Raw genomic sequence first — 57,671 nt, forward strand, 5'->3', positions numbered from 1 at the left:
TAAAGCCGTTTGTCTCCACCCGCATAGCGGGTGGTTTAAAGCTGGCCGCTGCGCGGCCAGCAGACTAAAGTCTTGAATAAGGGGCGCGTCGCATCTGCGACACGCCCCTCTCTACTCACGACAATCGCGAGGACGGCTTACTTGTTCACGAGACCGGCGCGCACGTTGGCCTTCTTGCGCTCGATCGCGTTAAGGATGCGCTTGCGCATGCGGATGCTCTTCGGCGTGACCTCGACGAGCTCGTCGTCCATGATGTACTCGAGCGCCTCCTCGAGGGAGAAGGTGCGCGGCGGGGTGAGCTGAACGGCGATGTCTGCCGTGGAGCTACGCTGGTTGCCGAGCTGCTTGGAACGGGCAATGTTAACGACCATGTCGCCGGGCTTGGAGCGCTCGCCCACGAGCATGCCCTCGTAGCACTCGTCGCCAGGACCCACGAAGAGCTGGCCGCGCTCCTGGAGCGTGCCGAGGGCGTAGGCGACGGCCTTCTCGGTGGTCATGGAAATCATGGCGCCGTTGTTGCGCACGCCAATCTCGCCAGCGAACGGGCCGTACTCGAGGAAGGTGTGATAGAAGACGCCCTCGCCGTGGGTGACGTTGAGGATGCGGTTCTTGAGGCCCATGATGCCGCGGGTCGGGATCTTGAACTCGATGTGGCAGATGGTATCGCCCTGCTCGAGGTTGGTCAGGGTGCCGGAGGCGTTACCGAAAAGCTCGATGACCTTGCCGGAGTACTCGCCCGGGCACTCGACGACAGCCTGTTCGATCGGCTCGATGCGGTTGCCGTTCTCGTCCTTCTTGATGAGGACGCGCGGACGGCCAACCTGGAACTCGAAGCCCTCGCGGCGCATGGTCTCCATGAGGACGGAGAGGTGGAGGATGCCTCGGCCAGCGACCTCGACGCCCGTCTTGTCAGGGAGCTCCTCGATGCGCATGGTCACGTTGTTCTCGGCCTCGTTCATGAGGCGCTCCTTGAGCTGGCGAGCGCCCACGATGTCACCCTCGCGGCCGACGAGCGGGCTCGTGCTGGCCTCGAAGACGATGGCGAGGGTCGGCGGGTCAATCTCGATCGGGTCAAGCTCGACGGGGTTCTCCGGATCGGTGTAGACGTCACCGATGTCGGTACGGTCGATGCCCACGACAGCTGCGATGTCACCGGCGCTGACCTCCTGGCACTCGGTGCGGCCGAGGTAGTCGAAGGTGAAGAGCTGCTTGACGGTGGCCTCGGCGCGCGAGCCGTCGTTCTTGACGACGAGGATGCGATCGCCGTCGTGAATGGTGCCGGAGTAGATGCGGCCGATACCGATACGGCCCACATACTCGGAGTGGTCGATCGTCACGCACTGCATGGCCAGCGGAGCGTCGACGTCGGCCTCGGGGGCGGGCATGTCGTCGATGATCATGTCAAGAAGCGGGTACATGTCGTTGTTGTCGTCAGACGGATCGAGGCGAGCGTAGCCGTTCATCGCGCTCGCATAGACGACGTGCTCCATGGCGAACTCGAGCTGCTCGTCCGTGGCGCCGAGGTCAGCCATGAGGTCGAGGCAGTCGTTGTAGGCCTTCTCGGGGTTGGCGCCCGGGCGGTCGATCTTGTTGACGACGATCATGATGGAGAGGCCGCCGTCGATGGCGTGACGGAGCACGAAGCGCGTCTGGGGCATCGGGCCCTCAAAGGCGTCGACGAGCAGCAGAGCGCCGTCGGCCATCTTGAGGACGCGCTCGACCTCGCCGCCGAAGTCAGCGTGGCCCGGGGTATCGAGGACGTTAATCTTGACGCCCTTGTACTCGATGGAGATGTTCTTGGCGAGGATGGTGATGCCGCGCTCGCGCTCCTGGTCGTTGGAGTCAAGCACGCGGTCCTCGACCTGCTGGTTCTCGCGGAAGGCGTCGGTGGCGCGCAGGAGCTTGTCAACGATGGTCGTCTTACCGTGGTCGACGTGGGCGATGATGGCGATGTTGCGTAGGTGTTCCTGGCGCATGTTTATCCTCAATCTCGTGCGGCGCGTCGGATTACGCGCGATATGGCATGTTTGGGCCGAATTCTCGGCCAACGGCTTAGTTTAGCGCGGTGGACGGTAGGTTGCTTTCCTCACAAGCGCATCCATCGAGGTATCACGGTTGAGACCGGTCTCACTCGGATGGACAGGCACCGAGAATGGCGCGAGGGCTTATGGGCTTGTCGAGGGGCGGGCTAAAAACCGCCGTGGCGAGTCCTACAGCAGGCTCGGGGTCTCCCCGGCCGGGGCGGGATCGCTCCAGGCGAGGTTATCGCCCGCGCCAATCCCCTCGACGAGCGAGAAGGCGGAGTAGCCGCACTCGGCGCCGCGCTCGCCAAACTCGAGGATGAGCGCATCTCGGAAGACGTCGTCCTCATCCGCAACCGCGCCAAGGTACGCAATGGCGTAGCAGGCGGGCTTGCCAATGACGCGAGCGTTGTCCTCGCCACGAGCGCCGTTGCGAACCCACATGCGGGCCGCTTCGAGGCACTGTTCGGCGGAATCATCGTCGAATTCGCAGGTCATACGCTGGCCCTGGGAATCCGCAGCGGTGGCGACGACGGAGAAGTCCTCGCCAGCAGCGAGGCGGTCGAGGGCTTCGCCCATGAGGATGCTGCCGAGCTCGTCGGTCTGAGCGGAAACGCCGCCGTTGCCGTGATTGTCCGCCATGTGTCACCCTCCGCGTTCGCCGTGATGTCGAAAAGATGGTAACGCATCCGCGCACGAGGTTGCGCGCTCCATGCCAAAAGAGAAGGGAGCCGAGGCCAATTGACCTCGGCTCCCAGAACACCGGGCGGGGGGTTGCGAAAGGAGAACGGGAGAAGCTTGACGAATCCGCCCGGTGGAAGGGGGGCAGACCCTCACCGGCGCGGCAATGGGAGGAGCCGCGCCGGCTTAGGTTTTCTTGGTCCCCTAGCTCCTCTTGCCCCTCTTGCTCACGACAAGGGCGACGGCGAGGATGGCGACGCCGAGAACCGCGCTAACCACGATGGGTGCGGACTCGATGGGGTCACCCGTCTGGGGGATGAACTTCGTGGGCGGCGTCGGGGTCGAGGGCTTCGCGGGTTCCTCGGGCTTGGTGTACGTGTTGCGGAACACGCAAGCCGCGAGCTCCTCCTGGTTCACGCTCGCGATGAGGTTGCCCTGAAGATCGTCTTCGACCGTGACGGTGACCTTGCGCTCCGTTTCGTCGTACGTGACGCTCTGCTGGCCATCGTTCACCTCGGAGATGGTAAACGTGTAGGTGCCGGCCTGCGTGAAGGAGAGCTCGGAGAACGTAACCTGACCGTTCGCGTCATTCGTCGCGGTGAGCTCGACACCACCACCGGAGAGCTTGAAGGTGAACTGGCCAGCCTTGAGGTCTGCGCCCTCGAGAACCTTGGCCGCGGTGAGCGCGAGCTTCGTGGGCTTGGCAGTGTAGACGTTTTCGAACTCAACCTCACCCGCATCTACGAGCTTGTGAGTAACGCCGAGGGTTCCGTCCCCGTTGTCCACGACGGTCGTCGTCACACGGTAGGTTGCATCGCTATACGTAACGCCATTCGCGGTGGTCCCGTAGCCATGCTCGCGAATCGTGTAGTTGTGGACGCCAGGAGCGGTGTACTTAATGGGGCTCAGAACCACATTGCCGGACGCGTCGTTCTTGCCAGTAGCAACGATCGCATCCCCCTCGAGGAGATCAAACGTGAACTCGTTCTCATCGAGGGTGCGCCCGGTCAGGGTCTTGTGGACCTTGATCTGATCGGTGACGCTCGAAGTGGTAGACGTGACGCTGTAGGAGTTCGTGAAGGTGAAGGCCGGGCCATCGAGCTCCTTGCCGCTCGCGTCGACGCGAGCGACGGTGAGCTTGCCACGGCCGTCGTCCGTAACCTTGATGTACACGGTGCGCGAGGACTGCTCGTCGTTCGTGACGCCCTTCGCAGAACCGCTCTCGGTGATGACGTAGCGGTAGGTGTGGGAGCGCTCGCGAACGGGCTCGGCGCCGGTTTCGCCATCGGTCGCGGCAGCGGCGCTGTCGGAGACGACGCGCATCAGCCTGCGAGACCTACGCCAGGAGGCAGTGGCGACGGTGTCCGCCTCAACGTCGTGGTTAGCAAGGGCCTGAGGTGCCGGCTCGGGAGCGGACTCGGACTCCGCGGCAGGAGCGGACTCAGACGCAGCGCCCTCAGACGGCGCGGGAGCGGCTTCCTGAGTTGCGGGAGGAGCAGCGTCGGGCTCGGAATCGACAGCGGGGTTCCCGGTCTCTCCCACCGCAGGCTCGTTGAGCTGCGCGTTAGGCGTGGGTGAGGATTCGCCCAGGACAGCGGCGTCGCCAGCCGCGGCGCCCGCACCTTCCGCCTCGCCAGCGGCATCATTGGTCTCGACGTTCTCGCCAAGGGCCTTCAGAAGGTCCTCGAGCGTAAACTTGATCGAGCCAAAGTCGACGTTGCCGTTCGCATCGTTCGTGGTCAAGGTGCGGGTGGGCATGGGGGCACCAATCTCGCCCTCGACGGTGAAAGTGAACTTCCCGGTGATATCGGTACCATCAAGGAGTTCAGGCACGCGGAGCTGCTTGGAGCCCACAAGGTTGATGGAAACGGGCTCGCCCGTCGCGTACGTGTTGAGGAACGCGAGGCCACCGTCAGAGAGGTCCGTGGTGCAAGTCAGCTTTCCGTCGCCGTTATCCACAACGGTCACGTTGAAGGAGAAGCTCGACGCCGTGGGCGTCACGCCCTTATCGCTGAGACCGTCAGTCACCTCGTAGGCAACGTACGGAATCGTCCAAGTGTTGCCCGTGCGAGTAGCGAGACCCTCTCGAACAAGGCCGGCGAGTATATCGCTGTCGTAGGACAGGGTCCCGAACTTCACCTGGCGGTCGATGTTCGTGGCAGTGGAAACGACCCTGCCGGTGTCCTTGCCATAGACCAGGCGGAAGTTGAAGTCGTTATTGAACATGAGGCCGTTCGTCATGGACTTCGTGCCCACGATGGGGGCTGTCTCACCGGTGGCAACGTAAGAGTTCTTGAAGGAGACCTTCGCAGCGGCGTTCGCGTCAGAACCGGCAACGTAGGAGTACGTGTTGTCGACACCAGACGTGCTCGTGACGTGCGTCGTTACCGTGAGTTTGGCGGTAGAGGCGTCATCAGCCGTGGTGATCACGACGTTATAGCTCGTTGCGTCATATCTGACGCCACCAAGATTGCCGCCCTTCTCGGTGATGGTGTAGGAGTAGACCTTCCCCACATCTTCCTGGGTAAACTTGACGCCAGCAGGAGAGCTCACCACAAGGGCCTCGCCCCCGTCAGGAGCTGCGGAGTTGGCGTGCTCGCCGGCAATGCCGAGCTTGTCGCCATCACCGGTCGCGGTGACGACAAACCCAAACTCTCCCGCGCTCATCGCACGGCCGTCCATCCTCTTCGTTACGCTCAGGCCACCGGCAGCGGTGTAGTCGAGCTGCGAGCTGTAGGTGTTCGTGAAGACGTTGCTCCCGTTCGCCACGACGGCGCTCATCGTGCCGTTGCCCCGGTCAGCGACCGTTACGGTCACCGTCGCGGTATGTTTATCGTCAGAGATTCCAGGGATACCAGAGGCATTCTCGGTGACCTCATAGACGAACGTGCGCTCGCCGTCACGCACCATGTCGTAGGTGAACGGGATGGTGCCAAACGTGAAGTCAGCAGCCTCGGCAGCGTTGCTGACGGTCACGCTGGTGACTTCTGTGCCATTAGCATCAACGGGAAGCGGCGCTCCGGGGGTCTTAGCGTTAATGGTGAAGGTGAAGCTGTCGCCAGCGCGCCAATCACGACCCTCGAGAACCTTGGAGAAGTGGGGGCTCACGAGCTGGTCAGACGGGATGCTCGAGTCATACGTGTTGACGAACTCCCTGTCACCGGAGATGCGGCTGACGGTCGCCTCGAGCTTGCCGGTCTCCGTGTTGTCTCGCACGGTAACACGGAAGGCGGCGACGTTGTCGCTGTAGCTCATGCCACCAGCGCTTCCGCGCTCCTCGGTGACCCTGTAGTCGTACTGGCCAGGCTGCGTGTACACGATGGAGCCAAAGTCGATCATGGCCGCGCCATCGGCAACGTCATCGGGACCAAGGACGACCCTCGTGGAGGGAGCGCCGTCGTCACCCATGGGGACGGGAGCGCCGTTGACGCCCTCAAGCAGGAAGGCGAAGCTGTCGCCGTCCCGCCAGTCGCGACCCTCAAGGACCTTCGTCAGGCCGAAGTCAGCCGTGGCGAAGCTGGCGTCCGCGGCATGGTACGCGTTCTCGAACAGAACCCTACGGCTGCCGTCGCTCACGACCTGACCATCAATCTTCGTCGTAACTGTCAGCGTGCCGTCAAGGTTATCGATGACGGAGATGGCCACCTCGTGCGTGTGATTGTCATAGGTAACGCCAGGGACCCTGTCTTCGTCGGCAGGGGTGACCTCTGCCACCTCGAACGCGTAGGTCTTGTTGGCGTTCTCTGCACTAAAGACGATGTCAGACAGCTTTGCCATATCCTCGGCGACGCCGCTTGCGCGCCTCTGGGTGTTCGAGAAGCTCTTGTCGGAATCAGAGAGCAGGGCATTTGCCTCGTCAGCCGTCGCAGCAACAGTGCCGTCCTCGGCGGTTGCATCCTTGCCAGTAATGGTGAAGGAGAACATGCCCATATCCATGGAGCGGCCGGTGAGGACCTTGCTCACGGTAAGGCCGGGATAGTAGGCGACCTCGGTGGGCGCGTAGACGTTCGTAAAGGCCGCGTGATCGGTGACGTCCTTGTCCGCATCGATCGCGGAGGTCGTGTTGTCGTAGGAGACGTTCCCAAGGGCGAGTTTGCCATTGTCGTCAACGATAGTGACGGTTGCGGTGGCGACGTGACGGTCCCACGTGATGCCCGCGCTATCCTCGGCAGGAGCGTTCTCACGAATAGCGAAAGTGTACTCGCCGGGCTTGGTGAACGTCATCTCGCCAGACTCAAAGTTGACCACGTTGCCGTTGGTCTTGTGCTCGAGGGCCATGTCAGAGGCGACGCCGTTCTCGGGGCCAGAGACGAGGCTCAGGGAGAAGTTGAAGTTATCCGTATCGAGCATGTCTCGGCCAACAAGCTGCTTCTCGCCCTTGATGATTCCGGACTCAGCGAACGCCTGGGGCGTATAGGAGTTCTCGAACGCGGCCTCGGCGAGCCCGTCGGACTCCCCCTCGCGCGTATAGGTCGCGGAAACCTTGACGAGGTTCTCACCGTCGACGGTCTCGTGGGTCACGGTCACGGTCGCGATCCAGACCGTAGCGTCATACGTCATGCCGGGGCGAGCGTCAGCGGGGACCTTCTCGCAAATCTTGTACTGGTAGGTCTTGCCCACGTTCTTATTCGTGAAGGTGATGCCCTCGAAGACCACGACGCCATGGGCGTTGTTGTGGCCAACGAGCTCGGTCGCGCCGGCGGGCATGGGTGCGCCGTTCATAGGCGTCAGCGAGAACTCGAACATCTCGGACTGGAGGGGCAGCGCGCCGGACGCATCGCTCAGCGTCTTCGTGGCGATGGGTGCCCAGTCCTGCGAAGTGGCGTCAAAGGTGTTCGTGAACCTCGCGACGTCCGTCGAGGCAGCATCGGCGGCGACGTTGGCACCGAGGTCGTCGTGGACGCGCGTGATCTCGGAGGAGGCAGCAAGCGTTCCGTCGTGGTTGTCCTCGACCGTGACGGTCACGGTGTAGAGGGCGAGCGAGGTCGACACACCGGGCGTCGTGGCTTCCTCGGCAGGCTCGAAGACCTGGTAGACGTATGTTCCGGGCGTCTCGTAGGCGATGTCACCAAAGCTGAAGGCGACAGGCGTGCCGGAGGCCGTGCCTTCGGGGCTCGTCACGACCACCTTGGAGATGTCTCGCTCGGCGCCTTCCGGCATGGGAGCACCGTCGAGACCCTGGAGGATGAAGGTGAAGCTATCGTTCGCAAGCCAATCGCGGCCATTGAGGATTTTCTCGCCAACGAGGCTCTCTCCACCGGAGAGCGTTCCCGTAGCGGAGTAAGTGTTCGTGAATTCCGCCTTAGCCTCGAGCCCAGCCTCGACCACACCTTCCTGCGCGGTGGAGGGCGAAGTCTCGAAGCCGCTCGCGGCTTTCTCGGTCACGGTGTAAGCGGTTCCCCGAGCGAGGCCATACACGTAGAGCGTCTCTCCGTGCTTGAGCGTGTGCGTGGCATTGCCGGCGACGTCGAGCGTGAGGTCCCAGGACTCGTCACCATGGACCGTCCCGTCCTCGCCCTTAACGGTGGCCTTGAACGTCTTGCCGGCGGCGCCGGGGATCGAGATGTTGAACGTGAAGTCGAGGTCGTTGTAGTAATCCTCGTCAAAGCCAGCGGGAACAGCGACCGTCTTGGAAATCGCGAGCGTTCCGGGCTGCTCGAGCGAGATGCGACCGTTGTTGCCAAGGGCAACGTTGATTGTCCTGCCATTCCAGTGGGGGTTGATGATGGAGGAGGCGGTTGTCGTTGCGTTGCTTCCCTTATTGGTAAGAAGCTCGTTGATATAGGTGAGGCGGCGCGAACCCTTCCTCAAGATGAGATATCCGGACTCATCAGTGGCAATTGCACCCGTAACACCCTCGGCAACGCTGCCGGGGAAGGAGACCACGCTCGAAGACTTGGTGGCCGCTTCGTCAGCGATGTCGTACCAGGAGCGCTTGTAGTAATACGTCGCAGAACCGCTCAACGGATCACGAGCACGCTGGGTGCACTCGGCGTTGAGATAGAGCGGAGTGTCTTCGGTGATGTAGTAGTAGCTGTTACCCGTCGCAGGAGTGAATGCAGACGTCGTGTCTCCATCCTCCCCACCGGAGTACGCGTTCGCGAGGAAGTAAACCTTTCCCTCTTCATCTGTGTGGCTGGCAATGTAGTCCGCCATGGCCTCGTCGGGGTTCGCGAGGAGATCAATCGCCTCTTCCTTGAGGCTCGACCCGTAGAACACGCGAATGGGAAACGTCAGCGTCACGTCGCCGGTTCCCTCATCCTCGTCGACGTTGAAATGACGAAGCGGAATGAGGGACGCCGGAATGGAGACGGTCACCTTGTCGCCAGTCCGGGCATCATCGGAACGCTCGACACGGATGATAATGTCTTTGAGGTCACCCGCGGGATAGAGCAAGTTGCCGGCCGTGCCGTGGAACGTGTAGGTATCGACGTTTCCGGAAGTGGATTTATCCGGGTTGTAGAAGACCTGCTTGGCGAACACAATGCTCTTGAAGCTGTCGACCTTCATGTAGTCGCCCAGCTGGTCGGTGAACGTCACGTAGCCAGACGTGTTCTCGGCACCCTCGACGACATCGGTGGGATGACCGGCAGCACTCACGATGTCCTGTGAGATTCCACTAAAGACATCCTTGAGATCGTTGGCGCTCGTCGCGGTCTTATAGAAGTCGGAGTCAGTCGCGCGCGCACCAAGCTCGTCATACTTCGTTGCAGCGGGATAGTTGCTGGACACGGCGTGCAGGAACTTGTTTTCCTTCGTAGCTCCCCAGCCGTTGGGGTCAGCGGAAGGATTGGCGCCATTCTGGATGCCAACGGTGTAGATGGTGGTTCCACCATCCTTGAGAGCCTTGGCGGTGGAGACGGCGGAGTTGGCAACACGCGAGCTGAAGTCGCTGTTCATGGTTGGAGTGCCATCAGTGAAGAACACGACGACCCTCTTGGCGCCGGGGCGTGGGTTGTCGTCGAGTGCCTTTTTGGCCTGGCTCATGCCCTCGTCGGCGCGGGTGGCGCCGGCAGGGTCGATCGCGTTGATGCGGGAGGTGATGGTCCCCTTGCCGTCCTGCGTGCAGGCGGTGAGCCCAAGCATGCGCTGACTGTAGTTGTATTTGTAGCCGCCAGACCAATAGGTATCGTTGCCGATACGCTCCGTGCCGTCACCGGCAAACTTCACCACGGCGACGCGATGCTGCTGGCTTGCGTCCGAGATACCCTCGTTTGCCTTCGCGATCTCGTCGACGAAGGCGTTGGCGGCAGCCTTGAGCGCATCGATGCGCTTGGTGGAGTCACGGTTGCCCATCGAGTCGTCCATCGAGCCAGAGGCGTCAAGAACGAGAACTATGTCCAGGGGCGTCGAGGACGTCATCGTCAGGTTCGACGTCGATGAGATGGCGGAGAGGGACGTCAGGAAATCCGAGCCATTACCCTTCTCAATCGTCATATCACCGTCCGCGCCAGAGAGGACGATATTATCGTTCGAGACGGTCTTGTCCGTCCAGATGCGGCCGACGTTCTCTGTTGAGTTTTCGAGACCCCAGTTACGCCATGTCGACGCAGAGGAGGGATCAGCCACCGTCTCGGCGCCAGCCGTGGCGGCAAATGCTGAGACGGGAGTTAACGTAAGGAATAACGCAAACAACAACAGAAGCCTTAGTCGCTTCATGGTGACCTCCTCCGACGAAAGCTAGATAACCGAGCTTATCGTCAGGAAATCGAGGTCAATTCAATAGGTCACATGTGTGCCAAATTTGAGAACTCGCAGGTAGATTAACCTGTTCTAAAAATCACTGTTTCCGCGAACGGTATGGGAAAACAAGGCCATGCGTTGGCTGCGGAGGCGCATATTTGTCGATGCGGAGGGGCGATTAAACGCCCCCAAGCCCCTCTTGCCCTAACCCTGATCGCGAGTCCTGAGCTCGTCGAACCAAGCGTCGAATTCTCGATAGAGACCAACGCGCGTAGTCACTCCCGCCTTCTCGTAGATGGCGGAGATATGCCTCTGAGCCACGCGGCGCGAGACGAACAGACCATCCGCGATCTCTTGAACACCGAGCTCCGTCGTCAGGAGGGACTTATACACTTCCCTCTCCCTCGCGGTGAGGCCAATCTTCTCGGCGTATAGGGCGAGCGCCTCTTCGCGAGACGGAAGGGCGGGCTCCTGAATGAGGGCATCGCCGATCCCCGCCTTCTCCTCGTCCAGGTCCTCCGTAATTCCCCACGCGATGTCACGGACAAGGACGAGAAGGCAGACGATCGACAGTAAGCATGATACGGTCACAGTCACGACCACGCCCAGTGACTCGAAGAGTGGGCGAGCGAGCAATGCACCCAAAGCGCCCACAAGACAGCTGATGGCCCTCCCCATACTTGCAACGATCTCCGGACAAGATGTCTTAGGTGCCACCCTCATGAAACTCGCGCTGAGATACATGACATAGAAAGAACCATATATTCCCGCAATGAAGGTAGCGGCGGGCATTCCTTCCGGCGTTTCCGCCGCGGGCACCGCCGCAGCGACAAGGAACATCGCACATATCGTGATGAGGGAGCGAAGGTGACCCTTCTTCAGGTCAAACAGCACGCCAACGAGTGGAAGCGAAAGCGAGTAGACGATCTTGGAGAGACCGGTGCTGATGACATTCCCGTTTGCATAGTTCCAGACAAGAACGCCGTCGAGAAGACCATAGTCGAGGGTCATGGCGGTAGCAGCAACCGCAAGAAGAATAATCGATCTCCTACTCACGCCAGATACCTGTTGAGTCGATGACTGGGGGTCGCACAACCATTGCCTAGCGGGACGGCCGGCAAGCCACAAGATGACAATCGCACTCAGGGTTACGCAAATCACAAAGGCCGCGGGGGTCATCCCGAGGGTCTCGACAAGATACTGGAGCAGGGAGGCGACACCCATGCCAATTCCAAGCGCTCGCCCAGAGACCGCACTCTCGCACGACACGAGGCTAAATCCACAATGGACGGCTGCGCCAATGTAGCCAAGGGCCAGAATCGTCACACTGCTCGCGATAAGGAAGCCGGGCAGGCGAAGGGTTGCCGCCATCCCGATGGCTCCGGTAACGCAAAAAGACATCGCAGCGGCAGCGGCAGTTCTTTTCTCCATCGAGCCGGAAAGATAGGATCCCGCTACCCAGAAAAGGACATAGCCAAGCCCCGTAAAGGCGAGCAGGATCGCGTATACGTTCCCTATGACGCCAGGATCCGCAAGGCGAGGAGTGCGCCCAAGCGTTACGGACATGCAGAGCTTCCAGGTAAAGAAATAGAGGGAGAAAGAGGCAACCTCGATAAATAGCTCCCGCGAGAAATAGCGGGAGGGAACAATATGCCGAAACCGTCTAGTTACGCGCACGAGTTGCCTCCCTTCATCTCTCCACCTATCTTCGCACGATATTCGAGGGGGGGGGACAATAAAACCGCGACAAAAGTCCCAAATGTTCATCGCTTTTGAAGCTGATATCAGAGCTCGGGAGAAGGATAACGATTACGCTCTTTCACGCTTCGTTGGTAGGCATTCAGAGATGCCTTGAGAGCGCGAATACCGGGCGCAGAGGAGGTCAGCATAAAAAACGCCGGAGAAGCACTCCGGCGAAACAGACTGGTGGAGACGATGGGGATCGAACCCACGACCTCAGGCTTGCAAAGCCCGCGCTCTCCCAACTGAGCTACGTCCCCTTTTAGTAATAAACGCCCCAGCGGCGACTCGGCTCACGCTGGGGCGTTTATTGGCAAAAAGGTGGTGGGCCCGACAAGGTTCGAACTTGTGACCTCCCGGTTATCAGCCGGACGCTCTGACCAACTGAGCTACGGGCCCACATGCGGTGTGTCTGCCACATCGCGCTTGGCTATAATAAGCCAACCCGATGCCGTAGGTCAACAGAAATTTAAAAATCTTTGAGAGTTTTTTCTGCCCACCCTATTGGGTAGGATTAACTACTACTTCAAGCAGGATTTCCCATTCACTCGGAGGGAGTGGAACATATGGTTCGCATGGTCATAACGAACGTCATCGTGGGCAATCCGCCTCTCCCCTCCGCAATCGTGCTTTCCCCCGCCGAGGATTCAGGGGCAAACCCCGAGGTGACTATCGACCACAACCTCAACGCGGAGGACATCATCGGGTCAACGTCCATGGATGTTCTTCCTCTCAGCGTTGGCATGGTTGACGCCGCGCAGATCGCTCGCGCAGCAGACAGCGAGACCCACCGTCGCCCGGATACTCACGATCTCCTCTCGAGCGTCATCACCGTCCTGGGTGGTGAGGTTTCCTCCGCTAGCATCACCCGCGTTGAGGACACAACCTTCTTCGCCACGGTTGACGTAATCGCGGCAGACGGCACCACCCACCACGTTGACGCCCGCCCCTCGGACGCCATTGCCTTGGCGCTGCGTTGCGACAAGCCCATCCTCGCGAGCGAGGACGTCCTCTCTCGCGCAGGCCTCCCAAACTTCGAGGCCATCGCAAGCGACGAGAAGCGTCGCGAGGCCGAGGAGTTCCACGCCTTCGTCGAGTCCCTCTCCCCCTCTGACTTCGAGTCTCCCCGCGAGCCCTAACCAACGCCCAGACCACCAAAGCAGCCAGGACGCCCAGTCCTGGCCGGCGGCACATCGCCGCGACGTCAACAACAGGGCGCCGGCCCCGTGGGTGCTAAGCAAACATTTTCGAAACGCGCACCGCGCGTTGAGATGTTTGCTTGCACCCGCGAGGCCGGCGCCCGTCAGGTTAATTAGGGCGATGTGCCTACTCGTCGATCAGGCTCTCGTCCATCTCCTCGTCACCGATATCGACCTTGTCGCCCTCGTTAGAGGCGGTGGATTCCGCGTTGGCCGCATTCTGGTCGGGCTCGTCCTTGGCGGCCCTCATGCGAGCGAGCGCGCAGACGGAGTCGCTATCACCCACGCTCATAACCTTCACGCCCTGCGTCGAGCGGCCGAGCTTCGAGATGTCCTTCACCTTCACGCGGATAACGACGCCATCCGTGGAGACAATCATGAGCTCGTGCTGCGGACCAACGACGCGGCACGCCGCAAGGTTGCCCTTCTTGTCGGTCATAGTGATGGTGTAGACGCCCTGGCCGCCACGCTTGTGCTCGGGGTACTCAGCAACGGGCGTGCGCTTGCCATAACCCTTCTCGGTGATGACGAAGAGGTCGCCGTTGCCGTTGGTAATCTCCATGCCGAGCATCTTCGCGTCGCCCTTGAGGGTGATGCCACGGACGCCGGAGGTATCGCGGCCCATCGGACGGACATCGCTCTCCGGGAACATGATGGCCTTGCCGTCGGTCGAGACGAGGATGACCTTGTCACCCTCACGCACGCGACGAACGTTCACGAGCTCGTCACCGTCACGCAGGTTGATGGCGATGATGCCGTCGCGGCGCGTGCGGTCATACGCGCTCATGGCGGTCTTCTTCACCGTGCCGTTCGCCGTTGCGAACATCAGATATTCGTCCTCGGGGAAGGTGCGGCAGGTGATGACGGCCGTGGCGTGCTCGCCCTCGCTGAACGGCACGAGGTTGACGATCGCGGTACCGCGCGCCGTGCGCTGGCCAATCGGCAGCTCATGAACCTTGAGTCGATAGACCTTGCCCTTGTTCGAGAAGAACAGCACGTAATCATGGGTGCTCGCGACGAAGAGGTCCTCGACGAAGTCCTCGTCCTTGAGGCTCACCCCCTGAACGCCCTTGCCGCCGCGCTTCTGGGCACGGTAGGTGGCAACCGGGGTGCGCTTCACGTAGCCGGCGTGCGTCACGGTAATGACCATGTCCTCGTCGGCGATGAGGTCCTCGACGTTGAGCTCCTTGGTGCCCTGGACGGAAATCTCGGTACGGCGCTTGTCGGCGAACTTGCGCTCAATCTCGCGCATCTCGTCCTTGATGACGGCGAGGATCTTCTCCGGGTTGGCAAGCAGATCCTCGTAGTAGGCGATCGCTTTGCGAAGGCCGTCGAGCTCCTCCTGGATCTGATCGCGGGAGAGGCCAGTGAGGCGTCGCAGGCGCATCTCGAGAATGGCCTGGGTCTGCTCCGGAGAGAAGCCAAAGCGCTCGATAAGACGCTGGGAAGCCTCGGTATCAGTCTGAGACGAGCGGATGATGTGAATGACCTCGTCGATGTGGTCGAGGGCCATGAGATAGCCTTCGAGGATATGGGCGCGGGCCTTCGCCTTCTTGAGGTCGAAGCGGGTGCGACGGGTCACCACGTCGACCTGGTGGTCGATATAGTGCTGCAGCATCTGGCGAAGCGTCAGGAGCTTGGGCACGCCATTCACGAGCGCCAGGTTGATCACGCCGAAGGTGGTCTGGAGCTGGGTGAACTTATACAGGTTGTTGAGAACGACCTGCGGGATGACGTCCTTCTTGAGCTCGATGACGAGACGAATACCCTTCTGGTTCGACTCGTCGCGGAGGTCAGAGATGCCCTCGAGACGCTTCTCGTTGACGAGCTGGGCGATCTTCTCCTGGAGGGTGCCCTTGTTGACCTGGTAGGGCATCTCGGTAAAGACAAGGCGAGCACGACCAGTCTTCGTCGTCTCGACGTGAGCCTTGGCGCGAACGGTCAGCGAGCCGCGACCGGTCTCATAGGCATCGCGAATGCCATTGGTGCCCATGATCTTGGCGCCCGTCGGGAAGTCCGGGCCGGGCATGACCGACATGAGCTCGTCGGTCGTCGCATCCGGGTTATCGATGAGCATGCACGTGGCCTCGATGGCCTCACCGAGGTTGTGCGGCGGAATGTTGGTCGCCATGCCAACCGCGATGCCGTTGCAACCATTGACCAGGAGGTTCGGGAAACGGGCAGGCAGGACAGAGGGCTCGGAGAGCGACTCGTCGTAGTTGGGCTGCCAATCGACCGTATCCTTCTGGAGGTCACGGAGAAGCTCCATGGCGGGCTTGGCGAGGCGGCTCTCCGTGTAACGCATAGCGGCCGCGGAGTCACCGTCGATGTTGCCGAAGTTACCATGGCCGTCAACGAGCGGGGTGCGCATGCTGAACCACTGGGCCAGGCGGACCATCGTGTCATAGACGGCGGAGTCACCGTGCGGGTGGTACTTACCGATAACTTCGCCGACCGTCCACGCACTCTTCTTGTGCGGGCGGTTGGGGAAGATGCCGCTCTCGTTCATCGCGTAGAGGATGCGGCGGTGGACCGGCTTCAGGCCATCGCGAACGTCCGGCAGAGCGCGTGCGGTAATGACCGACATCGAGTACTCGATGAAGGACTGGCGCATCTCGTGGCCGAACTCGCTGATCTGGAGCGCTCCGCCGTGTTCGTCAACCTCGTCAGAGTCAGCTCCGCGGCCAGCGGCGCCAAACTCCTCCTCGAGCTCGCCGTCATCCTCCTCCTCGGCCTCGTCGTCAGACTCAACGTAGACGTCGGTGCCATCATCCTCGGCAGAGGCGCGATCAAGCAGGCGCTTGAGATCGTCGGGCAGGTCCGCCCCGGCCTCGTTGTTGATGTTGTTATCGTCTGCCACTTCTGGCCTTTCTCTTAGGCGTCCAGGTAACGGGCGTCATGGGCGTGGCGCTCGATGTAGTCACGGCGGTACTCGACCTCGGTACCCATGAGCTCGCGGACGGCGCGATCAGCCGCGGCGGCGTCCTCGATGGTCACGCGCTGGAGGATGCGGGTCTTGGGGTCCATGGTCGTGGATGCAAGCTGCTTCGGGTCCATCTCGCCCAGGCCCTTGTAGCGCTGGACGTCATAACCCTTCTTCTTTTTCTTGAGCTTGCCGGAATCGTCCTTGGTGTCCTCGTCCTCATCAGGACTGAAGCCCAGGGAGCGGATAGTGTCGCGGAGAATCTCCTCCTCCGGCTGACGACCGTTGGGATAGACGTAGTGGATCTTCTTGCGCACCTTGACGCCAAAGATCGGCGGGCAGGCGACGTAGATGTAGCCAGCGTCGATGAGCGGGCGCATGTACTTGTAGAAGAAGGTCATCAGCAGGATGCGGATGTGGGCGCCGTCGACGTCTGCATCGGTCATGATGATGATCTTGTGGTAGCGAGCCTTGGTGATGTCGAAGTCGCCACCCTCGCCATTGCCCGTGGTCACACCGGTGCCGATAGCCGTGATGAGCGACTGGATGGTGTCACTCGAGAAGGCGCGGTGATCGCCAACGCGCTCGACGTTCAGGATCTTGCCGCGCAGGGGGAGAATCGCCTGGATGTCTCGGCGACGGCCGTCCTTGGCCGAACCGCCTGCCGAGTCGCCCTCGACAATGAAGAGCTCAGTGAGCTCGGCGTCGCGAACGGAGCAGTCCGCAAGCTTGCCGGGAAGGGCCGCGCTCTCGAGGAGGCTCTTGCGGCGCGTCGCCTCGCGGGCCTTGCGGGCGGCGGTGCGGGCCTTGCTTGCCTGCTGAGCCTTATTGACGATGGTGCGAGCCTGCTTGGGATGCTCCTCGAGGTACTCCGCAAGGCCATCGGCGACAACCTTGTTGGTGAGCGAGCGCATATAGGAACTGCCGAGCTTGGCCTTGGTCTGGCCCTCGAACTGCGGGTCCGGAAGCTTGACGGAGATGACGGCGGAGAGACCCTCGCGAACGTCGTCGCCCGTGAGGTTGGGCTCCTTCTCCTTGAGAAGGCCCTGCTTGCGCGCGTAGTCATTGATGACACGCGTAAGCGCGGTGCGGAAGCCCTCGAGGTGCATGCCGCCCTCGGGCGTGTAGATGTCATTGGCGAACGACATCACGCTCTCGCCGTAGCCGGTGTTCCACTGGAGGGAGACCTCAACCTCGCCCATCTTCTCGACGGGAGTTCCCTCCTCTGTCTTGCCAGCGAGGTAGATGGGATTCTTGAGACCCTCGGGAACGTCCTTGCCCTCGTTCAGGAACTTGACGAAGTCAATGATGCCGCCGGCGTAGCAGAACTCGACGACGCGCGGCTCAACCTCACGCTCGTCCGTCAGGACGATCTTGAGGTTCTTGTTGAGGAAGGCCGTCTCCTGCAGACGGTTGTGGAGGGTGTCGAAGTCATAGACGCAAGTCTCAAAGATCTCGTCATCCGGCCAGAAGGTGACCGTGGTTCCCGTGGTCGTGGACTCGCCCACAACCTTCATCTTCTCGACGGTCTTGCCGCGCGAGAACTCCATCTCGTAGATGTTGCCGTCACGCTTGACCTGGACGACGACCCTCTTGGAGAGGGCGTTCACGACGGAGATGCCGACGCCATGGAGGCCGCCCGAGACCTTGTACGCGCTGTTATCGAACTTCCCGCCGGCGTGGAGGATCGTCATGACGACTTCGAGAGTCGGGATCTTCTTCACCGGGTGCAGGTCAACGGGGATGCCGCGGCCGTTGTCAACGACGGTGATGGAGTTGTCGGCGTGCACCGTGACGCGAATCTCGTTGCAGAATCCGGCCATGGCCTCGTCGACAGAATTGTCTACGATCTCCCACACGAGGTGGTGGAGGCCGCTCGAGCTGGTCGAACCGATATACATGCCCGGGCGCTTGCGGACAGCCTCAAGGCCTTCGAGAATCTTGATCTCGCCGCCGTCGTAGCCATGTTCATTGGGAGACTCTGACACCCGACAGTCCTTTCCTTAGGGTTTCTAGTCAATCCTTACTAGTTTAGTACAGGCGCCCAATTTGGCACAGCCTAAACCTAAATCGACGAAAACCCTTACGCCCAATATGGCTCTGGCGGATTGTCAGGGATTCTGCGGGTCCCTTTTGATTTCTCGCGTACTTTCCAACTTTGCGCGACGAATTGAGTATTCCATCGCTTTAGACGCGTTTTCGCGCAGACGAGGGTCAAGTCTCGAAACCTTGTCGGCAATGCGTGCCGCCTCGATGGTGGAAAGGGGCGGGAGTTCCTCCTCGACACGGGAGGGCTCCTCTTGCGCTATGGCACGCTCGCCCGCCTTCCTACTCAACTTGAACCTCACGCGGGCGACCTCGAGCCCCTCGTACGAGAGGCGGTCGACGAAAAGCTCCGCATTGGTGGTGAGGTCGACCATGAGCGCGTTGCCATCGAGGTAGACGACGAGTTCCGGCAAGCCCACGCCGCTTTTGGGCTTATTGAGCCAGACGGCAACCGTGTGCTTGGCGGCGCGCTTGCCACAAACCTTCCTCCATGCGTGCAGGGCCTTGTTCACGTCCGACGCACCGCGAGCGACCCGCTTGTCGACATAGGCAGCGACGACGTCCGCCGCGGTGGCGGCAGCGTGCTGCTTGGCGGGGTCGAGCGGGTCATAGACGCTCCTCGCCGCGGCGCGAGCCCGACCACCCTCGTGCCCGTAGTACCTAGCCGCCATAGCGGACCACCTTCATCCCCTCGAGAAGGCTGTCGTCGAAGTAGCCGAGGTTGGTCGTCGTGATGACCGTCTGAATCCCGCCCTCGACGAACTTCGTCACGCAGGCTCGGCGGTTCTCGTCAAGCTCACTCATGACATCGTCGAGCAAAAGCAGGGGTCGTTCGCCGAGGAGGTCTTCGCAGAGCCGCACCTCGGCCATCTTCCAAGCGAGGGCGACGGTACGCTGCTGCCCCTGGCTGCCGAACGCGCGAGCGTCACGCCCCTCGATCTCAAAGGAGATATCGTCGCGATGGGGACCGACGAGAGTCTGCCCTCGGCGGAGGTCGTCGTCGCGACTCTCCCCCATGCGCCGAAGCATGAGGTCACGAAGCTCGTCGCGTCCCATGCCCGCCTCGGCGCCGGCGACGCTCGGCACATAGCGGCACGTGAGCGCCTCGCCGGAGGCAACGTCCGCGTACACCTCACCCACGAGCGAGGAAAGGCGCGTGAAGAGGTTGAGGCGATGGTGAAGGAGCGTCGCTCCACCCAGAGCCACCGACTCGTCCCACGCGTCGAGGAGGACGGGGTCGCAGCCATCCTTCAGAAGGCGGTTTCGCTGTTCGACGGAGCGCGTGTATGCCGAGAGTACCTTGCGATACCCGGCGTTCGCCTGGGCTCCAAACGAATCGAGCTCTCCCCTGCGCATCGAGGCCGAGCCCTTCACGAGCGACAGGTCATCGGGGCAGAAGAGAATCGAGAGAAGGGTTCCCGGCAGGTCCTGGCTGCGACAGGGCTTGCCGTTCCTCAGGAACTTGCGCGAACCCTCGGCGGCGACGAGCTCGACATCCACCACTCGCCCATCGCCCTCGAGACGTGCGGACACATGCGCCTCCCGAGCTCCGGGAGCGACGAGCTCGGCCGGAGACGGGCGGCGGAACGATTGTCCCGCGGTGAGGTATTGGAGTGCCTCGACGGTGTTCGTCTTTCCAACGGCATTGGGCCCCACGAGGACCGTCACGCCGGGCGACGGCTCGAGGACGACCCCGTCGAGGTTCCTATATCCGCTGAACGAGATTCGAGTGACGACGAGAGACACGGGCTACATCCGCACGGGCATGAGCAGGTACAGGTAGTTGATCTTCGAGTAGCTCTTGAAGACGCCGGGGCGCATCTTCTCCTGGAGCTCGAGCGTGACCTCGCTCTCCTGGTTAAGGGCGCTCACGCAATCGCCGACATAGCGGTAGTTCATGCCGATGGAGTTCGACTGGCCCTCGACGTCAACAGAAAGCTGCTCGCGAGCATCGCCCTGATCCGGCGAGGTCGACGAGAGAAGCATCTGGCCGGAATCGGCGTCGACGTCGAGCCTCACGGAGGAGTTCGACGTGGCGATGGAGCTGACGCGGCGCAGGGCGCCGGCGAGGTCCGCGACCTTCACCTTGACGGAGGTCAGGCACGTCGACGGGATCAGCTTCTTGTAGTCGGGGAAGGTGCCTTCGATGCGCCTGGAGACATAGGTGGTGTTGCCAAACACGAAGATGACCTGGTTCGCAGTGCTGCCGATGATGATCGTCGGGGACTCGCTGGGAAGCGACAGGACGTCGTGGAACACGGTGCCGGGGATGATCATCTCGAAGGTTCCGTCGAGAGAGGAGGTCTCGACGTTGGTGTCGCACACGACGAGACGATAGGAATCCGTGGCAACGAGACGCACGAGGTTCTCCTCGACGTTGAGAAGGACGCCGGCGAGGATCGGGCGGCTCGTGTCGCGGGAGGTCACCTTATAGACCTTGTCGACCATCTCCGAGAGGATGTTGCAGGGCAGCTCGACCGAGCGCTCCATCGCGATCTCCGGAAAGCTCGGGAAATCTGCGGCGTTCAGGCAATTCAGGTGGAAGGAGCTCTTGTCGCACGTGAGGTGGATGGTGCCCTCTCCGCCATCAAAGGTAACGGCAGAGTCCGACAGGTTCTTCACGACGCTCGTGAGCATGCGCCCGGAGATGACCGTCTCGCCCTCCTCCTCGACGTTGGCGGCGATCTTGTGTCGGATCGAGGTGTCAAGATCGGAAGCCTGCATCTCAAGCGTTCCACCGGAGGCCTTCATGAGGATGCCTCCGAGAACGGGAATGGTCGAGTGAGTGGCGATTCCCTTCGAGACGATGGAGAGCGCCTTGGCAAGGGATGACTGGCTGACGGTGAAACGCATGTGTCTCTCCTATCTATATCTATTTATATATAGATATACATGTTAGTAATGGTAGTAAGGCGTGTAGAAACGTAGAAAACTTCTTAACAGTGCTGGTAGACGGCTTATTTCGCTGGTGCATTCACAGGTGATAGAGAACCTGAGTTATCTACAGAGAATAGCGGCTGAAATTCTTTCAACATTTTGACCCCAGTTTTCCACCATCCTCTACCACCTTTCGACATCTCATTGTCGAATGCTAGGAGCTCGCCATCAGGTCCTCCTTGAGGCGCATGATCTTGTCATAGACGATGCGGTCCTCCGTGCGTCGCTCCTCGACCCACTTGAGGCTGTGCTTTACCGTCGCGTGGGTGCGGCCACCAAACCGCTCACCGATGTCCGCGAGGGTCGAGTCCGTGAGCTCTCGCGCAAGCCACACGGCGACGTGACGTGGTTCCATGAGGGTCTTGTTGCGCTTGTCTCCCACGAGGTCCGTGTGGGTGACGTTGTACCTGGTCTCAACGAACTTCTGGATCTGCTCGATCGTGAAGGTGCGCGTGTTGGCGCCCCATTTTGCCTCGGCGATCTTCGTGATGTCCTCACGCGTGAGGGGAGACCCCCCGCGTTGCCTGTTGGCGGCCTCGAGGATGCAGACCTGGCAGAAGCTCTTGATGGTGCGAATGGACGCGCCGGAGCGCTCCGCCATGAACTCAAGGTCTTCTTCCGTGAGATCGCCATCGTAGGCGGCGTCGCCCATCTCTCGCGCGAAGTCCTTCATCCTCTTATAAAAGGTCCTGAGGAGGCCGAGTTTGAGCTCGTAGTTTGGGACCTGGATGGAGATGGTCACGCCTGAGTCGAGGCGGGTGGACACACGCTCCTCGAGGCCGAGCTCGATGGGGCTCTTGTCTGCTGCGAGCACGATCTGCTTGCCGTGGCTCGTGAGGAAGTTGAAGGTGTCAAAGAAGAACTGAACGGATCCCGCCTTCGAGCGGAACCCCTGAATGTCGTCGATGATGAGGACGTCGACGCCGTGGTAGTTGTCCGTGAGCGCCTGCTTGACGTCCTTCGTGGTGTCCACCATCGCGGTGCTGTAGTCATTTACGAATTCCGTAGCGGTTCGATACACGCAGACGCGTTCCGGGTCGTTGACGGCGAGATAGTTCTGGATGGCCTTGAGTAGGTGAGTCTTACCCATCCCCGGGCCGCCGTAGATAAAGAGAGGGTTATAAGCGTGGCTGCCGTTGGCGACCGCCTTTGCCGCCTGGAGAGCCATGCGGTTCTCCTCGCCCTCGATAAACGTCTCGAAGGTGAGCTCTGAATCCTCGGGTGCAATGTCTCCCACGAGGGGATTCTTCCGAGGAGCCGCCGACGCGGGCGTAACCTGTGTCGCGATGGGCTCGGCGGATGGATTCATCAGGCGCTCGAGCTCCTCGCGCGAGATGGTCGTCTGTGTCTGGTGGATATGAGGCATGGGCGCTGGCGCGACTTGGGACGCAGGCGCTTGAGGAGCCGGTGCCTGTTGCTGCGCAGCGCCGGGACGAGAAGCGGACGGGTTGCCGGAAGGTGCTCCTCCTGCCAGCGTCACGCACACGTTGAAGTGCTGGAAGGCCGCCCTTTCGAGGGCGTCTTCGATGATCGGTGCGTTTCTCTCGACGTTGCGCTTCACGAACGCGCCCTTGACCGAGATGGTCAGGGTGTCCTCCGTGAGGTCCTCCGCCGTGCAGCTGCGAAGCATGGCGAGGGTGGCGGGCGCCATCCCCTCTTCTTCGAGCATGTTCGTCACGTCGTCCCAGAGGATCTGGGCATCTGACTCTTGGGTTGAGAGATCACTCATTGTGCGTGGATCCAAACTGTCTGGACGGCGGGTCGCCGCCCTTCTCCCAAAATGTTGAAAACTCATTATATGTGAGCTTTGAGCTGAGGTGGAGCAAGTGTTGAAAACTAATTCGGACGGCGGTGAAACTCTGATGTCACCGCCGCCCGAAGCGATCCGATGCTGTTTGGGGAGACGATCGGATATCCCCGTTGGCTCACCGGTTTTCTACTGCTGGATGAGCGTCATGCCCATGTTCGTGAGGAACCGCTTTTGCCCCCTCTTGGCGACTATGCCCTGGTTCTCCATCTCCCGAAGCTGGCGGCTCCAAGTTGCGTTTGATCCGCCATATGCCGCCACGAGGTCGACCACGCCCACGCTCTCGTGCTGGGCGAGATAGGCGATGACTTGCTGCGCCCTCTCGCTGAGAGGTTCCGGATGCATTTGCTGCTGCCAAGGCATTTGCTGCTGGTAGGGAGCCTGTGGCATTCCCTGGGCGTAGGGGTAGTAGCCCTGTGGCGCGCTCTGCGCTGCCGGCCAGGCCCCGGCGCCCCATGGTTGGGGCATCTGTTGCGGATAGCCTTGCTGGTATTGGGGCATCCCCTGCTGCTGCGCTTGCGGCTGGAACTGCCCCATGCCCTGCTGTGGATAGCCCATCATCTGCTGGGGATACTGTGCCCCTGCCTGCTGGGGATACTGTGCCTCTGTCTGCGGAGGATATTGCTGCGCGCCCTGCTGCCATCCTTGCTGATAGGGATTCTGCCCGGGTGCTGCCGCCATGCCCTGGGGCTGTTGCCAAGCCTCATTCGCCGCCTGCATCGCAGGCGCAGACCCATTCGCGCTCTCATTGGGCATCGAGATCGTCACGATGGTGCCGCAGTTGATGTTGTCTTCGATGGTGAGCGTGCCGCCGTGGTCTTCCATGTATTGCTGGGCGTAAGGAAGGCCCGACCCCACACCTCGAATGTATTTCTTCATCTCCTCCGTTGCGGAGCTGGTTCCGTATTCGAGTGCGCGGTCCTTCTCGCGGATGCCGGGTCCCTGGTCTGAGAAGCGGATGGTGTTTCCGCCATCGAGGATGGAGACGGTCGGCTCCTTGAAATATGCGTGGACGAGGTTCTCAACAACCTCGCGGATGACCGTGAACGAGATCTTGCCGCCCTGCTCCTTGGCGAGGTGCGTGACGGTCGCGGTGATCTCCTCAAGATAGGAGCGCACGTCCGACGGTTGAATGACGACCACCCTCGGCGTTGCCGCGGGGTCATCGAAGATGGCGATTCGTGTGGGATTGGTGACGACCTCGCCAAGTTCGGGCGAGGTGGAGTTTTCCACCTTGTCTGCTCCCACGCCTATTTCCGTTGGCCCTTCTCCTACGAAGGGATAGAAGGCATCTGCCATCTTTCATCCATTTCTTTCACGGCCCTAGCGGGGCTTTTCATGCTCTTTCAACAAGATTCCAACAGATGATGAAAACTTGCACAAGCTTTTTTCCACCAACCGAAAGTTGTCAACATCTGACGAAAGATTGTTGATAACCTGCGATGACAAACCTCAAGCTGCTCGTGAAATACCTTGTCTACAGGCAAAATGTTTCACGTTGCACTGTTGATTATTTCATCCTTTGCGGATGATTTCCGCCTATTTCTGAAATGTTTGGCAACAGATTTTCTCCTCATGAAAGGCAGATCGAAAGCGAACACAAGGTCTTGTTGTTGCGCCCCTGGCGGACCTCACCCGTTGTGGTTTCGTGGCCAAGGCGTGCAAATGAGGTGCTTTTCTGTGGGATAACCTCGCAATTTCCCAATATTCAAATTGACATCACGTAACCCACACCCCTACAATCGGAGAGCTTGACTGCTAATGCAGTGATGAGATTTGTCACTCAGGAGGAACCACTATGAAGCGTACGTACCAGCCCAATAAGCGCAAGCGCGCCAAGTGCCACGGCTTCCGTGCTCGCATGGCCACCAAGGGCGGCCGCGCCGTTCTCGCCCGTCGCCGTGCCAAGGGTCGCAAGAAGCTCACTGTCTAGGACATTCATGGAGACCATCAAGTCCAAAAGGGATTTTGAGAGGGTCTTCCGTGGTGGTAAGCGGCTCAACCATCCTCTCGTCAGACTCACTGTGAGTCCTGTCGAGGGAGATGGTGTGGGCCGCGTTGCCTATGTCGCTGCAAAGAAGCTCGGATGTGCGCCGCATCGCAATAGGTGCAAGCGTGTACTTCGAGCTGCGGCGGCGGAGGCGGGTTTTCCGCCAGAGGGCTTCGATGTGATTCTTTTCTCGACGCCAGCGACGTACGAGGCCACCTCTCACGAGGTTGCCGCGGTACTTGCAAAGCTGAGGAAGAGAATCAACGCATGATTACTGCGGAGAAGGATGGGCAGGGCTTTATCGCCTGTTGCCTCATCCGTTTCGTGAAGGCATACAAAAGATATGTCTCGCCCATCCTTCCTCCGTCATGCATCTATGAACCAACCTGTTCTGAGTACGCCATAGAGGCACTTCGTCGGTATGGCGCACTCAGAGGTGGTTGGCTTACCCTGTCGCGTCTTGTCAGGTGTAATCCTTTCCACAAAGGCGGCTATGACCCCGTCCCGTAAGGACGGAACAACTGGAGGTACTTCCCATGTGGGATGGAATCATCTACGTCATTGCCCAGATCCTGACGTTCATTGCGAACCTCGTCGGTGACTGGGGCCTGGCAATCATCATTCTTACGGCCATCATCCGTATTCTGCTCACCCCTCTTACCGTGAGCTCGACGCGCTCGATGGCCAAGATGCAGGTCCTGCAGCCGAAGATGATGGAGATTCAGGAGCGCTACGCGGATGATCCCCAGCGCATGAACCTCGAGATGCAGAAGTTCTACAGCGAGAACAAGTTCAACCCGCTGGGTGGCTGCCTGCCTACGCTCATTCAGATGCCCGTGTTCTTCGCTCTCTTCTCCGTCCTTCGTTATCAGATTCCCTCGAGCGCGTGCTTCTATGGCATCTTTGAGTCCCTCGCCCTCTCACCGAACGGCGCCGTTCTTGAGCTCGGCTGGGCTGGGGCTTGGCTCTACATCGTGTTCGACCTTGCCTTTGGTGTCCTGACGCTCGTTCCGATGCTGCTTAACCAGCAGGCTACCGAGTCCATGCAGGGTCAGCAGACCAAGATCATGGGTATCGTTATGGCGCTCATGATGATGTGGTTCGGCTGGTCCGTGCCCATCGGCGTTGTTCTTTACTACGTCACCTCTTCTGCTTGGGGCGTTGTCCAGCAGGTCTTCATCACTCGTAAGGTGACCGAGAAGGCTAAGGCCGAGGAGGCCGAGCGTCTGGCTAACCAGCCGGTGAACATCAACGTCGTTCGCCGTGAGCGCAAGCAGCGCCCGCACAAGAAGTCCTAGGTCTTACGACATATATCCGTGCAGGTCGCGCATCCTCGTTAGAAGATGCGCGACATGTCTTATCTGGAGGTAAACATGAGCGAGGAGATTGTGGAGACCGTCGAGGAGTTCGACGCCATCCGCTCCGCCTACGAAGAGACAGGCGATCTCACTGATGACCAGGTAGATAAGGTCGCAGACGCTGCGATTGAGATTCTTAGGTCTATTCTGGGGTGCTTTGGAGAGAACAATAGTTCGATTGATGAGTACGACGGCGACGAGGGCGAGCTGATTCTCGACGTCAACGGCGGTAACCTCGCCATTCTCATTGGTCGTCACGGTGTGACTCTCGATGCTCTTCAGGTTGTCTTCTCTTCCATGCTTTCCAAGAAGATTGGCTTCCACTATCCGATTGTGGTGGATATCGAGGGCTATAAGAGCCGTCGTCGCGATAAGGTTCAGTCTGTCGCTCGCAACGCCGCGTCAAAGGCCCGCAAGAATGGCCGCGCTGTAAAGCTTGCTCCGATGAATGCCTATGAGCGTAGGCTTGTTCACCTTGCGCTCCGTGGTGATGACTCAATTACCACGCATTCTGAGGGTGTCGATCCCGAGAGATGCGTTGTAATTACTCCGGTCAAACAGCAGTAAGCTGTATTTGCATAGGTTCTCATTGAGGGAGGCTTCGGCCTCCCTTTTCTTTTATCGAACGAGTATGCATTTGGATTCGTGCCCCTGATCTCGTGATCGCATCACTGAGATTATTGAGTTCGCGCGTCGTGTCTATATGTATCAGCTTCAGATGCTCCTTGTCTTAACTTCCTCGCGAGGCAGTATGAGAAGCAATCTAATTCTGTATACAGGTTCACTCGCTCAGCACTTCCTATCTTCCTGGAAGATAATTGGATGATCTTCTGCCTCATGTTTGATGGATTCCAAATCGAGCTAATCGGCTTTGATATCTATGGAAGATATTGTCGAGTGGCTCATCTATCATTGGAACTATTGATCATCTCCCTCTAATGACAAAACTTCTTGGTTCGGGAAGTTTTGTCATAGATTGGATTCATCCTATGGTTGCTTCTTGGAATGAGTTTGAGAATCAGGCCTGGCTCGATTCTCAACTTTCAATTCGAGGCTCTGAGAGCGTTTCTCAGGCTATAAAACAACTTCTTGCTATGACTGATGCGTATGACATCAAACTAGGCCTTAGAGAAGCTTCTATGGCCGTACGACACCTTCAGCTTATGCTTGCTAAGAATGAGTGCGTGAATCTCACAGCTATTAAAGAACCAGAGAAGGCACTCGTCCTTCATAGCCTTGACTCTCTTCTATTTCTTAAGGTGCTTCAAAGTCAAAACCTTCTACTTGATAAAAATCAGAAATTTCTTGATATGGGTACTGGCGGCGGTTTTCCCGGTCTTACTCTTGCGTGTTGCCTGCCGTGTCAGGTAACGCTTTTGGATTCGGTCGGTAAGAAGGTAAAAGCCTGCTCTGAGTTTGCTGACGATTTACTTCTCTCGGATCGTGTCCAGTGTGTACATGGCCGTCTTGAGGAATATGCGAAGGTTATTCACGGTTCACAAGATGTGGTTGTGGCACGTGCTCTTGCACCTCTCGATGTTCTTCTTGAATATGCCGAACCTTATCTAAAGAGAAATGGTTATCTCGTATTTGGCAAAGGCATGCCTGATGTGGAAGAGCTTTCTAAGGCAGAATATGTCTCTTCCCTACTTGGTTATTCGAATGTTTCACGTGAAACATTCGAACTTCCTAACGATATGGGTCACAGAGAGATATTTGTCTATCAAAAGACATCTCGTAGTAAGGTAAAGTTACCTCGTAAGAATGGCGAAGCGCGAAACAACCCCCTGGCAAATCGCTAGTGTTTCACGTGAAACAATTGACTCAGAGAATGGAAAGCTATGGGATATAAAGATGTAAAACGCAGTAATCCAAGCAAACCATCCCATGTCCTGGCGATTATCAACCAGAAGGGTGGCGTTGGTAAATCGACAACCGCAATCAACCTCTCCGCAGCACTTGGAGAAGAGGGTAAGAAGTGCCTGGTTGTTGATTTTGATCCCCAAGGGAATACAACCAGTGGTTATGGCATAGACAAGGAAGAGCTTGAGCACGATATTTATGATGCTCTTCTTGATGGTTACGAATTTAGTGAGCTCATCGTCGGAACTCCTGAGAAAAAGGTGTTTGTTGTCCCCGCAACTATTCAATTGGCGGGTGCAGAGATTGAGCTAGTTAGCAAGATAGCTCGCGAAAGCATTCTTAAGAAGCTAATTGATAGCGTTAAGGACGAATTTGACTATGTCTTTATTGACTGTCCTCCGTCTCTCGGCCTTCTAACGATCAATGCTCTGTCTGCAGCTGACAGACTTCTCATTCCTATTCAGTGCGAATACTACGCTCTTGAGGGCGTTACAAAGCTACTTGAGTCAATGAAGCTAGTAAAGGGTAGCCTTAATAGGGAACTCGATGTATTCGGTGTCCTTATGACCATGTATGACGGTCGTACGACGCTTTCTAACCAGGTTGTTGAGGAAGTAAAGAAGTATTTTGGAAAGATAGTATTTAAGACTGTCATTCCTAGAAGCGTAAAGATATCCGAAGCTCCAAGTCATGGACTCCCCATTGCTATGTATGCAGCTACGAATAAGGGTGCAATTGCATACAGGGCTCTTGCAAGAGAGGTGATCCGTCGTGGCTAAGAAAGCAGCCCTTGGAAAGGGTTTGAATGCGCTCTTCACTGAGACGGCGGCTGAATCAGGTTCCGAACCGGAGGCGTCTCTGCCAATTGCGAGTATTGTCAGGAATCCTGATCAGCCTCGTAAGAGTTTTGATGAGACGCAGCTTTCAGAGCTGTCAGACTCTATTAAGCAAAATGGTGTTCTCCAGCCTATTCTTGTCAGGAAAAAGGGCGATAAATACGAGATTGTTGCAGGAGAGCGTCGATATCAGGCAAGCAAGCTTGCTGGTCTGAAAGAGATCCCTGCAATTGTTCGTGAAATTGATGATGCTGAGGTCTTCCAGTTAGCTCTAATTGAAAATCTACAGCGATCTGACCTCACACCTATTGAAGAGGCAAGGGGATATAGGCAGCTCCTGGATACTAAGGGACTCACTCAGGAGGGGCTAGCAAAGATTCTCTCGAAGTCTCGTTCTGCGATTGCAAACACGCTCCGTCTCATGGATCTTCCTCAAGAGGTTCAGGACTTGATGGAGGAAGGTCAGATCACGGCGGGTCATGCTCGTGCAATTCTTGCTGTGCCTACTGAGGAAGGCAGAATCAAACTTGCCCAGAAGGTTGTTGCTGAGAATCTGACCGTCCGACAGACAGAAAATCTCGCACCACTATTTTCTGTCACGCGCGATGAGATTAAGCCTAAGAATCCCGCACCTCAGTACTTTAAGAGGGCGGCGAGGACGCTGAGACAGGCTCTTGATACAACCGTTAAGGTTAAGCAGGTCCGTGGCAAGAACAAGATTGAAATCGAATTCAAGGATGAGGATGATCTTGCCCGTATCATCGATCAGCTGTCTTCCGGTTCTCAATCGCAGGAGAGCGCATGGGAAGACTAGCAAAGTCACTAAACAGCGTGATGCTGATTGGTGGAGTGACCGCCGTTGCTTGGAATCTACTCCTTGACGAGAGAGCTAAGCAGAGCGTCAGGGATGCCGCTGATCAGGTTGTCAGCCTAGGAAGTCATCTTCTCAACACGTATATGGAGCCAAACCAAATGGCGAATGATGAGGCTGCGGCCGCATATAACAGGGCTTGGATCGAGCAGCAGTGGAGAGAAGCTGGCTACTAAGGAAGGTTGACCAAAGAGCACGGTCAGAGGTCTTTGACCAAACACTCTAGTGGAAAATGAAAGGGGAGTAGAACAAAGGTTCTACTCCCCTATTTCTACTTACCTATTTACAACAGCGAACTACTTAGAGATGAGAGGGAAATCTTAAAGGTCCGCGTTGTGGCGCTGCGAAAGCTGACCGCAAGCAGCGTCGATATCGTTGCCGCGAGAGTTCCTGACGGTGGCCTCGACACCAACCTGTGCGAGCCTACGAACAAACATCTCAGCCTTTTCCTCGGTTGAGGGCTTAAGCTTCGATCCTTCGAGGTCATTGAGCTGAATGAGATTGACGTGAGACAGAGTTCCGCGGCAGAAATCACAGAGGGCGTCGAGCTCGGGCTTCGTATCGTTAACACCGCCGATGAGGGCATATTCGTACGTCGGACGGCGACCAGTGGCCTCAACATACTCGCCCATGACTTCGTGAAGGTGCGAGAGGGAGTACTTCTTCACGCCAGGCATGAGAACGTTGCGCGTCGCCTGAACGGCGGAGTGGAGGGAGACGGCGAGGGTGAACTGCTCGGGCTCCTTGGAGAAGCGCCTGATCATAGGAATGAGCCCGCAGGTAGAGACGGTGAGGTGACGGGCGCCGATGCCAAGACCATCGGAGGAGTTAAGCATGCGCAGGGCTTTGAGGACTTCGTCGTAGTTATTGAAGGGCTCGCCCTGGCCCATCATGACGACGCTGGAAGCACGCGTCTGGAAATCCTCGCTGACATGGACAACCTGGTCATAGATTTCCGTTGCGGTGAGAGAGCGGGAAAAGCCACCCTGTCCGGTGGCGCAGAAAACGCATCCCATGCGGCAGCCCGCCTGAGTGGAGACGCAAACGGCGAGCTTGTTGCGGGTGGGCATGCCAACGCATTCAGCGCGCGTGCCATCCTCATAGGAAAGGAGATACTTGCGGCTGCCATCAGCGGAGATCTGACGAACGAGTTCGGAGGTTCCGCCAAGAGAGCAGTGCTCGGCAAGCTGGGCGCGAAGGGCGGCGGGGACGTTAGTCATCTCATCGAAGGAGGTAACGTGCTTTTTCCAAACCCAGTCCTCCACCTGCTTTGCGCGAAAGGCAGGCTGGCCAAGTTCGGTGACGAGCGCGACCAGTCGATCGTGAGAAAGAGTGCGAAGGTCGAGCTTGCGTCCGGATGAGTCGGTATCATTGAAGGGCATGTCGCGGCCTTTCTGGCGTGACGAGGAATAGATTGCCGCAAATAGCAGCGACACGAGTGTATATCACGGGAGATGGAGGACTTGAGAAACCGTGCCTGTACCTCGCAATCTGCGCAGCTTTAGCGGCCAGATGGACTGGAGCGACACAATGGACGTGACTGAGTGCAAGGTGGCACTACTGTGCGGCGGCTGGTCAGACGAGCGCGAGGTGTCCCTGACGAGTGGCCGCGAGTGCGCCAAGGCCCTCGCTGAAGCTGGATTCTCGAGCGTCGATATCTTTGATATCGCCGCCCCTGATTTCGTGACCTCGATCGCGAGTGGCAACTACGATGTTGCATTCGTGGCGCTTCATGGTCGCTATGGCGAGGATGGCTGCGTCCAGGGATTCCTCGAGCTCCTCGGCATTCCCTATACCTTCTCCGGAGTACTTGCGAGTGCCGTGGCCTCCGATAAGGCGATGGGCAAGGATATCTATCGCGAGCACGGCATCCCGACGCCGAAGGATGTCTGCCTCTTCCAGGGGGATGACGTCGATTTGGACTCCATTGTCTCCGCGCTTGGCCTTCCCCTCTTCGTCAAGCCCGTCTCGAGCGGCTCGAGCAATGGCGTTTCTCGCGTCGATGATGCCACAGAGCTCGCCTCCGCTATCGACGAGGCGTTTAAGTTTGATACGCGCGTCCTCATCGAAAGCGCGGTGAAGGGAACCGAGATTACGGTACCCGTCTTGGGCAACTCGAAGCCCGAGGCTCTGCCCGTGGTTGAGATTCGCTACGAGACTGCCTTCTATGACACAAACGTCAAGTACGAGGATCCCTCTAAGCACCATGTCATCCCGCCTGAGCTTCCGGATGCCGTCGTCGATCGCGCTCAGGAGCTTGCCTGCAGGGCCCATGTCGCGCTTGGCTGCATGGGTGCCTCACGCAGCGACTTCATCGTGGACGAGTCTGGTGAGCCCTACATTATCGAGACGAACATCATCCCCGGCATGACCGGTTCCTCCCTGCTTCCCGACTCCGCGCGCCGCGCGGGCAGGAATTTCCCGGACCTGTGCCGTTACCTCGTCGAGCTGGCGCTCGAGCGTGGCGCTCGCGGTACGTCCGATAAGCCGCGTACCTCTATGCCGGGAGAAGTCGAGTGCTAGAGCAGGGACAGAATAACGGCAGAAAGACAATCGCAGACATTCTTCTTCCGGAGACGCCGGAAAGCGTCGCGGCTGCGTATAGCCGCCTCGCCGAGCGTGCGAAGGTCGAGGATTTCGGCCTGCTAGAAGAAGACGTCGTGGTTCTCGACACGGAAACCACTGGGCTATCTTTCGCGGATTGCCAGCTTACGGAGATTGCCGCGGCCCGCCTGCGTGGGCGGGAAGTGGTGGAGACCTTCCGCACCTTCGTAAACCCAGGCATGCCGATACCAAAGAACATCGCGGCGCTGACGCACATTACGGATGCTGACGTTGCGGATGCCCCGACGCCAGAAGAAGCGGTCGCAAGTCTGGCGGAGTTCGTTGGTGGCGCACCCGTGCTTGCTCACAACGCGACTTTCGACAGGACCTTCGTCGAGCGTGTTTCCGGCGGGCGAGAGGTTAGCGACATGTGGGTCGACACCCTCGCCCTCTCGCGCATCGCCCTGCCCAGGCTTGTGACGCACAAGCTCCAAGATATGGCCGAGGCATTTGGCTGCGACTCCGTGACTCACCGCGCCATGGATGACGTGGAGGCCCTGGCGGGCATGTGGAGGATTATCCTCTGTGCCCTCACGGATTTGCCTGCTGGTCTGCTCGAGGTCCTCGCCAACATGCACCCCGAGGTCGAGTGGGCCTATCGACCCATTCTCTCTCACCTGGCCCTCGCGAATCCCGGTGTGCCGTTCTCCCTCGTTGGTGCGCGCCGCGAGCTCGTAGGCGATCTCAAGGTTTCGATGAGGCCCGATGTGGATGAAAAGCCCACTTCTGCGACCGCACCCTCCCGCGACGAGGTTTCCCAGGCATTTGGCCCCGATGGTGTCATCGCCTCCATGTACGAGGGCTATGAAGCGCGCTCGAGCCAGGTGGAGATGGCCGAGGAAGTGCGTTCGGCGCTGGAGAGCAAGACGCTCCGCTCCATCGAGGCTGGCACGGGTGTAGGGAAATCGGTGGCCTATCTCCTGCCGCTCGCTCTCTATGCGAAGAAAAACAACGTCACGTGTGGTGTCGCCACTAAGTCGAACGCGCTTACGGATCAGCTCGTTTCCCATGAGCTACCGACGCTTTCGGGAGCGTTGCCCGGGGGAGTGAGCTACACCTGCCTCAAGGGATATGACCACTATCCATGCCTTCGCCGCCTGGGAAGGGCCGCCTCCGGTGACCTTCCCGTGGGCGAGGCGAGGCAGAATGGCCGCTCGGACGCCACGATTGCCGCGGACATGCTCACTGCGATCGCGGTGACTTATGCCTACGCATGCCAATCCGTCGAGGGCGACCTGGACGCGCTTGGCATCAGGTGGGGAAGCGTCCCAAAGAGCATGCTCACGGTTTCGTCAGGAGAATGCCAACGCTCTCGTTGTCCTTTCTATCCCAACCTCTGCATGCTCCATGGCGCCAGGCGCCGCGCGGCGTCGGCTGACCTCGTTGTCACGAATCACTCGCTGCTGCTTAGAAATGTCGAGGCAGACGGCAAGATTTTGCCTCCGGTTCGAAACTGGGTCATCGACGAGGCCCACTCGTTTGAGAACGAGGCCCGTCGCCAATGGGCGCTCGAGGTCTCCGCGGAGCGCGCGCGGGCGCTCTTTGAGTCCCTTGGTGGCACGAAGACCGGCGTCATCGCTTCGTTCTCCGCGCTCGCCGCGGGTAGCGAGGCGGCAATGCCGGCGATGGGGCTCCTGGCGAAGGGTGCGAGCAGCACCCAGCGCGCGAGTGTCGCCTCTGCCGATTTCTTCGATGCGGTGAGGGGTCTCATTCGCCTCGCCCGTGGAGGCAACGGCTATGACACGGTCAACGTCTGGCTTGGTGATGAGAACCGCTCGACCGACGAGTGGGCCGCAGTCAGCGAGGCTGGTCTTGCGCTCATTGACCGTCTCGATGCCGCGCGCCATGACCTGGAGGGCGCACAGCGCGTCTGTTCGGCAGCCATCGAGAACCTGCCTGGTGACCTTGCGGACGCCTGCAGGCAGCTCGAGGAAATGTCGAAGGCGTGCCGTGTGATAGTCGAGGGCAAGGACGACTCGTACGTATGCTCCGCCGAAGTTTCTCGAGCGAAGAGACGCCAAGGTTTCGAGCGCCTCGTTGCCGAGAAGCTCGATGTGGGCGAGGAGCTTGCAGACCGCTGGTATCCCGAGATGCGGAGCGTTACGTTCTGCTCCGCCACGATGAGCGTTGACGGGGACTTCTCACACTTTGAGGAGTCCATGGGTCTCAACCGCCTGCCCGCGGCTCGTCATCGCGAGATTGCCCTGCCTAGCTGCTATGACTTCGACAGGAACATGTCTGTGGTCGTCGCCCGCGACCTTCCCGATCCGCGCGATTCCGGATATTTGGCTGCGCTCGAGAACCTGCTGTATGACGTGCACGTTGCGATGGGCGGCTCGGTGCTCACGCTGTTCACGAACCGCCGAGAGATGGAGCAGGTATACGCGGCTCTCTCCGACAGACTTGCCGCGGCTGGGATCGAGGTCGCGATGCAGGAACGTGGCTCCTCGACGCGGAGGCTGCGCGAGAAGTTCGTTTCCGAGAAGTCACTTTCCCTTATGGCACTCAAGTCGTTCTGGGAGGGATTCGATGCCGCGGGCGATACCCTGCGCTGCGTCGTTATCCCCAAGCTTCCGTTCTCGAGTCCCGCGGAGCCTCTGTCTCAGGAGCGTTCGAGCAGGGACCGCCAGGCCTGGAGGCGCTGGAGCCTTCCAGAGGCCGTGATTTCGCTCAAACAGGCTGCGGGGCGTCTCATTCGTACCTCGACCGATACGGGCGTACTCGTTCTCGCCGATAGCCGAATCACGACGAAGGGCTACGGAAAGACGTTCGTGAGGTCTCTTCCGTCGGCGAACGTTTCGGTGCTCGGCGCCGATATGGTTGGTCGATATCTGGAGTCGTGGAGAGAGAACCACTAGAGGCGGATGGTCGCTAAGATGCGGGCGGGGATGATTCGGTTTCGTCCCCGCCCGCTCGCTGAAGCGATGATTGTCGTGGCTATGTGGCTCTCCGCTGCGATTATGCGCGCCGTCGAATTATTCCCACGACAAAGCGTGTGACCTGATCATTTCCGGGACTGATAGCTTGCAAGCTTGCGCGCCGCCTTGTCGAGGTCGCGTCGTGCCGTGGCGCGCATCTCCGCACGAAGTTGCACGCTTGGACTGTCACTTTCGGAAAGGCCCGGATCCCTGTCCTCGAAGGTGACCTCGCTACCGAGTGCGAGGATGTGGCGGGGGAGCCAGTCGGCGCGAAAGTAGGGAACATCCACGAGGATGTGACCGTCTGGGTTTTCGCCTGCCGCGACGGCACCCTCCCAAGAGAGTACGGTCTTGGCTGCAAGGGGCGTGCAGGTGAGTCTCAGCACGCCCATATCCGGCCGTTCTGCCCCGGAAACGCGCGCGTGGACGGGCTTATCCTCAAGTTTGACGTCAGACATGCCTTCGGCCCTAAACGTGCGAGCCGCTCGTGCGTCGAGGTCATAGCCATCAATGAACCAGCCATCGTCTCCTATGCGCAGCGACAGGGGGACGAGGCGGCGCGTCTTAACGAGCGTGTCATTCTCCCCGCGGTACTTGAAGGTGATGGGAGGCTGCTCAACCTCTGTGTTCTCGTCGTTCTCTCGCGTTCCGCGGACGATGGAGTGCGCACAGGCGACGAGGGCTTGGTGGGCTTCGGCTGAGACTTCCGAGTCAAGCGGCTCGTTCGTGCGGACGTAGCGGGTGGGGAAGAAAGTGTCTTCGAATTCGGTTCGAAGGGGGTCATTCTCGGCGAACCCCAGGAGGTCGAATGCGTCTGCAAAAACGTTTGCCTGTTCGGTCGTGAGACGTAGCCGCCAGGGGTGGGTTGTGGCTGCCGTGGCGCAGATGTCGCCACGCGACCCCTCGAGCGAATAGAAGGAGACGATGGGCTCGGAGGGGGAGTCCGACTTTGCCGGTGCGCCGTTGGCGAGATCGTTCAAGATCTCCAGAACCCTTCCCTCGGTAATGCCGAGGAGCCGTGCGAGGTCGGCGGGGTTGGTGGTGCCATGGGCGCGCCAAAGGGCGAAGACGACAGACAACATCTCGCTTAGCCTGCGCTCGACGGGACGCCCTCGCTGCGCGCGAGGCTTATCAATGGTGCTCGTCATGAAATCGCCCCCTCGAGAAGTCCCCTCCAGGAATCGACAAGTTCAGTGGGCTCAAGAGGCCAAACGCCCCGCTCAACACACCACTTCGCTGCCGCATCGACGTCTTTTACGATGCCGGTCCACACGCAAGCGCCACCCTGGCGACTTTGGATCGCTCCGGATTTTGGCCCTGATTTTTTGAACGCCTTGACCGCGTCTCGCCCAGCGTAAAGAACGGCTTTGACGTGGTCGTCTCCAATTTCGAAGGGGAGGAGGCGCCAGTCATTGATGTCAAAGTCCGCAGGGATTTCGTAGCGATCATCGTCCTCGCGCACTTTGACGCTCGTAGCGCGAGATAGGTTGTACGTGCGCATTGCGGGATCTCTACCCTCGCGTTCGCTTAGGCCCACAACGTACGTGGAACCCTTGAGCGAAAACATGCCCATGGGGCGCAGGATGCGCTTCTTGGGGCGCTTGTCTGCGACGGCCTGATAGGTGAGCTCGACGGGAATCCTGGAGCGCATGGCATTAGCCACGGTTTCCAGAATCAACGGATCGCAATCCGTCTTGGGAGAGGCGACATCGCCGGGACCGGCGCAGGTGGACAGCGTTACGCGAGGGATGGCCTCTCCGAGGGTTCGCCGTCCGGCGGTGGAAGGGCTTTCGGCGAGCGGGCGGAAGAGCGTGCCGAGGATACGAGCGTCCTCGTCGGCTTTTGCCGTGGGCTTGGCGAGAGAGCGCTGCCCGTCGAGTCGATAGCTCTTGGCGGTGCCATGGATTTCCTCGACGAGGAAGATGCCTTCCTCCTCTAGCTTTAGGCAATCGCGTCCAAATGTCTTGTGGAACGACGTGACGGCGACATCACCGTAGAAGCGGTCCTTCAGATCAGAACCAGTCAGCGGTGTGCCTTCAGCAAGTTTGAGGGCCACGCGAGTGCGTAGGACTTCGCGGTGACCGATATGACCGCCCTTATTCGGGGAGCTTTTGGCCATGGTGTCCCCCTCACTTGAGGTTGGTGCTCCGACAGCTGTTACCATGTCAGCAATGATCACTCCTGGGTGTTCCCACATTTTATTATGTGTTATTCCACCCCGGTGTGACCGGTGTTTCGCGGAAGGGGACATTATTTGGCCACGAGAGGTGCAAACGGGCGCGCCGGCGGTCGTCGAGATCGCGTTGTCAACGATGGCAGAGGCCGTCGTGTAGCCAGTCGGCCCGCTAGCCATGCCCGCCGCCGCGCACATGTGCGTGACGGGGCGCGGGAAAAGTCCGGGCTTCCCCTAGCTGCGAGAATGGCCATCGTATTGGCCGTAGTGGTGGCGCTTGGCACGGGAGGATTCTTCGCATGGCGCTGCCTTACCGGTGGCATGCAAGCTCGCGAACAGATTAACCTCGCGATCAAGGCCGTCCAGGAGGCGGATGCCGTGATCGTTGAGGTTAACGATGCCGTGAGCTCTCCGATTGGCGACACCGCCTCTTTTACGGATGAGCAACTCAGCTCTGGATCGAGGTCCGCGACCGAGGCGCTTACGCGCGCTTCCGATCACATTTCGCGTGCTCGCGGCCTCAACGAGTTCCTCGACGATGATCAACGCGCGGTCCTCTCTGCGCTAGATGATTCGATTTCGGCGCGTAAGTCCATGCTCGGAGCCGGGCAGGTAATCGTGAGCGTCGACGCCTCTGTGGGCAAGGCGCGCAATCTGCTCGAGCAGTCCCTCGCCAAGGCGGCTTCGGCGGATGCGAAGACCAGAGAGGCGACGACCGCCGCGAACGAGTACGCGAAGCACCTTGCTGGGCAAGAGAGCCAGCAGACGGATGCAAACGTGCCGGTGACTATCGACAATGAGGCAATCTCCCTTCTTAACGAGGCAAACGATTTGCTCGGACAGGCAAAGTCGGCTTTTGGAGATGCCGATTACAGTGCTTACGAGGCCTACCTATCCAAAAAGCTGGAAGCGGCGCAGCTGATGCTCGAAGCTGACTCGGCGATTCTGTCCGGCGATTTCGAGAGGGCAGGGGAGTGCGTCACCAAATACAACGAGGCGGACGCCGCGGCATCCGAGCTTGCTGCCGCCCTGCCCGCAACGACCAACGACGTTTTCCTCGATCCGTACACGCGGCTGACGAGTGCCGAGCGCGAGAGCTATCTCGCCGCTCAGCAGAAGGCAACCGAGGCCGACGCCCTCGTGCGTAGGTATCAGGGTGTTGGAGTCAGCGTGGCCACGACTGACCCCGCGGGTGCGTCTTCGACGCCGGGCTCAGCCACGGCAACTACCACGGGCACCGCCGAAGATTCGGCGGTGGGCGATGCGTCTGCGCTGGATTCCTCCACAACCCAGGCTGCTTCTGCTTCCTAGACTGACCGATGATGCGTTATTGCCTGCTATTTGCGATGATTTGGATCTGGCGTTTTTAGTTTCTTGTCACTGACCCTTGAGCACTTACCGTGCAGGGATGCCGCATATGATGCCCCCGCCCTGCGAAATGTGCAGGCAGACGTATACTCTTGACCAACGATTGCAGGTAGCGGCGCTACCGCTATTTGGAAGGTGAACGGATGAGCGTTACGAAGGAATATCTCGAGTCTCTCGACTCTGAGGTTGGCATTGCACCGGCTAGCAGCCAGGAAGAGCTTGACTGCGCGCAGTATCTGGCGGGGGTCTTCACCTCTCACGGCATCGACCCGCAGATCCAGGACTTCACTGCGCCGTCGTTTGGCTATCTGCCGTACGGCGTTGTGATGGTGCTCCTGTTCGTGGGCGTCGTGCTCGCGGGGCTTGGCCAGGTTGCCACGCTCGCCGTCGGTATCATTCTCGTGCTGGCTTCTGTGGCACTGCTTGTCATGACCTACAACGGCAAGGACGTTGTCTCGAAGGCGAGCCCGCGCTCTCACAGTCAGAACGTCGTCGCCCTTCATAAGGCCGAGGGGGAGGGCAATTCGCGCAACCGCCCCATCGTGATTGTGGCTCACTATGACACGCAGCGCCTCGACCTCCTCTCCCGCCCCGAGCTGGCCGTGGTCAAGAAGTACCTTGCCGTTGCCGCTCCGTATACCGTCTGCGTTACCGCCCTGTGCGTCTTCGTTCAGCTTCTGGGCTTCCTCCCCGAGGCTGCCCGCCGCACCTTCTGGGTAATTGGCATCATCGCTGCCCTCCCCATGCTCCTCTGGGGCATCTCCCTCATCGCCTCTCGATTCCTTCCCTATGCCGCCGGTGGCGTCGACAACAAGTCTTCGCTTGCAGCCATGCTTGGCGTGCTCGATCGCGTGAGTCCCGTTGCCGGGCGCTCTGCCGCTCCTTCCGAGTCCAAGTCTGACGAGGCGGAGGAGGGCGCTCCCGTTCGCGACTCTGCAGTTCGCCCGGCACGTCGCGAGCCGGCCATGCGCCGCGAGGTCGAAGAGGTCATCGGTGCCCGCCACGGCGAGACCATCCTTCGCGAGCTCGGCATCCTCCCTGAGGATTGCGACATCACCTATATCGAGCCCGAGGTTCGTCTCATTCCCGTTGACGAGCCCGACATCGAGGAGGGTCTCGACCGCATCACGGACCCCTCCGCCACGGCCGATCTTCCCCTCGTGCCCGAGGACGAGGTCGTCGACGTCGCCCAGAGCGATGCTGACGACGACGCGGTTGATCCCGGTGCAACGGCACCGATGGAGGTCGTCACCGAGGAGGCTGACCCGGATGCCACCAGGCCCATACCCGTGGTCGACGACACCCCCCGCATTGATGCCGCCGAGGTCTCCCTTGACCCCGCGACCCTGAATCAGCTCGAGGACGGCGAGAGCGTCTCTGAGGGGCCGACCGTCGAGAACGATCAGTCCGGCATCACCAATATGGCCGAGGAAAGCGACGAAGACGCCGCCGAGGCGACGCGTCCCGAGCGCCCGCGTCCCTCCGCGGTCGAGGATCCGGAGTGGGGGCACAGCACGTATGTCCCCAAGGCGCATCCCGCAGCTGGTAACGTCGCCCGCCGTGCTGCGCTTTTCGACCTTCCTGACCCCCTTGCGAAGGAGAACGATCCCTTCGCTCCCCCTGCTGAGGCCGCCCCGGCTGCCGCCTATGTCGCTCCTGCGACGGTTCGCCTCGATGACGACGCCGATGCCACGCAATTCGTTCCCGCGAATCAGTCCGCCGTCCCCCAGATCGCCGATGACATCCAGGTGCTGTCCGCTCCGGTCGAGAGTCATCAGGAACAGCCCGCTCGAAAGAAGCGCCTGGGCGGACTCTTCGGGAAGAAACGTCGCCAGCAGCAGGAGTCCATGTCCGAGTGGCTCGGTGTTGACGAGGACTATGATGCCAAGGCGTCTGGCGAAGGCATCGGTTCCTGGGATAACTTCAACGACGACAACCTTGAGCACCATGGCGGTGGCTACAAGGGTGGCGCCGCTCTGAACGTCAACCTTCGTGGCCTCAAGGACAAGATTTCAAGTCTTCGTCCGGGCGACGCTGCGGAGGAGGCCGAGCAATCCTCCGACGAGGAAGCGCCGCTCGACGATGCTGCGGGCCTTGATGCCATTCCTGGCGAGAACCCCGTCGCCGAAGCTCCACAGGAGCCTGAGAACGCCGATGACTCTTACGAGCCCGAAGCGTATGACCCTGAGGCTCCGATGCCCGAGGTTCCCGCCGAGACCATCGAAGCCATCAACGAAACCAATGTTGATCGCAAGCTTCGTGACGCGATTCTCGCGATGAGCGATGATGACCTCCGTGCTCACGACATTTGGTTCGTCGCGACCGGCGCTTCCGCGCTTGGACATGCTGGCATCAAAGACTTCATTGCCAAGAACCGCAAGTCGCTTCGTGGCGCGTTCGTCATTAACCTCGAGTGCGTTGGTGCCGGAGATCTCACGCTCCTCACGAATGAAGGTCTCGGTGCTCCTCGCCGCGCAGACCGCCGTCTGGCGAGGCTGATTTCCTCTGTCGCCTCTGACCTCCATCTCGATCTGGGCCAGCTATCTCGCACCTGGGCCGACACCGAGGCGACTCCGCTCATGCGCAGCCACCTCCGTGCCGTCACGCTCATGGGCCTTGGCGATAACGAGCTTCCCGCCTTTGCCCACACTGCGGATGATGTCCCGGAGAACGTGAATCCCGAGCAGGTCGAGAACGTCTGCGCCCTCATCATGGAGACGATTCGCCGCTCGTAGGCTGGGTCTCGACAAACACGAGTAGCGTCCGGTCACGCTGGCCACTTTGTTCTGACGAACAGGTGGCCAGCGTGATTGCTTTTTGAGCGCCTAGACACAGCGCTCGGGAGTCAGTCGCTCTCGCGGTCGAATCGCAGAGGATGCTTGAAAGCCAGTTTCTTAGTTCCGTCTCACTGCATGCATCAAATGCCTGTATCTTCTGGTACGTTTTATCGACTTTGAGGGCACAGAGGGGCCTGAGGGTAGATATGCCGTCGGTCGTTTTCCATTCGAGCGTGCCGATATGGTCGAACTCTTCCTGTTGCCAAGTCTCGGCAATGGGGGAGAACTGCCTTTCCGTTGTTCCCATCCGGTGGGCATAGACGAGCTTTTGAAGTCTCGCATTTGAGCAGCGCCAATCGAGAAAGGGGCAGCCTGATCCTGATGGGTTGCCCCAGATGTCATGAGACAGATAGAAGAAGGGGTCGCTTTCGTGAGCCTGCGCGACGGGATAGTCGATGCTGGTGCCATTGACGCGCAGCCATGCCACGGCACCGTCTGGTAGAGGCGATGTTTCCGCGCTGCCATCGCTCGATTCGCTTTGAGATTCTATTGCCGCTCGCTCGTATCTCCATTCGGTTATCTCGTCTGCGGTGGCTTCATGTGTTCCAGAAACAACCAAGACCAATCCGGTTAGTAGCAACGTGATAGAGCACGCAAATCCCGCGATGCTTGGCAAGTCAGCCGCAAGTCCCGCGTCGCTGAGCGGGGTCTTCTTTCGCCCCGTTTCCATTCGCTCTCCTTTCTGGCGAGAAAGACCAACGCGTCAAGCTCCACCCTCCCCTCTGGCGAGAAAGACCAACGCCTCAAGCGGCTCGCGGGACGGAAACAAGAAGGTGCGCCACCTTGCCGCCTGCCCGCGAGCCGTCGGCTCACGATGCTCGCTCGAACGTGTAGGAGATTGAGCAGAACTCAACGGGCCCTGTCGCAGCCTCCTGGGCGCGCTGCCTCCATTCACCCGTGCCAGAGACGTTTGAGATGCTGAGCGCGAGTTCCTTGCTTCCCGATCTTGTGATTTCGAGGGTCGCCCCCGGTTTATCCCCTCCATCCCACGAGTGGATGACTTTGCCCGCATCGGAGAGCTGCCAAGAGGCGTCGCCGGGCGTGCCGGTCGTTTCGATTTGCGAGGCCCTTACGTCCACCACGGATAGGTTTTCGATGACGTAACCGCCGGGAACCGCCACTGTGCCATCGGAGAGAATCCTGCAAGGAAGCAGTGAGGGAACCCTGACGGCTATGGTCGGGCTATATGTTGCGGTTACGGTCATGTCCTTGCCGACCGACGAGAAATCCTCGCTCCAGCCATCGAAGTGCCAGCCATCGTGGCTTGGCGCCTCGGGAGATGTTGCGCCGCTTCCCTCGTCGACGGTCTCTTCCCCGAGCTTGTCTCCGGTGACTCCGTCGACGAAGGTGATGGTCCAGATCTTCTGGAACTCAGCCGAGATCGTGTGGTCGCCAGTGACGTTCGAGAAGGTGTAGGTGTCCCTGGCCCCCACGGATTCACCGTCTACGAGCACGTCCTTGATGCGCCATCCGGGCGAAGGCGTGATGGTGTACTCCTTTGAGTCGCCCGCTGATACAAGACTATGTCCCTCCGGACTGATCGAACCACCTTCGCTTGCCTCCGCGGAGATGCGATAGGGGATGTTGATGTAGAAGTCCCAGCCCGCTACTGTTCCCGCCGAGTCACGGAAGATGTTCTCGACCGATGTGATGTGGTGGCTTCCTCCACCACGCACCGCGAAGCTGGCCTTTTGGGAGATTGTGTCCCCTTTATAAGCCTTGGAATTCCAATCGGGCCCGATGTAAGCGCACTGGGTGCCGTTGTCATAGATGGTCTTCGTCGTTGTCCACCAAGCACTGCCATTCTTGCAATAGATCTCGGTTTTGATGTCGACCTGAACGGTTCCCTCGAGGTTGGCGTTGGGATGGATGTAGTAGGCACAGGTCTGGATAGCCGTGCTGCCCTCGCTGCGCTTGACCTCAACCCATTTACCGATTGGCGAAGACTGGGCTCTCGCGGGGGCGCGTCTCGGAAGAGGTCCCGTCTGCTGTTGGGGAAAGGTGACCACTACGTCGTCGTCGAGCAGCTCGATATCGTCTGCCAAAGCAGCGCTGGGTACGAAGGCCATCGCGAGGCACGTTACCGTTGCGAGTGCGGCGAGGACCTTCCTAAGCCTACGCATGGTGCTTTCTCCTCCTTCCCAAATAGATCATTAGCATGAGCGAGATGGCAACGAGGACGACGCCGACGGTGATGCGTCCCCACACTCCGCCTCCGGAGCCAGTCTGTGCGAGGACGCCGGCAGGACCATCCCAAATCTCGGGAGGGGCGGTGACGCCCCTCAAGGTAACGTCGGTGCTGCCTTCTGAGGCGAAAGCGACCCTTGGGGCAAGCGCCAGGCAGGCGAAGATGCTGCCAAGCAGTTTTTGGGCGGTGGATATGGCGCACCTCACCGGCTTACGGCTCATGACGTTGCCTGTTCGCCGCCGTGGGCGCCAGGGGCGAGGGTGAAGGTGACGGTACCGATGTGGACGGGCGAGGAGATATCCGTGGCTACTCGCCCGACGGTGCCGGAGGTCTCGAGCTTGATGTCGTCGGTTTCGACCGCGTCGCTCTGGTAGGTCATGTTCCACTGGGGGCTCGTGATGTCGATGCCGTTATCTGTGGCCGCGGCGGCGGCACGGACGGGCGCTCCGGTAGGCCCGAGGGACCAATCGATGGAGTCGTCTGCGGCAGAGATGTCCTCCGTGTGGTTCCATCCGTTGTTGGAGGTCACCTTCACGTTGGTGACCTTGAGACCGTAGGCGGAGAGGTTCTCGATGCGCGTCGCGTCTGCGGTCGGGCCGGTGAGCGTGCCGTCGGAGGCAGCTACGAATGGGATGACGGTTGGCACTTTGAAGCGTAGGTTGCTGTCATCCGCCTGGACGGTCACCTTGGTGTTTCCGGTGTTGCCCTCCGCTGCGATTGCCGGTATGGGGGAGAGCGTGGCAAGGGTCGCGCCCGCCGCGGCGGTCACGGCGAGGCGTCTCAACGCCAGGGGCACCCACTGCCGGCAGAACCTCTCCTCAGGACGTGTGTCTCGTGCGTTCATTTGATCTCCTTTCGTTGTGTCGGGGGAATGCCCCGCTGACGGCGTTAGTTGGTGACAGGATTCGCGCCGGACACGGAGGTCCCGGCCGTCGAGTCGAGTGGCTTTGTGGTGGTCGTCGCTGAAGCCGCCGCGTTTGTGGCGCCGGGCGAGCTGGCTGTCGCCTCGCTGGCGCCGGGACTCTCTTCGCCTGCGTCGAGGTTCGTTACGGGGATGACTTCCACCTCGATCGCGGTGGGCGACCCGTGGTCTTCGAGGGTTTCCGCATCGAGGGCCTGAACCTCGACGCGAGCGGTGCCCTCCTTCGCCTTGGGCGCTCGCACGGTCTCGATCCGCTTCCCCGGCATGAGAGGGTCAGACTCGTAGACGCAGGTGTCGCCCTGGGTTATGACGAAGCGTTGGGCAAACTTGTTGTCACCGACGTTTTCGAGGCCAACTTGCAGTTCATGGGTTGATTCATCGAGCTTGAGGTTGGGGAGAACACTCACCGTCATCATGTTCTCGGCGACTTCACGGTCGAGTTCAGCCTGGATCTCCTCGCGGCTCTGCCCCTCTCGGGCCGAGGTGAGGAGGGCCCCGGTGTCAAAGTCGATCCCGCTTCCAAGAACGACGGCGATCGCCGCTCCCACGCACGCGACAAATCCTGCCACCAGGATCGGCCATCTCCGACGTGGCTTCTCCTTCGGCAGGCGGAACTGACCCGCCCTCATTGCGCCGCCTCCGTGGTGTGCCGTGGCGACGCAGCCACTCGCGTGCGCTCGACGCCGCCAAGTGCCTGGGCACGGCCCGCATGACCGGGCCCAGGGAATGCGCCACCCCTCATCTGGTCCGCGCCGCGCGACCTTATCGTGCGGACATTCCTCGTCCGGGACCTGTTCTTCGTCGTTTTCATCCGCTCCTCCCTTTCGCGTTGGTGGAAGGAGCATAGGGAGGGGACCTGACAAGAATGGGTATGCCTGCCGACAGGATTCTTACCGCGCAGCTACGGGATGAGGTGAATTCTGCGGTCTTAATAGGTCGGCGGTAAACGTTGGCGTTTGGCCTGTGAGCGGTACTAAAGGCAGCCACATTCTTGCGCATCCACAACCGCTTCATTCCTGCGGCACCACTTTGATTGTTGAAAGCCGGAAAAGGCCAGTTCAGACGGATGACATGGCATCACGCCTTGCTGCCAAGCGCCCTCTTCTCGCACCTGGTGCTCTCCCAGCGGACGCTTGCTGTGTTAGAATCATCCGGCATGCGGGCATCGCCAAGTGGTAAGGCAACGGCTTCCCAAGCCGTCATTCGCGGGTTCGAATCCCGTTGCCCGCTCCATGAGAGACAGGGCCCGGCGCACGCGCGTCGGGCCTTTTTCGTGCCGGTTTGAGACGGCAGCCGTTGGGTACATCACAAGACGCGTGGTTGGGTACACAGCATTCGCGTGTCTCCACGCGCCAAGTCGAAAGGAATTCCATGAGCGACATCCCCATGAGCGACGCCGAATGCGCGCTCTCCATGAAGCGCCTTGAGCCCCGTCAGCGCCTCTACGCCCAGCTCCTCGTGCGCAATGGCGTGAACATCCAGCCTGATCAGGAGCTTGTCGTTTCCGCTCCTGTCGAGGCCGCGGACTTCGTCCGCCTCGTCGTCGCTACCGCGTATGAGATGGGCGCTGGCCACGTCACCGTCATCTGGGGCGATGACGAGCTGTCGCGCCTCGAGTACGATAACTGCCCGCTCGAGCGGTTCAAGAAGCTCCCCTCCTGGAAGGTCGAGCAGATGAATTCGCTTGCTCGCGAGGGTGCGGCGTTCCTCTGGCTTGATGGCGAGGATCCGGATGCTCTCCTTGAGGTCGATCCCGCGAAGCCGGCCGCCCGCTCCGCCGCGTCGCATCGTCAGTGCACGGAGTATCGCCACGGCCTCGACTTTGGCGAGAACTCCTGGTGCATCGGCGGTGTTCCGGTCAGCGCCTGGGCGCACAAGATCTTCCCGAGCCTTTCTCCCGCGGAGTCCATGCTGCGTCTTTGGGAGGCGATCCTCGAGACCGTCCGCATCGTCGACGAGGACCCGGAGAGCGCCTGGGAGACTCACGACGCCACCCTCGTCAAGAACAAGCGTCACCTGAACGAGGCTCACTTCGACGCGCTTCGCTATGTCTCGGAGAACGGCACGAACTTCACCGTTGGCCTGCCTGCCCGTCATGTTTGGGAGGGCGGTTCTGCCAAGACGAAGGATGGTGTGAGGTTCTTCCCCAACATGCCCACCGAGGAAGTCTTTACCTCTCCTGACCGCAACCGTGCGGACGGTATCGTCCACTCCGCGCTTCCGCTCGTTCACAACGGCTCCGTCATCCGCGATTTCTGGCTCAGGTTCGAGGCTGGCCGTGTGGTCGAGTTTGGTGCCGAGCAGGGTGAGGAGGTCCTGCGCCACATCATCGAGACGGACGAGGGGTCCCACCACCTGGGCGAGTGCGCGCTCATCTCGAAGAACACGCCCATTCGCCAGAGTGGCCTGCTCTTCTATAACACGCTCTATGACGAGAACGCCAGCTGCCATCTCGCTCTGGGCATGGGCTTCCCGGATTGCTATGAGAACGGCGTCAACATGGACAAGGAGTCTCTGCTCGCGGCTGGCGTGAATGACTCCGCCACCCACGTCGACTTCATGATTGGTGCTGATGACCTCAACATCTTCGGCATCACCGCTGATGGCGAAGAGGTTCCCATCTTTGACCACGGCCAGTGGAGCTGGGAGTAGCGAGTTCGGGGCGATGGTTGACCAGTTTCCGCGAGGACGCGCCGTCAGCTCATCATGTGTCCGCTGTATCAGCTAGAATCATGCAGACGCGCCGTTAGCTCAGTTGGTAGAGCAGGGGACTTTTAATCCCAAGGCCCAGGGTTCGATCCCCTGACGGCGCACCAAGACAGAGTCGCAGGCTGGAGTGCTCGGGTGCTCCAGCCTGCTTTCTTTTGCGCAGTTGGCGGCATGTGCCCTTCGCGCGGTAGAATCAAATAGTTGTGCAGATTCGTCGCGCGTCGCGACGCAGGCCAAACCCTTGGAGGAGCCGCATGATCGACCGTTATACCCGTCCTGAGATGGGCCACATCTTCTCGCTCGAGAACAAGTACGCCATCTGGCAGGAGATCGAGGTCCTCGCCTGCGAGGCCCAGGCCGAGCTTGGCAAGATTGGCATCACCAAGGACGAGGCCGCCTGGATCCGCGACCACGCCAACTTCGAGAAGGCCAAGGTCGACGAGATCGAGGAGGTCACCCGCCACGACGTCATCGCCTTCCTCACCAACATGAAGGAGTACATCGACGCCGACGTCCCGGCTGACGCTCCCAAGCCCAGCCGTTGGGTCCACTACGGCATGACCAGCTCTGACCTCGGCGACACCGCCCTCTGCTACCAGCTCACCCAGGCCTGCGATCTCATCATCGAGGACGTGCGCAAGCTTGGCGAGATCTGCAAGCGTCGTGCCTTCGAGGAGCGCGACACCCTCTGCGCCGGCCGCACCCACGGCATCCACGCCGAGCCCATGACCTTCGGCATGAAGTTCGGCTCCTGGGCCTGGGAGCTCAAGCGCGACCTCGACCGTCTCGTCGACGCGCGCAAGAACGTCGCCTTTGGCGCCATCTCCGGTGCTGTGGGCACCTATTCCAGCATCGACCCGTTCGTCGAGGAGTACGTCTGCGAGCACCTCGGCCTCGTTCATGACCCGCTGTCCACGCAGGTCATCTCCCGTGACCACCACGCTTACCTCGCTGGCGTCCTTGCCACCACGGCTGCCACCTGCGAGCGCATCGCGACCGAGGTCCGCAACCTCCAGAAGACCGACACCCTCGAGGCCGAGGAGCCGTTCCGCAAGGGCCAGAAGGGTTCCTCCGCCATGCCGCACAAGCGCAACCCCATCACCATGGAGAAGGTCTGCGGCCTCTCGCGCATCGTCAAGTCCAACGCCCAGGTCGCCTTCGACAACGTCGCCCTCTGGCACGAGCGCGACATCTCGCACTCCTCTGCGGAGCGCGTTGCCCAGGCCGACTCCTTCATCGCACTCGACCATATGTTCCAGTGCCTCATTCGCGTGATTGACGGCCTGCAGCTCTATCCGGCTCGCATGATGGCCAACCTCAACAAGACCCGCGGCCTGATCTTCTCCTCCAAGGTGCTGCTCGCCCTCGTCGACACGGGCATCACCCGCGAGGAGGCCTACGCCATTGTCCAGGAGAACGCCATGGCTACCTGGCATGAGGTTCAGGACTGCGTCTCTGGCCCGACCTTCAAGGAGCGCCTCGAGGCTGACCCGCGTTGCACCGTCAGCGACGAGAAGCTTGACGAGATCTTCGATCCGTGGGACTTCCTGACTCGTATCAACGTTGTGTTCGACCGCCTCGAGCAGCTCTCCTTCGAGTAAGCTCGGCCTCTGCGAAATTCTCGCGCGTGAACCCTCCCGTCAGTGGGGATACTGGCGGGAGGGCTATTGATAGAAATTGACGAAACATGGAGGGAAACATGTTCACCTACGACTTCCGCCCGAAGGGCGTCTGCTCCCGCATGATTCACATCGCTCTTTCCGATGACGGCTCCACCATCGAGCAGGTTTCTTTCGAGGGTGGCTGCAACGGCAACCTCAAGGCCATCTCCAAGCTCGTTGCCGGTCATCCGGTCGAGGAGATCTCCAACATCCTTGCTGGTAATACCTGTGGTCCGCGCAAGACCTCCTGTGCCGATCAGCTCACGATTGGTCTGCACGAGGCGTCTAAGGCTGCCCGAGAGGCGTAGGGGACCATCTTGTCCATCCTGCCCAAGAACATATCCCGTCGCGGCTTTCTCCGCGGGGCCGCTGCAACCGCTGCCGGTGCGGCGGCGATTTCGGTGCTCTCGTCCTGCAAGGGTTCCGACACTACCGATGAGAACGATCCTATTGTCGTGGAGTCTGGGACCGCCACGTACGTTTTGGGGTCTGGTGACATTGAGGGAAAATACCAGGAGGCTAGTGAGGGCGCGGGCACCGCGTCGCTTGCGGAGGCTGGCTCCTGGAATCTCCCCCTCGGCTGTGTGCTTCGTCCCTCGGAGGGATCATGGAAGCCCTATGTCATGCCGGGCACCTCACCTGCTGCCATGACCTCCGCAGGTGCGTTCTCGATTGCAAGTGGCGCCAATACGGTGTTCCTGTCAGCGGCGACCGCTGGCGGCAATTACGTCATTTATGACGCGCAGTGCTCGGACTCCGTGTACGCCTGGATCGAGTTCGACGTCGTCACTCATGACTGGAAGCTCTTCGCGGCCTCCCTTACGGATGGTGGTCTTGGTACCGCCTCGGCCCTTTGGCAGGCGGACGCAAACTACGACCCTCCGCTCGTGTGTTGCTCGGGAAAGAGCGTGATCTGGCTCGTCATGCCTTCAACAGGCGGAAGCAACACGTCGGAGCCCTCCTCCTGCTACGTCTGGCAAGCTGGCGCGAGCTCTGCCGACGAGGTCGTCCGCTCGCAAGGTCGCTTCGGTTGCGCTCCATCGGTCTCCGATGGCAACGTCGTTCTTGTCCCGCGTGTCCGCGTGAACGAGGGGCGCTATTACGGCATCACCGCCTATTCGCTCGAGAGCAACCTGTCTAACCAGGTGGCGCAGCTTGTCCTGCCCGCCTCCGTCACGCCGCTCTCGGCCGTCTACATGGGGGGACAGTTCGTCTTCTCCATTGAGAAGAACTATGGCGGTAGCACCGGCCTGCTTGGTTCGATGGGCACGTATATCGGTTCGGGAGATGGCCCGTTCATCGCACTTCCGCGCGAACCGGTATCCGTGGTCGCGGGCAAGGGTGGCGTCTACCTTGTGAAAGTTCGCGCCTCGCACCTTATCGTGGATACGAACGCCCAGACGTATGCCACGCTCGTGGCCCCCAACCGATGCCTCGACTTTGGTGATTATCCGGCAAGTATGGGCACAACTTCGACCTTCGTGACCTTCGCCACCGTCAAGGACGAGGACACCGGTTATCCCAGCTCGGTGAACGTGAGGGCTTGGACCCTGTAGGCTTGGAAGCACGGCATCCGTTGCTGCCGGTCTGGCTCGCCTACCCGCCTGCCGCCGACTCGATGTGTGCTAAAACCCTCTTGTGGGGTAGACTGAACCCAGGAATGCCTGGAGCGCCTATGCCTCCAGGGCACCAAACAGCTGATGGGAGGCCTTCATGGCTTCAGATACGAAAAAGATCCTGCTTGTCGAGGATGAGAAGAACATCCGCGAGGCCGTCGCGGCCTATTTCGAGCGCGAGGGCTATTGGGTCCGCGCCGTGGGCGACGGCCAAACTGCCGTTGAGGAGTTCGAGAAGCACGGTTTTGACCTCGTCGTTCTTGACCTCATGCTCCCCAAGCTCTCGGGCGAGCGAGTCTGCCGTGCCATTCGCGACCAGTCTGATGTGCCCATCATCATGGTCACGGCGAAGGACCAGGTCGAGGACCGCATCATCGGTCTCGAGCTCGGTGCTGATGACTATCTCGTCAAGCCCTTCTCGCCGCGCGAGCTCGTCGCCCGCGTGCGCGCCCTTCTTCGTCGTGCCCGCACGGAGAACGAGCCCACGGTCGAGGTCCTCGATTACGGTGACCTGGTAATCAACATCTCTGCCCACAAGGTGACCGTCCGTGGCAAGGAAGTCGACCTCACGGCTTCTGAGTTCAAGCTTCTCGTGACGCTCGCCCGCTATCCGGGCCAGGTCTATAGCCGCATGGAGCTCGTGGAAAAGGTCCTCGGCTATGATTTCGAGGGCTACGAGCGCACCATCGACTCTCACGTCAAGAACCTTCGCGCCAAGCTCGGCGACGATCCGCGCAACCCTACCTGGCTCTATACCGTCCACGGCGTGGGTTACCGCTTCGATGCTCCCGAGCCCGCCGCCAAGGACGAGAAATAGCCGGTAAGCAGTGGTTCCCGCCAAGTTCGTCATAGGCAAGCGCATCCGTCAGGATGCGTCTCGCGAGGATGATATCCCCGAATCCCTGCGCACGAGCGATTCCGCTCGTGCGTCGTGGAAGACGCTGTCGAATCGCAAGTCGCGGCACATGTCATATCGAGCGCGTATGACGCTCATGTTTGCGAGTATTGCGGCCATGACGGCCGTGATACTCGTCGCCGTTCTCGGCGTGAATTGGGAAGCCCAGTTCATGCACTACACGCGCTCAAACATGGATCGCTATGCCGCCGTCATCGCCGATGGCCTTGCTGAGGACTACGATTCCGCGACCGGTCTTTCTGGCAGCGCGGTCGATCGCATTGTGCAGGCGTCGTCCATTTCAAGCGAAATCGGCGTGCAGGTCCTCGATGCTGATGGCAAAGTTGTCTATGACGATACCTGGGCGGGCAGTAGTTACGAGACGGCGGTAACACCTGATGCCACCGCTGACGCTGCTGGCTCTGTTGAGGAAGAGGCTGCCGCCGTTTCCGCGCCCGCGCCAGCACGCAGCAATGCCGTTTCGCTTGCGCCCACTGACGCCGAGTCTGTCGTTATGCGTGAGGTAAAGCTCGAGGATGGTTCCGTGATTGGCACGGTCCGTCTCTGGGCCTTCGGGTCTGACGCCCTGCTCACCAAGGGTGACGCCGCCTTCCGCACCAACTCCTATAAGGCCGTCGTCACGGCGAGTGTTGTCGCCGTGATCCTCGCCTGCCTCATGGGCGTCCTTGTATCTCGCAAGCTCGCCAAGCCCGTAAAGTCGATTACGTCGACGGCTGCCCAGATTCGCTCCGGTGACCTGACCGCCCGCACGGGAATCGTCGGCGATGACGAGATTGGTCAGCTGGGCGAGACCTTCGACGATATGGCGACGACCCTCGAGCGCGATCTTAAGCTTGAGCATCGCTTAACGAGTGATGTCGCCCACGAGCTGCGTACGCCCCTCATGGCGATGCTCGCCACGGTCGAGGCCATGCAGGACGGCGTCCTTCCGTCTGATGAGGAGCATCTCGAGACCGTCGCCTCTGAGGTCCGCCGTCTCTCGCGTCTGGTTTCCGCGATGCTTACGCTGTCGCGCATCGAGAATGGCACTACGCCCTTCAGGCCCGAGCGCACGGAGATGGTCGGCCTCGTTCGCTCCGTGGTCGAGTCTCAAGAGCAGCTCTTCAATGATCGCGGCCTGCGTCTGCGTTTCGACGCGAACGCACCTCGCGGCGAGCTCTATTGCGAGTGCGATCGAGACATGATTCGCCAGGCTCTTATCAACCTGATGTCGAACGCGCTGCGTTACACGCCCGAGAATGGGTGGGTTGTCGTGAACGTTGGGCAGGAGGGTCGAGACCTCAAGATTGCCGTTTCTGACACCGGCATCGGCATCGCCAAGGAGGACCTTGCCCGCGTCTTCAGCCGCTTCTGGCGCTCGGACGCGAGCCGTGAGCGCGCGAGCGGTGGCCTCGGCGTCGGCCTCTCCGTTACGAAGGAGATCGTCGATCGCCATCACGGTTACATCAGCGTCGAGTCTGAGCTTGGCAAGGGTACGACGTTCGTCCTCCATATCCCGCGCGAGCAGGAGCGTGGGCACCAGCAGGACGCCAACAAGGGCATGACCGAGTAAATCGTGCGCGCTGGGCGCCGTGGTTGGCTAGTTCCGTGCGGGTAATCGGGCATGCGGGGCGTTGTGCGGCTCGTTCTATTTCGCCCTGGCTTGTTGTCGTTGTATGGGTGTCCAGCTTGCCGGTTCGATGCTCGGCCCACGGTTTCCCGCTCCGCGGAACTGCCTATAAGGCCCGCTTTGATGTGGCCGCGCACCTGCTATTCCTCTACAATGGATTAGTTTGATAAATGCGGTAACTCTTACGAGAGGAAGCGGTGCTTCATGGCGACCATGGGTATTCGTCCGGATTCGCAGGGCAAGGTTCGCGACATTTATGATTGCGGGGACTCCCTGCTGATGGTCGCGAGCGACCGTATCAGCGCATATGACTTCATCCTCCCGGATGAGATTCCCTTCAAGGGCGAGATTCTCACGCGCATCTCCGCTTTCTGGTTCAACAAGTTTGCGGACATCGTGCCCAACCACATCATCTCGATGGATCCGGCGGACTATCCGGAGGAGTTCGCGCAGTACTCCGATTACCTCCTTGGCCGATCCATGCTCGTGAAGAAGGCCACGACGATTCCCGTCGAGAGCATCGTCCGCGGTTACCTCACCGGTTCTGGCAAGAAGACCTATGACGAGAACGGCACGGTTTGCGGCATCAAGCTGCCTGAGGGTCTCGTCGAGGCCTCCAAGCTCCCCGAGCCCATCTTCACCCCCTCGACCAAGGCCGAGATTGGTGACCACGATGAGAACATCTCGTTTGAGCGTTGCGTCGAGATCGTGGGCGAGGATACCGCCAACAAGCTTCGTGATGCCACGCTTGCCATCTACAACGCCGCCTCCGCGTATGCCGCCACCCGTGGCATCATCATTGCCGACACGAAGTTCGAGTTTGGCTTCATTGACGGCGAGTTCTCGATTATCGACGAGTGCCTCACGCCCGACTCCAGCCGTTTCTGGCCCGCGGAGGGTTATGAGGCCGGTAAGGTTCAGCCCAGCTTCGACAAGCAGTACGTCCGTGATTGGCTCCGTGCCAATTGGGATATGACCGGCGAGCCGCCGTACCTGCCTGCCGAGGTTGTCGCCGGTGCCTCCGAGCGTTACCAGGAGGCCTACGAGATTATCACCGGCGAAAAGTTCGTCCCCATGAAGGAGAGCAATGTCTCAGCGTAGTCCGTTCAACCAGCGCAACATGTCCAAGATCGGCACCGGTGCCGCCGACGCCGAGGCCGAGAAGCCCGCTTCTGCTGGCATGGCCCGCAAGTCGCCCAGCTCCGCCAAGCCCGCTCGTGAGGCTGCCGGTTCCGTGCGCGTCGTGAAGCAGCACAAGAACCTCGATGGCTCCACCTCCACCGTCGGTATGACGAAGGAGGAGAAGAAGGCCCAGCGTAACGCCGAGCGCGAAGAGGAGCGCTTCGTCGAGGGTCTCGTCGACTCCGTCATGAAGCTCGACCCGCTGTACAGGAAGTATCGTCGCACGTGGTGGATCTTCATGGCCATCGGCGTCGTGTGCGTCGCCCTCTCGTTCGCCTGCGGCTATATCGACTCGCCCGCTGGTGAGAACATCTTCAAGCTCGGCACTATCGGCGGTATTGCCTCCGTCGTGTTCCTCTTCCTCGCCTATGCGTTCATCATCACGACGATCGTGTGGGAGTTTAAGATGATTCGTCCGCTCCGCAGGACCGCCGAGCACAAGATCTCCAGCATGAGCGACAAGAAGCGTCACGCCCTCATGGAGGAAATCTACGAGGCCGAGGAAAAGCGTCGCGCCGAGAAGAAGTCTGGCAAGTAGTTTGTGTTCCTCTTCAGCTCGATAGACCGAAGGGCCCGAGAGCTGTAGAATATTCTCCCGTTCGTATTAGTGCGAGCGCCGCCTATGGCGGGACATAGTCTGCCTTCGTAGCTCAGGGGATAGAGCACCGCTCTCCTAAAGCGGGTGTCGGCCGTTCGAATCGGCCCGGGGGCACCAGACATTCAACAGGCCAGGGGCATCGTGTCCCTGGCCTGTTTGCTTACCTTTGCCACGGAGGGGCATCGAGTTGCTTCGCTACAAAGAAAGGCGCCCGGCGTTCGCTTGGAACGCCGGGCGCCGTGCTATCGGGCTATGTGGTCGAGCCTAGTTGTTGCTCTGGGTCGAATCGGCCGAGCTGTCGGTGCCGGGGGTCTCAGATCCGCCACCGGAGGTGCCAGTGTTTCCGCCAGCGTTGCCACCGTTCGAAGGCCTCGGGCCCTTCGAGATGATGAGGGTGATCTGGGTATCCTTGCCCTGCTTGCCGGTGGGGCTCTGCGAGATGACGCAGCCGGCCTCGACCTCGTCGCTGTACTGGCTGTTGCTCGTGTCGATGTTGGTGAAGCCGGCAGAGTTCAGGTCAGAGATGGCGCTCGACTTGCTCCAGCCAGCGTGGTTGCCAGCGTCTGCACTGCCCACGCCCGTGGAGATGTGGTAGGTGATGGTGTCACCCTCCTTGGCGTCACTCCCGGCCTGCTGGTCCTGGGTGGCGACCTTTCCGCTCTCGACAACGGTCGACTCGACGGAGTCGCCTACGGCACCCTTGAGATTGACGGCGGCAAGTGCCTCCTCTGCCTGCGCGGGCGTCAGGTTCTTAAGGTCAGGAACCTTGACGGTCGCCGCGGGCTCCTTGCCCTTGGAGAAGACAAGCTTGACCTTCGTGCCCTTCTCGCACTGGGTATTGCGAGCCGGGTCCTGGCTCACGAGCTTGCCTTCCTCGATGTTGTCGTCGTACTGCTCGGACGTGCTCACGATAAACCAACCATCGCCGTACTCGGCGAGCTTCGCCGTGGCCTCATCCACCGTCATGCCTTCGAGGTTGGGCATTGCCTTCACAGAGGAATTGCCACCAAAGACGCTCATCGCGACACCGGCGATGATGGCGATCGCGGCAATGACTCCAATGACGATCGCGGCGACCTTGCCCTTGCTCTTGGGCTTCTCCTCCGGCACCTGCATGCCGGAAAGATTCGTTTGGGCGGTGGAAATGCGGCCGGTGGTCGCGGGGGACATTCCAACGGCGGCGCGAGGCATGGCCTGCGTGCGGCCTCCAGCCTGCGGGCGATTCATGGCCTGAGTCGGGCCGGCGGAGATGAGGGACGTGGCCTCGCCAAGGTTGACGATGCGGCCGGCAAGGTAGTCATTCAGGACGCGACGCAGTTCGTCAGCGGTCTGGAAGCGCTCCGCGGGGTTCTTGCGCATGCACTTGAGGATGATGCCCTCGAGCGTTGCATCGACGTTGGGATTGACTTGGCTGGGAGGAATGGGCTGCTCGTTGACCTGCTTGAGAGCAACGGAGATGGCGTCGTCGCCGTCGAAAGGAACTCGTCCCGTCGCGGCTTCATACATGACGATGCCGAGGGAGTAGAGGTCAGAGGTGGGGCCAAGCTCCTTGCCCTGCGTTTGCTCGGGCGAGACGTAGTGAGCGGTGCCAAGCACGGAATTATCAGCCGTGAGGTGGCTGTTCTTGGCGCGAGCGATGCCGAAGTCCATCACCTTGATGTTGCCGTTGGGCTGCACCATGATGTTCTGCGGCTTGATGTCACGGTGGATGATGTCGTGCCTGTGGGCCTCGGAGAGGGCCTGGCAGATCTGCGAGCCAATCTGGGCGACCTTGCGGCAGTCGAGGGCTCCATGGTTGCGGATGCCGGTCTTGAGGTCCGTGCCGCGCAGGTACTCCATGACGATGTAGTACGTGTCGCCATCCTTGCCCCAGTCATAGACGCCCACGATGTAGGGGCTCTGGAGTGCCGCGGCAGCCTGAGCCTCCTGCTTGAAGCGCGCAGCGAAGGACGGATCTGTTGCGTACTGCGGCAGCATCATCTTGATGGCGACGGTGCGACCGAGCACCTGATCGAGACCGCGATAGACGGTCGCCATGCCTCCGATGCCAATCCTGTCCTGGACGGCATAGCGTCCGCCGAGTAGCTTGTCTGCCATGTGTGCTCCCATCAAACCTCTGCGCCCGTTGGCGCTCGTATCCATCATGCCATCAATGACGCCCGGAGGGCGTACTCGTTAGTGTTAGTCGTCCATCAGCTTGATCCTTGCGCCTGCGCGTTGAGCGACTTGGAGAGGACTTGGCCGGCAAGCCTTGCCGCAAGGCCGCTCACGTTGTCATCGTCAGAGCCCTCGACGCATATCGAAATGGCGAGCGTCGGGTTGTCATAGGGCGCGAATCCAATGAAGGTGGAGTTGATCTGACCGCCTGCGACCTCAGCGGTGCCCGTCTTGCCGGCCACGCGCGCGCCGTAGACC

The 57,671-nt window shown here is 60.1% G+C and carries 43 protein-coding genes and 5 tRNA genes (1 of these 48 running past the window's edge); 25 read left to right on the forward strand and 23 right to left on the reverse strand.

Going from position 1 to position 57,671, the window contains the following annotated elements; translation table 11 throughout:
- Positions 1-137: 137 nt before the first annotated feature.
- The 6 genes from typA to Q0H23_RS06370 all read right to left on the reverse strand — a co-directional run bounded on the left by typA (position 138) and on the right by Q0H23_RS06370 (position 12,524).
- Positions 138-1,976, reverse strand: coding sequence for a translational GTPase TypA (typA, locus tag Q0H23_RS06345; RefSeq protein WP_293836762.1), 1,839 nt, complete (start codon positions 1,974-1,976; stop codon positions 138-140).
- A gap of 234 nt (positions 1,977-2,210) precedes the next feature.
- Positions 2,211-2,663, reverse strand: a complete 453-nt coding sequence (locus tag Q0H23_RS06350) for a hypothetical protein (protein WP_293836764.1) — start codon at positions 2,661-2,663, stop codon at positions 2,211-2,213.
- A 243-nt stretch (positions 2,664-2,906) separates the two neighbouring features.
- On the reverse strand, positions 2,907-10,361 hold the full coding sequence (locus tag Q0H23_RS06355; protein WP_293836766.1) for an FctA domain-containing protein: 7,455 nt from the start codon (positions 10,359-10,361) through the stop codon (positions 2,907-2,909).
- 228 nt (positions 10,362-10,589) lie between these two features.
- Positions 10,590-11,951 (reverse strand): helix-turn-helix transcriptional regulator, encoded by a 1,362-nt coding sequence (locus Q0H23_RS06360; RefSeq protein ID WP_293836768.1) that lies wholly within the window; start codon positions 11,949-11,951, stop codon positions 10,590-10,592.
- 358 nt (positions 11,952-12,309) lie between these two features.
- A tRNA-Ala gene (locus Q0H23_RS06365) sits at positions 12,310-12,385 on the reverse strand.
- Positions 12,386-12,447: 62 nt separating this feature from the next.
- Positions 12,448-12,524, reverse strand: a tRNA-Ile gene (locus Q0H23_RS06370).
- 167 nt (positions 12,525-12,691) lie between these two features.
- Here Q0H23_RS06370 and Q0H23_RS06375 point away from each other — a divergent pair.
- Positions 12,692-13,264: a bifunctional nuclease family protein gene (locus tag Q0H23_RS06375; protein WP_293836770.1), complete on the forward strand. Its 573-nt coding sequence runs from the start codon at positions 12,692-12,694 to the stop codon at positions 13,262-13,264.
- Positions 13,265-13,451: 187 nt separating this feature from the next.
- Here Q0H23_RS06375 and gyrA read toward each other — a convergent pair whose 3' ends face one another.
- The 7 genes from gyrA to Q0H23_RS06410 form a co-directional block, all read right to left on the reverse strand.
- Positions 13,452-16,184, reverse strand: a complete 2,733-nt coding sequence (gene gyrA, locus Q0H23_RS06380; RefSeq protein WP_293836772.1) for a DNA gyrase subunit A — start codon at positions 16,182-16,184, stop codon at positions 13,452-13,454.
- A gap of 14 nt (positions 16,185-16,198) precedes the next feature.
- Positions 16,199-18,235, reverse strand: coding sequence for a DNA topoisomerase (ATP-hydrolyzing) subunit B (gene gyrB, locus Q0H23_RS06385; RefSeq protein WP_293836774.1), 2,037 nt, complete (start codon positions 18,233-18,235; stop codon positions 16,199-16,201).
- Between the two features lie 123 nt (positions 18,236-18,358).
- On the reverse strand, positions 18,359-18,964 hold the full coding sequence (locus Q0H23_RS06390; protein ID WP_293836776.1) for a DciA family protein: 606 nt from the start codon (positions 18,962-18,964) through the stop codon (positions 18,359-18,361).
- The gene (gene recF, locus Q0H23_RS06395; RefSeq protein ID WP_293836778.1) at positions 18,954-20,039 is read right to left on the reverse strand and encodes a DNA replication and repair protein RecF; all 1,086 of its coding nucleotides are present in this window, start codon (positions 20,037-20,039) and stop codon (positions 18,954-18,956) included. The genes Q0H23_RS06390 and recF overlap by 11 nt, the downstream gene beginning before the upstream one ends.
- Before the next feature lie 3 nt (positions 20,040-20,042).
- Positions 20,043-21,146: a DNA polymerase III subunit beta gene (dnaN, locus tag Q0H23_RS06400; RefSeq protein ID WP_293814876.1), complete on the reverse strand. Its 1,104-nt coding sequence runs from the start codon at positions 21,144-21,146 to the stop codon at positions 20,043-20,045.
- A 238-nt stretch (positions 21,147-21,384) separates the two neighbouring features.
- Positions 21,385-22,959: a DnaA/Hda family protein gene (locus Q0H23_RS06405; RefSeq protein WP_293836780.1), complete on the reverse strand. Its 1,575-nt coding sequence runs from the start codon at positions 22,957-22,959 to the stop codon at positions 21,385-21,387.
- A 207-nt stretch (positions 22,960-23,166) separates the two neighbouring features.
- A complete protein-coding gene (locus Q0H23_RS06410; protein ID WP_293836782.1) occupies positions 23,167-24,285 on the reverse strand; it encodes an ATP-binding protein in 1,119 nt (372 codons plus the stop codon).
- Between the two features lie 550 nt (positions 24,286-24,835).
- On the opposite strand from Q0H23_RS06410, the gene rpmH reads away from it, so the two are divergent.
- From rpmH to Q0H23_RS06455, 9 genes are all read left to right on the forward strand, one after another.
- Positions 24,836-24,970 (forward strand): 50S ribosomal protein L34, encoded by a 135-nt coding sequence (gene rpmH / locus Q0H23_RS06415; RefSeq protein ID WP_073296806.1) that lies wholly within the window; start codon positions 24,836-24,838, stop codon positions 24,968-24,970.
- Positions 24,971-24,977: 7 nt separating this feature from the next.
- Positions 24,978-25,298, forward strand: a complete 321-nt coding sequence (gene rnpA / locus Q0H23_RS06420; RefSeq protein WP_293836784.1) for a ribonuclease P protein component — start codon at positions 24,978-24,980, stop codon at positions 25,296-25,298.
- The gene (yidD, locus tag Q0H23_RS06425) at positions 25,295-25,537 is read left to right on the forward strand and encodes a membrane protein insertion efficiency factor YidD (RefSeq protein WP_293814883.1); all 243 of its coding nucleotides are present in this window, start codon (positions 25,295-25,297) and stop codon (positions 25,535-25,537) included. Before rnpA ends, yidD begins: the two co-directional genes overlap by 4 nt.
- A gap of 26 nt (positions 25,538-25,563) precedes the next feature.
- Positions 25,564-26,325, forward strand: coding sequence for a YidC/Oxa1 family membrane protein insertase (locus tag Q0H23_RS06430; RefSeq protein WP_293836786.1), 762 nt, complete (start codon positions 25,564-25,566; stop codon positions 26,323-26,325).
- A 75-nt stretch (positions 26,326-26,400) separates the two neighbouring features.
- Positions 26,401-26,952, forward strand: a complete 552-nt coding sequence (locus Q0H23_RS06435; protein ID WP_293814886.1) for a R3H domain-containing nucleic acid-binding protein — start codon at positions 26,401-26,403, stop codon at positions 26,950-26,952.
- Between the two features lie 323 nt (positions 26,953-27,275).
- A complete protein-coding gene (gene rsmG / locus Q0H23_RS06440) occupies positions 27,276-28,187 on the forward strand; it encodes a 16S rRNA (guanine(527)-N(7))-methyltransferase RsmG (RefSeq protein ID WP_293836788.1) in 912 nt (303 codons plus the stop codon).
- A 39-nt stretch (positions 28,188-28,226) separates the two neighbouring features.
- Positions 28,227-29,027 (forward strand): AAA family ATPase, encoded by an 801-nt coding sequence (locus Q0H23_RS06445; RefSeq protein WP_293836790.1) that lies wholly within the window; start codon positions 28,227-28,229, stop codon positions 29,025-29,027.
- On the forward strand, positions 29,020-29,898 hold the full coding sequence (locus Q0H23_RS06450) for a ParB/RepB/Spo0J family partition protein (RefSeq protein WP_293836793.1): 879 nt from the start codon (positions 29,020-29,022) through the stop codon (positions 29,896-29,898). Before Q0H23_RS06445 ends, Q0H23_RS06450 begins: the two co-directional genes overlap by 8 nt.
- Positions 29,886-30,131, forward strand: a complete 246-nt coding sequence (locus Q0H23_RS06455; RefSeq protein WP_293836795.1) for a hypothetical protein — start codon at positions 29,886-29,888, stop codon at positions 30,129-30,131. The genes Q0H23_RS06450 and Q0H23_RS06455 overlap by 13 nt, the downstream gene beginning before the upstream one ends.
- A 144-nt stretch (positions 30,132-30,275) precedes the next feature.
- Here Q0H23_RS06455 and rlmN read toward each other — a convergent pair whose 3' ends face one another.
- Positions 30,276-31,337, reverse strand: coding sequence for a 23S rRNA (adenine(2503)-C(2))-methyltransferase RlmN (gene rlmN / locus Q0H23_RS06460; RefSeq protein ID WP_293836797.1), 1,062 nt, complete (start codon positions 31,335-31,337; stop codon positions 30,276-30,278).
- 148 nt (positions 31,338-31,485) lie between these two features.
- On the opposite strand from rlmN, the gene Q0H23_RS06465 reads away from it, so the two are divergent.
- Both Q0H23_RS06465 and Q0H23_RS06470 read left to right on the forward strand, forming a co-directional pair.
- Positions 31,486-32,478 carry a D-alanine--D-alanine ligase gene (locus Q0H23_RS06465; RefSeq protein WP_293836799.1) on the forward strand — a complete coding sequence of 331 codons (993 nt, stop codon included), beginning with the start codon at positions 31,486-31,488 and terminating at the stop codon, positions 32,476-32,478.
- Positions 32,472-35,417, forward strand: coding sequence for a helicase C-terminal domain-containing protein (locus Q0H23_RS06470; RefSeq protein WP_293836801.1), 2,946 nt, complete (start codon positions 32,472-32,474; stop codon positions 35,415-35,417). Before Q0H23_RS06465 ends, Q0H23_RS06470 begins: the two co-directional genes overlap by 7 nt.
- Before the next feature lie 146 nt (positions 35,418-35,563).
- Here Q0H23_RS06470 and Q0H23_RS06475 read toward each other — a convergent pair whose 3' ends face one another.
- On the reverse strand, positions 35,564-36,625 hold the full coding sequence (locus Q0H23_RS06475; RefSeq protein ID WP_293836803.1) for a WYL domain-containing protein: 1,062 nt from the start codon (positions 36,623-36,625) through the stop codon (positions 35,564-35,566).
- Complete coding sequence (locus Q0H23_RS06480) at positions 36,622-37,596, reverse strand: WYL domain-containing protein (protein ID WP_293836805.1); 975 nt, start codon at positions 37,594-37,596, stop codon at positions 36,622-36,624. Before Q0H23_RS06480 ends, Q0H23_RS06475 begins: the two co-directional genes overlap by 4 nt.
- 300 nt (positions 37,597-37,896) lie before the next feature.
- On the opposite strand from Q0H23_RS06480, the gene Q0H23_RS06485 reads away from it, so the two are divergent.
- Positions 37,897-38,961 (forward strand): hypothetical protein, encoded by a 1,065-nt coding sequence (locus Q0H23_RS06485; RefSeq protein ID WP_293836807.1) that lies wholly within the window; start codon positions 37,897-37,899, stop codon positions 38,959-38,961.
- 200 nt (positions 38,962-39,161) lie between these two features.
- Positions 39,162-41,753, forward strand: coding sequence for a M28 family peptidase (locus tag Q0H23_RS06490; protein ID WP_293836809.1), 2,592 nt, complete (start codon positions 39,162-39,164; stop codon positions 41,751-41,753).
- Here Q0H23_RS06490 and Q0H23_RS06495 read toward each other — a convergent pair.
- The 5 genes from Q0H23_RS06495 to Q0H23_RS06515 form a co-directional block, all read right to left on the reverse strand.
- Complete coding sequence (locus tag Q0H23_RS06495; protein ID WP_293836811.1) at positions 41,728-42,525, reverse strand: class B sortase; 798 nt, start codon at positions 42,523-42,525, stop codon at positions 41,728-41,730. The two genes, Q0H23_RS06490 and Q0H23_RS06495, sit on opposite strands and share 26 nt — an antisense overlap.
- Before the next feature lie 139 nt (positions 42,526-42,664).
- Positions 42,665-43,978 (reverse strand): InlB B-repeat-containing protein, encoded by a 1,314-nt coding sequence (locus Q0H23_RS06500; protein ID WP_293836813.1) that lies wholly within the window; start codon positions 43,976-43,978, stop codon positions 42,665-42,667.
- Positions 43,971-44,264: a hypothetical protein gene (locus tag Q0H23_RS06505; RefSeq protein ID WP_293836815.1), complete on the reverse strand. Its 294-nt coding sequence runs from the start codon at positions 44,262-44,264 to the stop codon at positions 43,971-43,973. The genes Q0H23_RS06500 and Q0H23_RS06505 overlap by 8 nt, the downstream gene beginning before the upstream one ends.
- Positions 44,261-44,887: a hypothetical protein gene (locus Q0H23_RS06510; RefSeq protein WP_293836817.1), complete on the reverse strand. Its 627-nt coding sequence runs from the start codon at positions 44,885-44,887 to the stop codon at positions 44,261-44,263. Before Q0H23_RS06510 ends, Q0H23_RS06505 begins: the two co-directional genes overlap by 4 nt.
- Before the next feature lie 44 nt (positions 44,888-44,931).
- Positions 44,932-45,594 (reverse strand): hypothetical protein, encoded by a 663-nt coding sequence (locus Q0H23_RS06515; protein WP_293836819.1) that lies wholly within the window; start codon positions 45,592-45,594, stop codon positions 44,932-44,934.
- Positions 45,595-46,123: 529 nt separating this feature from the next.
- Between Q0H23_RS06515 and Q0H23_RS06520 the strand changes: the two genes are divergently transcribed.
- From Q0H23_RS06520 to Q0H23_RS06570, 11 genes are all read left to right on the forward strand, one after another.
- Positions 46,124-46,198: transfer RNA gene (locus Q0H23_RS06520), tRNA-Gly, on the forward strand.
- Between the two features lie 138 nt (positions 46,199-46,336).
- Positions 46,337-47,617, forward strand: a complete 1,281-nt coding sequence (locus Q0H23_RS06525; RefSeq protein WP_293814917.1) for an aminopeptidase — start codon at positions 46,337-46,339, stop codon at positions 47,615-47,617.
- Positions 47,618-47,705: 88 nt separating this feature from the next.
- Positions 47,706-47,781: transfer RNA gene (locus Q0H23_RS06530), tRNA-Lys, on the forward strand.
- Between the two features lie 147 nt (positions 47,782-47,928).
- A complete protein-coding gene (purB, locus tag Q0H23_RS06535) occupies positions 47,929-49,275 on the forward strand; it encodes an adenylosuccinate lyase (RefSeq protein ID WP_293814918.1) in 1,347 nt (448 codons plus the stop codon).
- Between the two features lie 98 nt (positions 49,276-49,373).
- Positions 49,374-49,643: a TIGR03905 family TSCPD domain-containing protein gene (locus tag Q0H23_RS06540; protein WP_293814920.1), complete on the forward strand. Its 270-nt coding sequence runs from the start codon at positions 49,374-49,376 to the stop codon at positions 49,641-49,643.
- 9 nt (positions 49,644-49,652) lie between these two features.
- The gene (locus Q0H23_RS06545) at positions 49,653-50,891 is read left to right on the forward strand and encodes a twin-arginine translocation signal domain-containing protein (protein ID WP_293836821.1); all 1,239 of its coding nucleotides are present in this window, start codon (positions 49,653-49,655) and stop codon (positions 50,889-50,891) included.
- A gap of 157 nt (positions 50,892-51,048) precedes the next feature.
- Positions 51,049-51,768: a response regulator transcription factor gene (locus tag Q0H23_RS06550; RefSeq protein ID WP_293814923.1), complete on the forward strand. Its 720-nt coding sequence runs from the start codon at positions 51,049-51,051 to the stop codon at positions 51,766-51,768.
- 166 nt (positions 51,769-51,934) lie between these two features.
- Positions 51,935-53,419, forward strand: coding sequence for a HAMP domain-containing sensor histidine kinase (locus Q0H23_RS06555; protein WP_293836823.1), 1,485 nt, complete (start codon positions 51,935-51,937; stop codon positions 53,417-53,419).
- A 261-nt stretch (positions 53,420-53,680) separates the two neighbouring features.
- Positions 53,681-54,577 (forward strand): phosphoribosylaminoimidazolesuccinocarboxamide synthase, encoded by an 897-nt coding sequence (locus tag Q0H23_RS06560; RefSeq protein WP_293836825.1) that lies wholly within the window; start codon positions 53,681-53,683, stop codon positions 54,575-54,577.
- On the forward strand, positions 54,564-55,196 hold the full coding sequence (locus Q0H23_RS06565) for a hypothetical protein (protein ID WP_293836827.1): 633 nt from the start codon (positions 54,564-54,566) through the stop codon (positions 55,194-55,196). Before Q0H23_RS06560 ends, Q0H23_RS06565 begins: the two co-directional genes overlap by 14 nt.
- Positions 55,197-55,297: 101 nt before the next feature.
- Positions 55,298-55,373, forward strand: a tRNA-Arg gene (locus Q0H23_RS06570).
- Positions 55,374-55,520: 147 nt separating this feature from the next.
- On the opposite strand, the gene pknB is transcribed toward Q0H23_RS06570, so the two are convergent.
- Complete coding sequence (pknB, locus tag Q0H23_RS06575; RefSeq protein WP_293836829.1) at positions 55,521-57,353, reverse strand: Stk1 family PASTA domain-containing Ser/Thr kinase; 1,833 nt, start codon at positions 57,351-57,353, stop codon at positions 55,521-55,523.
- A 95-nt stretch (positions 57,354-57,448) separates the two neighbouring features.
- A protein-coding gene (locus Q0H23_RS06580) for an FtsW/RodA/SpoVE family cell cycle protein (protein ID WP_293836831.1) crosses the window boundary here: on the reverse strand, positions 57,449-57,671 show its 3' end. 2,645 nt of this gene lie beyond the right edge of the window; the window shows 223 of its 2,868 coding nt (coding positions 2,646-2,868); its start codon lies beyond the right edge, outside the window; its stop codon occupies positions 57,449-57,451.

The organism is uncultured Parolsenella sp. (assembly GCF_934660935.1).
Classification (GTDB): Bacteria; Actinomycetota; Coriobacteriia; order Coriobacteriales; family Atopobiaceae; genus Parolsenella.

Excerpts from the sequence above, each read along its gene's own strand:
- Q0H23_RS06515 (WP_293836819.1), bottom strand. The coding sequence starts at position 45,594 with ATGAGGGCGGGTCAGTTCCGCCTGCCGAAGGAGAAGCCACGTCGGAGA.
- pknB (WP_293836829.1), bottom strand. The coding sequence starts at position 57,353 with ATGGCAGACAAGCTACTCGGCGGACGCTATGCCGTCCAGGACAGGATT.
- Q0H23_RS06390 (WP_293836776.1), bottom strand. The coding sequence starts at position 18,964 with ATGGCGGCTAGGTACTACGGGCACGAGGGTGGTCGGGCTCGCGCCGCG.
- Q0H23_RS06500 (WP_293836813.1), bottom strand. The coding sequence starts at position 43,978 with ATGCGTAGGCTTAGGAAGGTCCTCGCCGCACTCGCAACGGTAACGTGC.
- typA (WP_293836762.1), bottom strand. The coding sequence starts at position 1,976 with ATGCGCCAGGAACACCTACGCAACATCGCCATCATCGCCCACGTCGAC.
- Q0H23_RS06495 (WP_293836811.1), bottom strand. The coding sequence starts at position 42,525 with ATGGAAACGGGGCGAAAGAAGACCCCGCTCAGCGACGCGGGACTTGCG.
- Q0H23_RS06510 (WP_293836817.1), bottom strand. The coding sequence starts at position 44,887 with ATGAACGCACGAGACACACGTCCTGAGGAGAGGTTCTGCCGGCAGTGG.
- Q0H23_RS06565 (WP_293836827.1), top strand. The coding sequence starts at position 54,564 with ATGTCTCAGCGTAGTCCGTTCAACCAGCGCAACATGTCCAAGATCGGC.
- Q0H23_RS06555 (WP_293836823.1), top strand. The coding sequence starts at position 51,935 with ATGACGCTCATGTTTGCGAGTATTGCGGCCATGACGGCCGTGATACTC.
- purB (WP_293814918.1), top strand. The coding sequence starts at position 47,929 with ATGATCGACCGTTATACCCGTCCTGAGATGGGCCACATCTTCTCGCTC.
- Q0H23_RS06445 (WP_293836790.1), top strand. The coding sequence starts at position 28,227 with ATGGGATATAAAGATGTAAAACGCAGTAATCCAAGCAAACCATCCCAT.
- Q0H23_RS06375 (WP_293836770.1), top strand. The coding sequence starts at position 12,692 with ATGGTTCGCATGGTCATAACGAACGTCATCGTGGGCAATCCGCCTCTC.
- Q0H23_RS06490 (WP_293836809.1), top strand. The coding sequence starts at position 39,162 with ATGAGCGTTACGAAGGAATATCTCGAGTCTCTCGACTCTGAGGTTGGC.
- Q0H23_RS06360 (WP_293836768.1), bottom strand. The coding sequence starts at position 11,951 with ATGTCCGTAACGCTTGGGCGCACTCCTCGCCTTGCGGATCCTGGCGTC.
- Q0H23_RS06455 (WP_293836795.1), top strand. The coding sequence starts at position 29,886 with ATGGGAAGACTAGCAAAGTCACTAAACAGCGTGATGCTGATTGGTGGA.
- Q0H23_RS06475 (WP_293836803.1), bottom strand. The coding sequence starts at position 36,625 with ATGACGAGCACCATTGATAAGCCTCGCGCGCAGCGAGGGCGTCCCGTC.
- Q0H23_RS06430 (WP_293836786.1), top strand. The coding sequence starts at position 25,564 with ATGTGGGATGGAATCATCTACGTCATTGCCCAGATCCTGACGTTCATT.
- Q0H23_RS06485 (WP_293836807.1), top strand. The coding sequence starts at position 37,897 with ATGGCCATCGTATTGGCCGTAGTGGTGGCGCTTGGCACGGGAGGATTC.
- Q0H23_RS06465 (WP_293836799.1), top strand. The coding sequence starts at position 31,486 with ATGGACGTGACTGAGTGCAAGGTGGCACTACTGTGCGGCGGCTGGTCA.
- Q0H23_RS06355 (WP_293836766.1), bottom strand. The coding sequence starts at position 10,361 with ATGAAGCGACTAAGGCTTCTGTTGTTGTTTGCGTTATTCCTTACGTTA.
- Q0H23_RS06540 (WP_293814920.1), top strand. The coding sequence starts at position 49,374 with ATGTTCACCTACGACTTCCGCCCGAAGGGCGTCTGCTCCCGCATGATT.
- rlmN (WP_293836797.1), bottom strand. The coding sequence starts at position 31,337 with ATGCCCTTCAATGATACCGACTCATCCGGACGCAAGCTCGACCTTCGC.
- dnaN (WP_293814876.1), bottom strand. The coding sequence starts at position 21,146 with ATGCGTTTCACCGTCAGCCAGTCATCCCTTGCCAAGGCGCTCTCCATC.
- Q0H23_RS06560 (WP_293836825.1), top strand. The coding sequence starts at position 53,681 with ATGGCGACCATGGGTATTCGTCCGGATTCGCAGGGCAAGGTTCGCGAC.
- Q0H23_RS06525 (WP_293814917.1), top strand. The coding sequence starts at position 46,337 with ATGAGCGACATCCCCATGAGCGACGCCGAATGCGCGCTCTCCATGAAG.
- Q0H23_RS06480 (WP_293836805.1), bottom strand. The coding sequence starts at position 37,596 with ATGGCCAAAAGCTCCCCGAATAAGGGCGGTCATATCGGTCACCGCGAA.
- Q0H23_RS06405 (WP_293836780.1), bottom strand. The coding sequence starts at position 22,959 with ATGAGTGATCTCTCAACCCAAGAGTCAGATGCCCAGATCCTCTGGGAC.
- Q0H23_RS06550 (WP_293814923.1), top strand. The coding sequence starts at position 51,049 with ATGGCTTCAGATACGAAAAAGATCCTGCTTGTCGAGGATGAGAAGAAC.
- Q0H23_RS06505 (WP_293836815.1), bottom strand. The coding sequence starts at position 44,264 with ATGAGCCGTAAGCCGGTGAGGTGCGCCATATCCACCGCCCAAAAACTG.
- rnpA (WP_293836784.1), top strand. The coding sequence starts at position 24,978 with ATGGAGACCATCAAGTCCAAAAGGGATTTTGAGAGGGTCTTCCGTGGT.
- rpmH (WP_073296806.1), top strand. The coding sequence starts at position 24,836 with ATGAAGCGTACGTACCAGCCCAATAAGCGCAAGCGCGCCAAGTGCCAC.
- Q0H23_RS06350 (WP_293836764.1), bottom strand. The coding sequence starts at position 2,663 with ATGGCGGACAATCACGGCAACGGCGGCGTTTCCGCTCAGACCGACGAG.
- Q0H23_RS06435 (WP_293814886.1), top strand. The coding sequence starts at position 26,401 with ATGAGCGAGGAGATTGTGGAGACCGTCGAGGAGTTCGACGCCATCCGC.
- yidD (WP_293814883.1), top strand. The coding sequence starts at position 25,295 with ATGATTACTGCGGAGAAGGATGGGCAGGGCTTTATCGCCTGTTGCCTC.